The organism is Janthinobacterium kumbetense (assembly GCF_023703445.1).
Taxonomy (GTDB): Bacteria; Pseudomonadota; Gammaproteobacteria; order Burkholderiales; family Burkholderiaceae_D; genus Janthinobacterium; species Janthinobacterium kumbetense.
Window position 1 is genome coordinate 1 of record NZ_JAMQGR010000013.1, and the last position, 55951, is coordinate 55951.

Annotated in this window: 58 protein-coding genes and 1 riboswitch (1 of these 59 cut by a window edge); of the genes, 21 read left to right on the forward strand and 37 right to left on the reverse strand. The window is 62.7% G+C overall.

Features of this window, described 5'->3' with window-relative positions:
• Positions 1-119 precede the first annotated feature (119 nt).
• From pgsA to lepA, 9 genes are all read right to left on the reverse strand, one after another.
• Positions 120-704, reverse strand: coding sequence for a CDP-diacylglycerol--glycerol-3-phosphate 3-phosphatidyltransferase (gene pgsA / locus NCG91_RS24380; RefSeq protein WP_034749601.1), 585 nt, complete (start codon positions 702-704; stop codon positions 120-122).
• Between the two features lie 127 nt (positions 705-831).
• Positions 832-2712, reverse strand: coding sequence for an excinuclease ABC subunit UvrC (gene uvrC, locus NCG91_RS24385; protein ID WP_077406680.1), 1881 nt, complete (start codon positions 2710-2712; stop codon positions 832-834).
• A 35-nt stretch (positions 2713-2747) separates the two neighbouring features.
• A complete protein-coding gene (gene acpS, locus NCG91_RS24390) occupies positions 2748-3143 on the reverse strand; it encodes a holo-ACP synthase (protein ID WP_077406683.1) in 396 nt (131 codons plus the stop codon).
• A gap of 20 nt (positions 3144-3163) precedes the next feature.
• A complete protein-coding gene (gene pdxJ, locus NCG91_RS24395) occupies positions 3164-3925 on the reverse strand; it encodes a pyridoxine 5'-phosphate synthase (RefSeq protein WP_251351575.1) in 762 nt (253 codons plus the stop codon).
• A 42-nt stretch (positions 3926-3967) separates the two neighbouring features.
• Positions 3968-4825, reverse strand: coding sequence for a DNA repair protein RecO (recO, locus tag NCG91_RS24400; protein WP_251351576.1), 858 nt, complete (start codon positions 4823-4825; stop codon positions 3968-3970).
• Between the two features lie 28 nt (positions 4826-4853).
• On the reverse strand, positions 4854-5756 hold the full coding sequence (gene era / locus NCG91_RS24405; protein ID WP_099667265.1) for a GTPase Era: 903 nt from the start codon (positions 5754-5756) through the stop codon (positions 4854-4856).
• A gap of 1 nt (position 5757) precedes the next feature.
• Positions 5758-6573: a ribonuclease III gene (rnc, locus tag NCG91_RS24410; protein ID WP_077406693.1), complete on the reverse strand. Its 816-nt coding sequence runs from the start codon at positions 6571-6573 to the stop codon at positions 5758-5760.
• A 74-nt stretch (positions 6574-6647) separates the two neighbouring features.
• A complete protein-coding gene (gene lepB, locus NCG91_RS24415) occupies positions 6648-7565 on the reverse strand; it encodes a signal peptidase I (protein ID WP_099667264.1) in 918 nt (305 codons plus the stop codon).
• A gap of 3 nt (positions 7566-7568) precedes the next feature.
• Positions 7569-9359, reverse strand: a complete 1791-nt coding sequence (lepA, locus tag NCG91_RS24420; protein ID WP_034749621.1) for a translation elongation factor 4 — start codon at positions 9357-9359, stop codon at positions 7569-7571.
• A gap of 95 nt (positions 9360-9454) precedes the next feature.
• Here lepA and NCG91_RS24425 point away from each other — a divergent pair, with 95 nt between their 5' ends.
• Positions 9455-9643, forward strand: a complete 189-nt coding sequence (locus NCG91_RS24425; protein ID WP_143451506.1) for a hypothetical protein — start codon at positions 9455-9457, stop codon at positions 9641-9643.
• 33 nt (positions 9644-9676) lie between these two features.
• On the opposite strand, the gene NCG91_RS24430 is transcribed toward NCG91_RS24425, so the two are convergent.
• The 13 genes from NCG91_RS24430 to NCG91_RS24490 form a co-directional block, all read right to left on the reverse strand.
• Complete coding sequence (locus tag NCG91_RS24430; RefSeq protein WP_099667263.1) at positions 9677-9922, reverse strand: glutaredoxin family protein; 246 nt, start codon at positions 9920-9922, stop codon at positions 9677-9679.
• A gap of 55 nt (positions 9923-9977) precedes the next feature.
• Positions 9978-11480, reverse strand: a complete 1503-nt coding sequence (locus tag NCG91_RS24435; protein WP_251351577.1) for a DegQ family serine endoprotease — start codon at positions 11478-11480, stop codon at positions 9978-9980.
• Between the two features lie 243 nt (positions 11481-11723).
• On the reverse strand, positions 11724-12059 hold the full coding sequence (locus tag NCG91_RS24440; RefSeq protein WP_077406705.1) for a sigma-E factor negative regulatory protein: 336 nt from the start codon (positions 12057-12059) through the stop codon (positions 11724-11726).
• A gap of 72 nt (positions 12060-12131) precedes the next feature.
• Positions 12132-12755 carry an RNA polymerase sigma factor RpoE gene (gene rpoE, locus NCG91_RS24445; RefSeq protein ID WP_171985072.1) on the reverse strand — a complete coding sequence of 208 codons (624 nt, stop codon included), beginning with the start codon at positions 12753-12755 and terminating at the stop codon, positions 12132-12134.
• 66 nt (positions 12756-12821) lie between these two features.
• On the reverse strand, positions 12822-13310 hold the full coding sequence (locus NCG91_RS24450; protein WP_251351578.1) for a hypothetical protein: 489 nt from the start codon (positions 13308-13310) through the stop codon (positions 12822-12824).
• Between the two features lie 163 nt (positions 13311-13473).
• Positions 13474-14724 carry a beta-ketoacyl-ACP synthase II gene (gene fabF, locus NCG91_RS24455; RefSeq protein ID WP_099667260.1) on the reverse strand — a complete coding sequence of 417 codons (1251 nt, stop codon included), beginning with the start codon at positions 14722-14724 and terminating at the stop codon, positions 13474-13476.
• 29 nt (positions 14725-14753) lie between these two features.
• Positions 14754-14993, reverse strand: a complete 240-nt coding sequence (gene acpP / locus NCG91_RS24460) for an acyl carrier protein (RefSeq protein WP_008449912.1) — start codon at positions 14991-14993, stop codon at positions 14754-14756.
• Between the two features lie 178 nt (positions 14994-15171).
• Positions 15172-15915 (reverse strand): 3-oxoacyl-ACP reductase FabG, encoded by a 744-nt coding sequence (gene fabG, locus NCG91_RS24465; RefSeq protein WP_251351579.1) that lies wholly within the window; start codon positions 15913-15915, stop codon positions 15172-15174.
• A 49-nt stretch (positions 15916-15964) separates the two neighbouring features.
• The gene (fabD, locus tag NCG91_RS24470) at positions 15965-16906 is read right to left on the reverse strand and encodes an ACP S-malonyltransferase (RefSeq protein ID WP_035820249.1); all 942 of its coding nucleotides are present in this window, start codon (positions 16904-16906) and stop codon (positions 15965-15967) included.
• 32 nt (positions 16907-16938) lie between these two features.
• A complete protein-coding gene (locus tag NCG91_RS24475) occupies positions 16939-17937 on the reverse strand; it encodes a beta-ketoacyl-ACP synthase III (protein WP_251351580.1) in 999 nt (332 codons plus the stop codon).
• A 15-nt stretch (positions 17938-17952) separates the two neighbouring features.
• Positions 17953-19020, reverse strand: coding sequence for a phosphate acyltransferase PlsX (gene plsX / locus NCG91_RS24480; protein WP_034779241.1), 1068 nt, complete (start codon positions 19018-19020; stop codon positions 17953-17955).
• A gap of 210 nt (positions 19021-19230) precedes the next feature.
• Positions 19231-19413 (reverse strand): 50S ribosomal protein L32, encoded by a 183-nt coding sequence (gene rpmF, locus NCG91_RS24485; RefSeq protein WP_034749653.1) that lies wholly within the window; start codon positions 19411-19413, stop codon positions 19231-19233.
• A gap of 330 nt (positions 19414-19743) precedes the next feature.
• Positions 19744-20241 (reverse strand): YceD family protein, encoded by a 498-nt coding sequence (locus NCG91_RS24490; protein WP_099667258.1) that lies wholly within the window; start codon positions 20239-20241, stop codon positions 19744-19746.
• Positions 20242-20464: 223 nt separating this feature from the next.
• Between NCG91_RS24490 and NCG91_RS24495 the strand changes: the two genes are divergently transcribed.
• Positions 20465-21073 (forward strand): Maf-like protein, encoded by a 609-nt coding sequence (locus NCG91_RS24495; protein WP_251351581.1) that lies wholly within the window; start codon positions 20465-20467, stop codon positions 21071-21073.
• A gap of 18 nt (positions 21074-21091) precedes the next feature.
• Positions 21092-21841: an SAM-dependent methyltransferase gene (locus NCG91_RS24500; RefSeq protein ID WP_251351582.1), complete on the forward strand. Its 750-nt coding sequence runs from the start codon at positions 21092-21094 to the stop codon at positions 21839-21841.
• 76 nt (positions 21842-21917) lie between these two features.
• Here the strand turns inward: NCG91_RS24500 and NCG91_RS24505 are convergent, their stop codons facing one another.
• Positions 21918-22835, reverse strand: a complete 918-nt coding sequence (locus NCG91_RS24505) for a 23S rRNA (adenine(2030)-N(6))-methyltransferase RlmJ (protein ID WP_070255356.1) — start codon at positions 22833-22835, stop codon at positions 21918-21920.
• Here NCG91_RS24505 and NCG91_RS24510 point away from each other — a divergent pair.
• Positions 22779-23060 (forward strand): hypothetical protein, encoded by a 282-nt coding sequence (locus NCG91_RS24510; RefSeq protein WP_171984907.1) that lies wholly within the window; start codon positions 22779-22781, stop codon positions 23058-23060. The two genes, NCG91_RS24505 and NCG91_RS24510, sit on opposite strands and share 57 nt — an antisense overlap.
• A 52-nt stretch (positions 23061-23112) precedes the next feature.
• A complete protein-coding gene (locus tag NCG91_RS24515) occupies positions 23113-23544 on the forward strand; it encodes a thioredoxin family protein (RefSeq protein ID WP_099667255.1) in 432 nt (143 codons plus the stop codon).
• Between the two features lie 2 nt (positions 23545-23546).
• Here the strand turns inward: NCG91_RS24515 and NCG91_RS24520 are convergent, their stop codons facing one another.
• Together NCG91_RS24520 and NCG91_RS24525 are read right to left on the reverse strand one after the other, a co-directional pair.
• On the reverse strand, positions 23547-25829 hold the full coding sequence (locus NCG91_RS24520) for a xanthine dehydrogenase family protein molybdopterin-binding subunit (protein ID WP_251351583.1): 2283 nt from the start codon (positions 25827-25829) through the stop codon (positions 23547-23549).
• Between the two features lie 10 nt (positions 25830-25839).
• On the reverse strand, positions 25840-28977 hold the full coding sequence (locus tag NCG91_RS24525) for an EAL domain-containing protein (RefSeq protein ID WP_251351584.1): 3138 nt from the start codon (positions 28975-28977) through the stop codon (positions 25840-25842).
• A gap of 259 nt (positions 28978-29236) precedes the next feature.
• Here NCG91_RS24525 and NCG91_RS24530 point away from each other — a divergent pair, with 259 nt between their 5' ends.
• Entirely contained in the window at positions 29237-29743 is a 507-nt protein-coding gene (locus NCG91_RS24530) for a DUF1993 domain-containing protein (RefSeq protein ID WP_251351585.1), read from the forward strand.
• A 79-nt stretch (positions 29744-29822) separates the two neighbouring features.
• On the opposite strand, the gene NCG91_RS24535 is transcribed toward NCG91_RS24530, so the two are convergent.
• Together NCG91_RS24535 and NCG91_RS24540 are read right to left on the reverse strand one after the other, a co-directional pair.
• On the reverse strand, positions 29823-30017 hold the full coding sequence (locus NCG91_RS24535; RefSeq protein WP_034779267.1) for a DUF1289 domain-containing protein: 195 nt from the start codon (positions 30015-30017) through the stop codon (positions 29823-29825).
• Positions 30017-30589, reverse strand: coding sequence for a DUF1415 domain-containing protein (locus NCG91_RS24540; RefSeq protein ID WP_099667253.1), 573 nt, complete (start codon positions 30587-30589; stop codon positions 30017-30019). Before NCG91_RS24540 ends, NCG91_RS24535 begins: the two co-directional genes overlap by 1 nt.
• A gap of 338 nt (positions 30590-30927) precedes the next feature.
• Between NCG91_RS24540 and NCG91_RS24545 the strand changes: the two genes are divergently transcribed.
• The 5 genes from NCG91_RS24545 (at position 30928) to NCG91_RS24565 (ending at position 35899) form a co-directional block, all read left to right on the forward strand.
• A complete protein-coding gene (locus NCG91_RS24545; protein ID WP_034779271.1) occupies positions 30928-32340 on the forward strand; it encodes a transglycosylase SLT domain-containing protein in 1413 nt (470 codons plus the stop codon).
• A gap of 102 nt (positions 32341-32442) precedes the next feature.
• The gene (gene fabI / locus NCG91_RS24550; protein ID WP_099667252.1) at positions 32443-33231 is read left to right on the forward strand and encodes an enoyl-ACP reductase FabI; all 789 of its coding nucleotides are present in this window, start codon (positions 32443-32445) and stop codon (positions 33229-33231) included.
• 72 nt (positions 33232-33303) lie between these two features.
• Positions 33304-33582 (forward strand): hypothetical protein, encoded by a 279-nt coding sequence (locus NCG91_RS24555; protein ID WP_251351586.1) that lies wholly within the window; start codon positions 33304-33306, stop codon positions 33580-33582.
• Positions 33583-33587: 5 nt separating this feature from the next.
• Positions 33588-34109 carry a helix-turn-helix transcriptional regulator gene (locus NCG91_RS24560; protein ID WP_251351587.1) on the forward strand — a complete coding sequence of 174 codons (522 nt, stop codon included), beginning with the start codon at positions 33588-33590 and terminating at the stop codon, positions 34107-34109.
• 383 nt (positions 34110-34492) lie between these two features.
• A complete protein-coding gene (locus NCG91_RS24565) occupies positions 34493-35899 on the forward strand; it encodes a DEAD/DEAH box helicase (protein WP_071322891.1) in 1407 nt (468 codons plus the stop codon).
• An 85-nt stretch (positions 35900-35984) separates the two neighbouring features.
• On the opposite strand, the gene NCG91_RS24570 is transcribed toward NCG91_RS24565, so the two are convergent.
• The 4 genes from NCG91_RS24570 to NCG91_RS24585 all read right to left on the reverse strand — a co-directional run bounded on the left by NCG91_RS24570 (position 35985) and on the right by NCG91_RS24585 (position 37571).
• On the reverse strand, positions 35985-36443 hold the full coding sequence (locus NCG91_RS24570; RefSeq protein WP_071326331.1) for an acyl-CoA thioesterase: 459 nt from the start codon (positions 36441-36443) through the stop codon (positions 35985-35987).
• Positions 36444-36527: 84 nt separating this feature from the next.
• Positions 36528-36896: a hypothetical protein gene (locus NCG91_RS24575; protein WP_099667251.1), complete on the reverse strand. Its 369-nt coding sequence runs from the start codon at positions 36894-36896 to the stop codon at positions 36528-36530.
• A gap of 129 nt (positions 36897-37025) precedes the next feature.
• Positions 37026-37163 (reverse strand): hypothetical protein, encoded by a 138-nt coding sequence (locus NCG91_RS24580; RefSeq protein ID WP_180979422.1) that lies wholly within the window; start codon positions 37161-37163, stop codon positions 37026-37028.
• 234 nt (positions 37164-37397) lie between these two features.
• Positions 37398-37571: a hypothetical protein gene (locus NCG91_RS24585; protein WP_162835752.1), complete on the reverse strand. Its 174-nt coding sequence runs from the start codon at positions 37569-37571 to the stop codon at positions 37398-37400.
• Between the two features lie 135 nt (positions 37572-37706).
• On the opposite strand from NCG91_RS24585, the gene NCG91_RS24590 reads away from it, so the two are divergent.
• The 3 genes from NCG91_RS24590 to NCG91_RS24600 all read left to right on the forward strand — a co-directional run bounded on the left by NCG91_RS24590 (position 37707) and on the right by NCG91_RS24600 (position 41205).
• Positions 37707-38939 (forward strand): glycosyltransferase, encoded by a 1233-nt coding sequence (locus NCG91_RS24590; RefSeq protein ID WP_251351588.1) that lies wholly within the window; start codon positions 37707-37709, stop codon positions 38937-38939.
• 188 nt (positions 38940-39127) lie between these two features.
• Positions 39128-40105 carry an EDSAP-1 family PEP-CTERM protein gene (locus NCG91_RS24595; RefSeq protein WP_099667249.1) on the forward strand — a complete coding sequence of 326 codons (978 nt, stop codon included), beginning with the start codon at positions 39128-39130 and terminating at the stop codon, positions 40103-40105.
• 107 nt (positions 40106-40212) lie between these two features.
• On the forward strand, positions 40213-41205 hold the full coding sequence (locus NCG91_RS24600) for an EDSAP-1 family PEP-CTERM protein (RefSeq protein ID WP_251351589.1): 993 nt from the start codon (positions 40213-40215) through the stop codon (positions 41203-41205).
• Between the two features lie 18 nt (positions 41206-41223).
• Here NCG91_RS24600 and NCG91_RS24605 read toward each other — a convergent pair whose 3' ends face one another.
• The 5 genes from NCG91_RS24605 to NCG91_RS24625 form a co-directional block, all read right to left on the reverse strand.
• Positions 41224-42324 carry a nitroreductase family protein gene (locus NCG91_RS24605; RefSeq protein ID WP_251351590.1) on the reverse strand — a complete coding sequence of 367 codons (1101 nt, stop codon included), beginning with the start codon at positions 42322-42324 and terminating at the stop codon, positions 41224-41226.
• Positions 42325-43194, reverse strand: coding sequence for a ThiF family adenylyltransferase (locus NCG91_RS24610; RefSeq protein ID WP_251351591.1), 870 nt, complete (start codon positions 43192-43194; stop codon positions 42325-42327).
• Positions 43195-43280: 86 nt separating this feature from the next.
• On the reverse strand, positions 43281-44864 hold the full coding sequence (locus NCG91_RS24615) for a methyl-accepting chemotaxis protein (RefSeq protein ID WP_251351592.1): 1584 nt from the start codon (positions 44862-44864) through the stop codon (positions 43281-43283).
• A gap of 144 nt (positions 44865-45008) precedes the next feature.
• The gene (locus tag NCG91_RS24620) at positions 45009-45206 is read right to left on the reverse strand and encodes a hypothetical protein (RefSeq protein WP_010399555.1); all 198 of its coding nucleotides are present in this window, start codon (positions 45204-45206) and stop codon (positions 45009-45011) included.
• Positions 45207-45299: 93 nt separating this feature from the next.
• Complete coding sequence (locus tag NCG91_RS24625; protein WP_251351593.1) at positions 45300-48143, reverse strand: M16 family metallopeptidase; 2844 nt, start codon at positions 48141-48143, stop codon at positions 45300-45302.
• 183 nt (positions 48144-48326) lie between these two features.
• Positions 48327-48477: riboswitch (FMN riboswitch) on the forward strand.
• A 94-nt stretch (positions 48478-48571) separates the two neighbouring features.
• On the opposite strand from NCG91_RS24625, the gene ribB reads away from it, so the two are divergent.
• Positions 48572-49219 (forward strand): 3,4-dihydroxy-2-butanone-4-phosphate synthase, encoded by a 648-nt coding sequence (gene ribB, locus NCG91_RS24630; RefSeq protein WP_070223924.1) that lies wholly within the window; start codon positions 48572-48574, stop codon positions 49217-49219.
• Between the two features lie 4 nt (positions 49220-49223).
• Here ribB and NCG91_RS24635 read toward each other — a convergent pair whose 3' ends face one another.
• Positions 49224-50594 (reverse strand): MFS transporter, encoded by a 1371-nt coding sequence (locus NCG91_RS24635; RefSeq protein WP_251351594.1) that lies wholly within the window; start codon positions 50592-50594, stop codon positions 49224-49226.
• A 133-nt stretch (positions 50595-50727) separates the two neighbouring features.
• On the opposite strand from NCG91_RS24635, the gene NCG91_RS24640 reads away from it, so the two are divergent.
• The 6 genes from NCG91_RS24640 to NCG91_RS24665 form a co-directional block, all read left to right on the forward strand.
• Positions 50728-51603 (forward strand): LysR family transcriptional regulator, encoded by an 876-nt coding sequence (locus NCG91_RS24640; protein ID WP_251351595.1) that lies wholly within the window; start codon positions 50728-50730, stop codon positions 51601-51603.
• A 123-nt stretch (positions 51604-51726) separates the two neighbouring features.
• Positions 51727-52050, forward strand: a complete 324-nt coding sequence (locus NCG91_RS24645; protein WP_251351596.1) for a hypothetical protein — start codon at positions 51727-51729, stop codon at positions 52048-52050.
• Positions 52051-52101: 51 nt separating this feature from the next.
• Positions 52102-52917 (forward strand): MlaE family ABC transporter permease, encoded by an 816-nt coding sequence (locus NCG91_RS24650; protein ID WP_251351640.1) that lies wholly within the window; start codon positions 52102-52104, stop codon positions 52915-52917.
• A gap of 56 nt (positions 52918-52973) precedes the next feature.
• The gene (locus tag NCG91_RS24655; RefSeq protein WP_099667239.1) at positions 52974-53999 is read left to right on the forward strand and encodes an MlaD family protein; all 1026 of its coding nucleotides are present in this window, start codon (positions 52974-52976) and stop codon (positions 53997-53999) included.
• Positions 53996-54676: a hypothetical protein gene (locus NCG91_RS24660; protein WP_251351597.1), complete on the forward strand. Its 681-nt coding sequence runs from the start codon at positions 53996-53998 to the stop codon at positions 54674-54676. Before NCG91_RS24655 ends, NCG91_RS24660 begins: the two co-directional genes overlap by 4 nt.
• Before the next feature lie 87 nt (positions 54677-54763).
• Positions 54764-55951, forward strand: the 5' portion of a protein-coding gene (locus NCG91_RS24665) for an ATP-binding protein (RefSeq protein WP_251351641.1). Its footprint extends 138 nt past the window's final position; only the first 1188 of its 1326 coding nucleotides appear in the window; its start codon is at positions 54764-54766; its stop codon lies beyond the right edge, outside the window.

Consider the following 55951-nt stretch of genomic DNA (forward strand, 5'->3'; position numbering starts at 1 on the left):
TGAGCTACTCCCGCGTCATCAACAACAGGCCAGCATTATAGAGGGATTACAGGGGCTGTCAACGGGCAATATCTGGTCTTTTGCAAAATATTCCGCACAAAGCAGCCGCCTGCCTGTTCTTAGTGCAGATTTCCAGCCTTTTCCTTGATGAGAGGCCACGCCAGGCGCAAATAGTAAAACATCGACCACACCGTCAGCACGCAGGCGATCCACAGCAGCTTCTCGCCCCATACATGGGTATCGATCGCGCCGAAGATCACTTCGTGGTACAGCAGCAAGGGAATGGCCGTCATTTGCGCGGCCGTCTTGATCTTGCCGATCGAGCTGACGGCCACCGATTTCGATGCGCCGATCTGCGCCATCCATTCGCGCAGCGCGGAAATCGTGATTTCGCGGCCGATGATGATGAAGGCCAGCACGGCGTTGACACGGTCCAGCTGCACCAGCACCAGCAAGGCGCCCGCCACCATCAGCTTGTCGGCGACCGGGTCGAGGAAGGCGCCGAAGGCCGACGTCTGGTTCCAGCGTCGCGCGAGGAAGCCGTCGAACCAGTCTGTGACGGCGGCAACAATGAAGACCAGGGTGGCAACCAGGTTCTGGTCGCCATGCAGCAGCATCGACGGCGGCAAGTAAAACACGCCGACGACGAGCGGTATCAGGGCCACGCGCAGCCAGGTCAAAAGGATGGGAATATTAAAAGGCATAAGAGAGCAATCGGCCGACGGGTAAATTGAACATGAGGAAAGCGTGAAGAAAGCGCCACTAGTCTACATGGCCACAGGGTATTAGCCTAGTCCGGTTGCCGCGGCACCGGACCAGGCGGCTCTATCATCAGTGCAGCTGCTTGTAGATTTCTTCCGCCAGCTGCGTGGAAATCCCCTCCACCGACATCAGGTCCTCGACGCTGGCGTCGACCACGCCGCGCAAGCCGCCAAAGCGCGACAGCAGCTTCTGGCGGCGCTTGGCGCCGATGCCTTCGATCTCTTCCAGGCGCGAGGTCTGGCGCGTCTTGGCCCGCTTGGCGCGCATGCCCGTGATGGCGAAGCGGTGCGCCTCGTCGCGGATTTGCGCGATCAGCATCAGGGCCGCCGATTCCTTGCCCAGTTCCTGGGCCGCGCGGCCATCGACGAACAGCAGGGTTTCCAGGCCCACCTTGCGCCCTTCCCCCTTGGCCACGCCGACAATCAAGCTGATATCGAGTCCCAGCTCGGCGAACACCTGGCGCGCCATTTCGATCTGCCCCTTGCCGCCGTCGATCAAGACCACGTCGGGCATCACGCCATCGCCATTCGCCACTTTTTCATAGCGGCGCATCAGGACCTGGCGCATGGCCGCGTAATCGTCGCCGGGGGTGATGTCGTTGATGTTGTAGCGCCGGTATTCGCCGTTCTGCATGGCGTGGTGGTGGAATACGACGCACGACGCCTGCGTCGCCTCGCCCTGCGTGTGGCTGATGTCGAAACACTCCACGCGCAGGCTGTCGAGGTCTTCCGTTTCCAGGCGCAGCGCCTCGGCCAGCGCGCGCGTGCGCGATTGCTGCGAGCCCTGCTCCGACAACAATCGCGCCAGCGAAATCTCGGCGCCCTTTTGCGCCATCTCAAGCCATTGGCGGCGCTGCCCCTGCGGCTGGAAGATCAGGTTGATGCGGTGGCCGCACTGCTCCATCAGCGCCACCATCAGGGCCGGCTGGTCGAATTCGATATTCAGGATCAGGGTGCCGGGAATGAATTTTTCCGTGTAGTGCTGGGCCAGGAAGGCGGCCAGCACTTCCACCTCGATCGGCTCCTCGGCAATGGCAGCCGCATCGCTGAGCTGGCTGGGGAAGTAGGCGCGGTCGCCCAGGTGGCGCCCGCCGCGCACCATGGCCAGGTTGACGCAGGCGCGTCCGCCCTGCACCAGCACGGCGAGGATGTCGACATCGGCGTCGCCCGTCGTTTCCATGCTTTGCTGGTGCAGTACGCGCGACAGCGAGGCGATCTGGTTGCGCACCACCACGGCTTGTTCGAACTTCAGCTCGGCGGCAAAGGCGTGCATCTTCTTTTCCAGGTCGGCCATCACCTCGCTCTGGCGCCCGCGCAGGAAGCGCGCCGCATTTTCCACGTCGTTCTTATAGTCTTCCTTGCTGATCAGGTCCACGCACGGCGCGCTGCAGCGGCCGATCTGGTGCAGCAGGCAGGGCCGCGTGCGGTTGGCGTACACGCTGTCCTCGCAGGTGCGGATGAGAAAAACCTTTTGCAGGATCTGCATCGATTCCTTGACGGCCCAGGAACTGGGGAACGGCCCGAAATACTGGTTTTTCTTGTCCACCGCGCCCCGGTAATACACCATGCGCGGCGCATCGCCATTGGTGATCTTCAGGTACGGGTACGATTTGTCGTCGCGGAACAGGATGTTGTAGCGCGGTTGCAGCGCCTTGATCAAGTTATTTTCCAGGATCAAGGCTTCCGCTTCGCTGTGCGTGACGGTCGTTTCCAGGCGCGCGATGCGCTCGACCATCATGGCGATGCGGGGACTGGCCAGGTTCTTCTGGAAATAGCTGGAGACGCGCTTTTTCAGGTCGCGCGCCTTGCCGACGTATAGCACCTTGTCTGCGGCGTCGAAATAGCGGTACACGCCGGGTAAGTTCGGCAGCTTGGCGACGGTGGCCAGCACCTGCGCGCGCGGGTCGGGCGGCGTTTCCGCCAAGGAAGATTCTGGGCTTGCTTCGGTCATTGCTGGCTCATTGCGCACGTATGGCGCACTTATAGTTACCCTGCTTGTTCCACGATCACGAACGCGACCGCATATTCTTCTTCATCGCTGATGGTCACTTGCGCGCTAAGGCGGTGCTGCTCCATGAACTCGGCCAGCACGCCGCTGCAGACGATCATCGGCTTGCCGCTGGGATGGTTCAGCATCTGCGCAGCAGGCCAGGTCATCGGCATGCGCAAGCCCAGGCCGATGGCCTTGGAAAACGCCTCTTTCGCCGCGAAGCGCGTGGCGAGGAAGCGCACGCCGCGCACGGCATTCTTGGCGCTGCGGGCACGGAACTTTTCCAGCTCCTGCGGTCCCAGTATCTTTTTCGCGAAACGCTCGCCGTGGCGCGCCAGGGCCGCCTCGATGCGGGGAATCTTGCAGATATCGGTACCGATGCCGTAGATCATGCTGCCTCCTTTATGCGCGCTTATGCCTTGCCGGCGATGCGCGTGGCCACCATGATAGCCTTCATTTCGCGTACGGCATTTTCCCAGCCGACAAACACGGCGTGCGCGACGATGGCGTGGCCGATGTTCAATTCGGCGATATCGGGAATGGCGGCGATCGCCTGCACGTTGGTGTAATGCAAGCCGTGGCCCGCGTTGACCTTCAAGCCGCGGCCCACGCCGAACAGCACGCCCGCCTTGATGCGTTCCAGCTCGGCCAGCTGCTCGGCGCCTTGCGTATCGGCATAGCGGCCCGTGTGCAGCTCGATCACGGGCGCACCCAGCTCGGCGGCAGCGGCGATCTGTTGCTCATCGGCATCGATGAACAGGCTCACGCGGATGCCCTCGCCTTGCAGCTGCTGCACGGCCGCCTGCACTTCCTTGAAGTAGCGCACCACGTCCAGGCCACCCTCGGTCGTCACTTCCGTGCGCTTTTCCGGCACCAGGCACACGTCCGCCGGCTTGATGCGGCAGGCGAAGTCGATCATTTCTTGCGTGACGGCCGCTTCCAGGTTCATGCGCGTGAGCAATTGCGGGGCGATGGCGATCACGTCCGCATCCTTGATGTGACGGCGGTCTTCGCGCAGATGCAGGGTGATGGCGTCGGCGCCCGCCTGTTCGGCCAGCAGGGCCGCGCGGATCGGGTCCGGGTAGGCGGTGCCGCGCGCATTGCGCAAGGTGGCCACGTGGTCGATATTGACGCCCAGGTCGATGACGGGGCCGGAAGGCTGCAAAAAGCTCATAGTGATGGTATCCGTAAAGTGCTGTCCTGCTGCAAACCGCAGCTACAGCTGCATTAAATCGATCAGTATCTGGCGCGTATTCAAGGTGGCGCCGCCCAGTTGATGGGCCAGCAAAAAGCGCATCAGCAGCTTGCTTTGCGCCTGCGTGGCCGCGTCCAGATAATCTTCGCGCTCCATGTCGAGCAGGGTCTTGCCCGTGATCCTGGGCCAGGCATCGCTGGCGCGCGCCGGGCGCGGCCCCCGTTCCGGGTCGACCACATAGACCTGCCCCGCCTCGACGGCCTGGCGCGTGCCCGTGCAGCGCGTCAGGTCGGCCGCCACGCCCGTTTCCTTGAGCAGGGCGCGCTCGAACTTGCGCAGCACGATGGGCGGCGGCTCATTGTGCGCCAGTTGATTCAAGGTGGCAACGTAGTGGTCGAACAGGACGGGATGCGGATCGTCGCGCGCGAGCAATTTGACCAGCAATTCGTTCAAATAGAAGCCGCACAGCAAGGCGGTCTTTTCCAGCGGCAACATACCGCCCACCCATTCGGCGCCCGTCAAGATGCGCAGCTCGGACTTGCCCGTCCAGCCCGCCTGCAGGGGCTGGAAGGTTTGCAGCACGCCGCGCAACTGCGAATGGGGCCGCTTGGCGCCCTTGGCGACGAGCGCGATGCGGCCGTATTCGCGTGTAAACACGTCGACGATGAGGCTGGTTTCTTTATGCGGATAGCTGTGCAGCACGAAGGCTGGCTGGCCCGTGATGCGTCCGTCGCGCGCGGGCGGACGGCTGCGCCGCGGCGCGGCAGGAGTGACAGGAGCTGCGGCCGGCGGCGCGATGGCCGCCGGCGCGGGGACAGGTGCGGATGCAGCAGATGAAGCTGGCGCAAGATCGTGCAGCGCTGGCGTGGTGGTGCTCATGCGTGTGGCGTCGCCCCCGGGTTGCGGATTACTCGTAGCCGTAGGCGCGCAAGCCCGCCTCGTTGTCGGCCCAGCCCGATTTGACCTTGACCCAGATTTCCAGGTACACGGGGCCGCCGAACAGCTTTTCCATGTCCAGGCGGGCCTGGGTGGAGACTTCCTTCAGGCGCGCGCCCTTGTTGCCGATGATCATGGACTTGTGCGTATCGCGCTCGACCAGGATGGCGGCAAACACGCGGCGCAGATCGCCTTCCTGCTCGAATTTCTCGATCAGGACGGTGCTCGTGTACGGCAGTTCGTCGCCGACGAAGCGGAAGAGTTTTTCGCGCACGATTTCCGAGGCGAGGAATTTCTCGCTGCGGTCCGTGATGTCGTCCGGTCCAAAGATAGGCTGGTTTTCCGGCAGGAAACGCTTGATCTCGTCCTGCAAGCCTTCCAGCTGGAAGTGCAGCTTGGCCGAGACGGGCACGATGGCGGCGAAGTCGCGCATGGCGGCGATCTTTTGCGCGAACGGCAGCAGCACGGCCTTGTCCTTCACGCGGTCCGATTTATTGATGACGAGGATGCACGGCACTTCCTTCGGCAGCAGGTCCATCACTTGCTGGTCGGCCGGGCCGAAGGTACCCGCCTCGATCACGTACAAAATCACATCCGAGGAAATCAGGGTGTTGGTGACGGTCTTGTTGAGCGTCTTGTTCAGCGCGTTCGAGTGGCGCGTCTGGAAGCCCGGCGTGTCGACGTAGATGAATTGCGCGTCCGGCACCGTCTGGATGCCCGTAATGCGGTGGCGCGTCGTTTGCGCCTTGCGCGAAGTGATGCTGACCTTCGCGCCGATCAGCACGTTCATCAGGGTCGATTTGCCCACGTTCGGGCGGCCCACGATGGCGATATAGCCACAGCGGAAGTTGTCGGGCATTTTGGTGGCTGTCATGCTAGTGTCGATTCTGTTTAGTGTGAGCGGCGATCGCCGGGGCAGCAGGGGCTGCCGCGTCGTCGCTCTGGATGGTGGCAATGCCGGCCAGCTTGAGCTGGGCGGCGCGCGGTTTCGGCTTGCGGCTGGCGGCTGGCGACTTCAACAGCGCCTGCTCGGCCACGTCGAGCGCCAGTTTGGCGGCGGCTTGCTCACCGGCGCGGCGGCTTCCGCCACGGCCGTAGACCTGGATGTTCAATTTCGGCACCAGGCATTCGATCTCGAATTCCTGGCTGTGGGCGGCGCCGTGGGTAGCCACCACGTTGTATTGTGGCAGCGAAATTTTCTTGCTTTGCAAAAACTCCTGCAGCAGGGTCTTGGCATCCTTGCCCAGGGTTTGCGGATCGACCGAGTCGAGGATGGGGATGTAGAAGGCGCGGATCACCGTGCTGGCGGCGTCGAAGCCCGTGTCGAGGAAAATCGCGCCCAGCAAGGCTTCCAGGGTATCGGCGAGGATGGACGGACGGCGGAAACCGCCCGATTTCAGCTCGCCTTCGCCCAGGCGCAGGAATTGCGACAGTTCCAGCTTTTGCGCGATTTCATACAGCGACTGCTGCTTCACCAGATTCGCGCGCAGGCGCGACAGGTCGCCCTCGTCGATGGACTTGAAGCGTTCGTACAGGATGGAAGCGACCACGCAGTTGAGGATGGAGTCGCCGAGGAATTCCAGCCGCTCGTTATGCAAACTGCTGTGGCTACGATGCGTCAAGGCTTGCTGCAACAGGCCAGCATCCTGGAACGTATAGCCTAAACGGGTTTGCAATAACTGAAGATTCATTGTTGTTTCTGTGTCATCTGAGTAATTCGGCTGGCCGCCGCGCGGGGAATCGGCGCGGCAGCCATAGGGACGGCTTAGTGTATGCCGCCCACTCTTTTCGGATTGCTGAAGTTCATCCACACCAGGAAAGCCTTGCCGACGATGTTCTCGTTCGGCACGAAGCCCCAGTAGCGGCTGTCCGCGCTATTGTCGCGGTTGTCGCCCATCATGAAGTAGTTGCCTGCTGGTACCACACAAGTGAAACCGTCTTCGTTGTAGTCGCACGACTCCTTGTGCGGGAAATCCTTCACTTCGCGCAAGTTCAACGTAGGAGCGGGCTCGTCGTTGAGGATGCGGTGGCTCACGCCCGTCAGGTTTTCTTCCAGCTGCTTGTGGTAAACGGTGCTTTCGTCGTCCAGGTAGTCGTCCAGCGGCGTGTATTGCACTTCCTTGCCGTTGACCGTCAAGCGCTTGTTTTCATAGGTGATTTTATCACCGGGCACACCGATCACGCGCTTGATATAGTCTTGCGACATATCTTTCGGGTACTTGAACACCATGACGTCGCCACGCTGCGGATCGTTGACTTCAATGATGCGCTTGTTGACGATCGGCAAACGAATGCCATAAGTAAACTTGTTGACCAGGATCAAATCGCCCACCAGCAAGGTCGGCACCATCGAGCTCGACGGGATCTTGAATGGCTCGTACAGGAACGAGCGCAGGCAGAACACGAGGGCGATGACGGGGAAGAAGCTGCCCGAATATTCGACCCAGGTCGGCTGGCGCAACAGGGCCGCCTCGATGGTGGCGCGGCTGCCGCCCGCATCGGACTTGATGCCCTCGGCGGCCAGCTTGGACTGGCGCGCATCGAACTCGGCCAGGGCAAGGTCGGCCGCCTTGCGGCGCTGCTTGGACAGATAAAACACATCCAGGCACCAGACCAGGCCCGTCAACACCATCAGCACGAACAGGATTAAAGCGAAATTTCCTAAAATCACTTGCAGGTTCATGTATTAACCATCCACTTGTAAAATTGCCAGGAATGCTTCTTGCGGGATCTCCACGGAACCCACTTGCTTCATGCGTTTCTTACCCGCCTTTTGTTTTTCCAGCAATTTTTTCTTGCGGCTGATGTCGCCGCCATAGCACTTGGCCAGCACGTTCTTGCGCAAGGCTTTCACGTTCTCGCGCGAAATGATGTTCGCGCCGATGGTCGCCTGGATGGCCACGTCGAACATCTGGCGCGGAATCAGTTCACGCATCTTGGCAGCCACCTGGCGGCCACGGTACTGGCTGTTCGAACGGTGGACGATGATGGCCAGCGCATCGACTTTTTCGCTGTTGATCAGCATGTCGACCTTGACCACGTCGGCCGCGCGGTATTCCTTGAACTCGTAATCCATCGAGGCATAGCCGCGCGACGTCGATTTCAGGCGGTCGAAGAAGTCCAGCACGATCTCGGCCATCGGCATTTCATACACGAGCTTGACCTGGCGGCCGTGATAGCTCATGTCCATCTGGATGCCGCGCTTGCCGATACACAGGGTGATCACGGAACCCACGTATTCCTGCGGCATGTACAGATTGACCGTGACGATAGGCTCGCGCACTTCCTCGATGCGCGACGGATCGGGCATCTTCGACGGATTGTCGACGTTGATCATGGTGCCGTCGCGCTGGATCACTTCGTACACCACGGTAGGCGCCGTGGTGATCAGGTCCATGTCGAATTCGCGTTCGAGGCGTTCCTGCACGATTTCCATGTGCAGCAAGCCCAGGAAGCCGCAGCGGAAGCCGAAGCCCAGCGCCTGCGACACTTCCGGCTCGTACATCAGGGCCGCGTCGTTCAGTTTCAGTTTTTCCAGCGAGTCGCGCAGCGCGTCGTACTGGTTCGCTTCCACGGGGAACAGGCCGGCGAACACTTGCGGCTGCACTTCCTTGAAGCCGGGCAATGGCGCGGCGGCAGGACGGTTGGCCAGGGTGACGGTGTCGCCCACTTTCGCCGCTTTCAATTCCTTGATGCCGGCGATGATGAAGCCCACCTGGCCTGCCGACAGTTGCGGCAAGGATTGCGAACGGGGCGAAAACACGCCGATGTCTTCCACCAGCTGCACCGAATCGGTGGCCATCAGGCGGATCTTGTCTTTTGGTTTCAGGGTGCCGTTGATGACGCGCACCAGCATGACCACGCCCACATAGGCGTCATACCAGGAGTCGACGATCAGCGCCTGCAGCGGCGCATCGGGGTCGCCCTTCGGTGGCGGCACCTTGACGATCAGCTGCTCGAGCACGTCCAGCACGCCAAAGCCCGTCTTGGCCGAGCAATGCACGGCGTCGCCCGCGTCGATGCCGATCACGTCTTCGATCTCGGCAATGGCGCTCGGAGGATCCGCGTTCGGCAAGTCGATCTTGTTCAGCACGGGCACCACTTCCACGCCCAGGTCCAGCGCCGTGTAGCAGTTGGCCACGGTTTGCGCTTCCACGCCTTGCGATGCGTCAACGACCAGCAGCGCGCCTTCGCACGCCGACAGCGAGCGCGACACTTCATAGCTGAAGTCGACGTGACCTGGCGTATCGATCAGGTTCAGGTTGTAGATCTGGCCATCGCGCGCCTTGTAGTGCAGGGCCGCCGTTTGCGCCTTGATGGTAATGCCGCGCTCGCGCTCCAGATCCATCGAATCGAGCACCTGCGCCTCCATCTCGCGGTCGGACAAGCCGCCGCACAATTGAATGATGCGGTCAGCCAGGGTCGATTTACCGTGGTCAATATGGGCGATGATGGAGAAATTGCGTATGTTGTTCATTAACTAATATAAGTGCGAAGTTGACGACACTGCTTTAACAGGAATCAGGGGAATCATGTCCGGGCCAAACAGGGCCAGAACCAGGCGCCCCACTCATGATGAAAAAAGCGCTCCGAGCAGGACATCTGCATGCCCAGGCGAGCGCTTTTGAAGCGACAGAAGCTGCTGCCTCGGACAGTAGCTTTTTCGACCTCCCCATTTTACCGGATTTCAGAGTAGAAAGCCCGTCTTATGAGGCCGGCACCGGGCCAAGCCGACATTTTCGGCTGTTTTCAGCACCATAATGGTGCAATGCAGTGTCAATATTGCCATTTAAGCTACGCCAGGCAGCGCCGTACCGCTGCCTCATCGAGAAAATAATGGCATAGCTCGGGCTGCGCCAGGTCACCGAACAGCACCGGCACCAGCTCGTCGAAACGGGCCAGCAGCGAGGCGTCGGGCGACGCATCGATATCGATCACGTCCACGGTGAACGGCTTTCCGGGCGCTTGCAGCAGAAGCAAGGCGTCCAGCATGTCCTGGCATAAATGGCAATAACTGCGGGAATAGAGGGTGAAGTGCATGAAGAAAAGGGAAAGGCATCCCGGCCGGGGCCGGGATGCGGATGGAATCAGAAACTTACCTGGCAGACGGACGCAGCGAAACGAATTGCGCCACGTCGCCACGGCGCACCAGCACGGCCGACGACTTTTTCGGATCGAGCTTGGCGACCAGGGCATTGAACTGCTTGGCGTCTTTCACGGCAACGTTGTTCAATTGCAAGATCACGTCGCCAGGCTGCAGGCCGGCCAGGGCCGCCACGCCGTCGGCATCGTCGACCAGCACGCCCGCCTCGATCTTCAGCTCCTGCTTCTTCGCGGCCGGCACGTCGCTGACTTTCAATCCCAGCGCATTGACGGCTTGCGCTTCCGGCTCCTTGGCGCCCTTCTTCGCCGTTTTCTCACTTTCCAGCTCGACGACGGTGACGGGAATGTCCTGCTGCGCGCCCTTGCGCCAGACGGTGACGGTGGATTTGCCGTTGACGGCGGCGCCGCCTACCAGGCGCGGCAGGTCGGATGAACGCTCGATCTGCGCGCCGTTGAATTTCAGGATGATGTCGCCCGGCTTGATGCCCGCCTTGTCGGCCGGACCGCCCGGCTCCACCATCGATACTTGCGCACCCTTGGCGTTCGGCAAGCCCAGCGATTCCGCCACGTCCTTGCTCACTTCGCCGATCTGCACGCCGATGCGTCCGCGCACGACTTTCCCCGTCTTTTTCAGCTGCTCGCCCACGCGCATGGCTTCATCGATGGGCACGGCAAACGAAATGCCATTGTAGGCGCCGGACAGGGTGGCGATCTGCGAATTGATGCCGATCACCTCGCCGCGCATATTGATCAGCGGACCACCGGAGTTGCCGGGGTTGACGGCCACGTCGCTCTGGATCAGGGGCAGGTAATCGCCCGTATCGCGTGACTTGGCGGAAATAATGCCGGCCGTCACGGTATTTTCCAGGTTGAATGGCGAGCCGATGGCGATCACCCACTCGCCCACGCGGATCTTGTTCGAGTCGCCGATGGTCAGGCGCGGCAAGTTGGCGCCCTCGATTTTCAGCAGGGCCACGTCGGTGCGCGCATCGGCACCGATCACCTTGGCCTTGAATTCGCGCTTGTCCGTCAGGGTCACATACACTTCGTCGGCGCCGTCGACCACGTGGGCGTTGCTCAGCACGTAGCCATCGGCCGAAATGATGAAGCCGGAACCGACGCCGCGCTGCACTTCCTGCTCCTGCGGCACGGCGCGGCGGCCGCCACGGGGCGCCTGCTGGCGCGGCGCGGGCATGGCGCCGCCAAAGAAGCGGCGCAGGAATTCCTGCATTTCCTGCTCATCCTGACCGCCCACGCCAGCCCCGGCGCCGCCCATTTTCAGGCGTTCGGTGGTACGAATATTCACCACGGCCGGGCCGACGGCGTCGACCAGGTCCGAGAAATCAGGCAGTTTCACGGCCGGCACAGCGGCCTGCGCCTGTGGCGCCAGGCCCAGCATGGTGGGAGCAAGGAAGACGCCAGCCGTACCGAACAATAAGGCGGAAAGCGTCTTCACTGAAAACGACTTGCTGGCGGCACACATGTTTTTTTTCATGGAAAGGATCTTTTCGAGTATATAAACGGTTCAAAACGCGGATCAGGCGATTGCCTGCGCGCATGATTGGCCGTCATGACGGAAATCCAGGGGCAAACCCACCTGACAGCGCGCATGGCAAGCAATGCAACAATATATCGCAAAAGCAAGATATTGCCTGCGCACAGTGTCAATCGTACGGAAGGCCAGTGTCAAGGGGGCGACGGGAAGGTTAAGCCAGGCATAAGATGGACGAGGCGCCCGCTAGCGCTGCGCCAGCGGCCCCGCCTCCAGCGGTTCGGCCACGCCAGGCGGCACGATGCCGGCGGCCAGGGGCGGCAGCGGTTCCGCATGGGCAGCGGACTCTTCGGGTGCCGGCTCCGCGGCCAGGCGGCTGGCCAGGCGCGCATCGAACTGGGCGCTCAGCGCATGGCCGTACTGCTCCGAGCGCAGCACCTCACCGATATGGCGATAGGCATCCCAGGCTTGCCGTCCCGATGGCGTATCGAGGGCGGCAAACGCCAGTTCGAGTTCGCTCGCCGCCAGCTCGCCATCGGCCAGCGCGGAAATAGTCTCGTGCAATCGTGTATGCGTATCCATGATGGGTCCTGCCATTTCAAGAGGATCGGTGCGGAAACCGGGCGCAGCCATGCCAACCTCATACTCTCCAGATTACCAGCGCTTGTCAATCGGCATGTCCAACAACGGTTTCAATTTCTCCGCAATCACTTCGCGCGCGCGAAAAATCCGGCTGCGCACGGTGCCGATGGGGCACGCCATGATCTCCGATATTTCTTCATAGCTCAGGCCCTCGATCTCGCGCAGCACGATGGCCGTGCGCAATTCGATGGGCAGCACATCCATGGCAGCATTGACGGTGGCGGCAATCTGCTTGCTGGCCAGCACCGATTCGGGCGTATTGTTGTCGCGCAATTTATTGCCGTCATCGAAAGACTCCGCCTGCTCGGCGTCGGCATCGCTGGATGTGGCGGCGCGCCGCCCCTGCGTGACGAGATAATTCTTGGCCGTATTGATGCCGATGCGGTACAGCCAGGTATAAAAGGCGGCCTCGCCGCGAAAATGGCGCAGCGCCCGGTATGCCTTGATAAAGGTTTCCTGCACCACATCTTCAGCCTCCGCCGGGTCATGCACGAGGCGCGACACCAGGCGCATCAAGCGGCGCTGATATTTCGATACCAGCACATCGAATGCCCGTTTGTCGCCAGCCTGCACCCGCTCGACCAGCAACTGATCATACTCGCGCTCTGTCCTCACGCCCGATGTCCCTGTAGTCATGCAGCGTGGGCGCCTGTATGGATATAGAGTTGGCCCGCTGCAAGAAGTTCAGTGTTCGTCCCACTTTTATTCTTCCCTGTTCCGCGCCGCGATCGCCCGGCAAGCCACGGCCAGCGGGCGGAAGGCGGTGCAACTGCCGCCGCGCTGCACCAGCACCGCCGTGCGCCGTCCGGCGGCATCCGCCAGGCACAGCACCAGCAGCGACGGCCACAGGGTCGAGCCCGGCAACAGGCGCAGCCCAGGCGCCGCCACAGGCCCCGGCCCGGCCGGCTGCACCAGCCCGGCAGCACCGGCATCCGGCGCCGCGCCATGCTCCAGATATACCGCCAGCCGCAACTGCCCGACCGGCGAAATATCAAGCGCCTGCGGCTTTCTGCGCCGGCGCAGCAAAGCCAGCAAAAACACGCCGCCAGCCGCACTCAGCAAGGCACCGCTCCAGCCCAGCGCATAGCCGCCCACCAGCTGGCCGGACGCGGGCAGACTGCGCCAGAGGCCGCTCAAGGGCCAGGCGGCCAGCAAGGCGCACAGTCCCAGCACCGCTTGCAACAGGCGCAAACAGACAGGCGTGCGAATGACAGCCGCTACCGCGATCGACATAGTTCATGGGAGAAAAAAGGCGCGCCGGCACCATGCCGGGCAAATTCAGCCGCCAACGAACGTTGGCGGCGAATCAGCGCTCACTACGATTTGACCGTAGCGAGCGCTTGAAAGTTCCTGCTTATTTCGCTTTACCGAAAATCAGCGTGCCATTCGTGCCGCCGAAGCCGAACGAATTTTTCACTGCATAATCGATCTTCATATCACGCGCCGTGTTGGCACAGAAATCGAGATCGCACGCCGGATCCTGGTTGAAGATGTTGATGGTCGGAGGCGACACCTGATGGTGCAATGCCAGGACCGTAAACACCGCTTCCAGACCGCCCGCGCCGCCCAGCAAATGGCCCGTCATCGACTTGGTCGAGTTGACGACCAGTTTCTTGGCGTGATCACCGAAGGTGCGCTTGATGCCCATCACTTCCGCCACGTCGCCTTGCGGGGTCGACGTGCCGTGCGCGTTCAGGTACTGAATCTGATCCGCGTTCAAGCCTGCGTTGTCGAGGGCCGCGATCACCGATTTGCTGCCGCCGCTACCATCTTCCAGCGGCGAGGTCATGTGATAAGCATCTGCGCTCATCCCGAAACCATGCACTTCGGCATAGATCTTGGCACCGCGGGCCACCGCGTGCTCGTACTCTTCCAGCACCATGACGCCAGCGCCCTCGCCCAGCACGAAGCCGTCGCGGTCGGCATCCCACGGACGCGATGCCGTTGCCGGATCGTCGTTGCGGGTCGACAAGGCACGTGCCGAAGCGAAACCGCCCAGGCCCAGCGGCGACACGGTCGATTCGGCACCGCCGGCGATCATGACGTCGGCATCGCCGTACTCGATCATGCGCGCTGCGGCACCGATGCTGTGCAAACCGGTGGTGCACGCTGTAACGATCGCCAGGTTCGGGCCCTTCAGACCATATTTGATCGAAAGGTTGCCAGAGATCATGTTAATGATCGAGGCAGGCACGAAAAATGGCGAGATACGGCGCGGACCGCGCTTTTCGTACTCGGACTTGGTTTCCTCGATCAGCGGCAAGCCGCCGATACCGGAACCGATGATCACGCCGATACGCTCGGCGTTTTCTTCGGTCACTTCCAGGCCGGAGTCCTGCATCGCCTGGATGCCTGCAGCCATGCCGTAATGGATAAAGGTATCCATATGGCGGGCTTCCTTACCGGAGATGTACTCTTCGATATTGAAACCTTTGACTTCACCGGCAAAATGCGTGGTGAATGGCTGTGCATCAAACTTGGTAATCGTGGCAATGCCGGATTTACCTTCAATGATTGCGCCCCACGCCTCGGCAATAGTATTGCCGACTGGTGAAACGCAACCCAGGCCGGTGACAACAACACGACGGTTTTTAGAACGGCTCAAGCGATTCTCCTGAAGTCGGTCAGACAGGCTTAGGCCTTGACGTGTGCGGTGGCGTAGTCGATCGCCTGTTGCACGGTGGTGATTTTTTCAGCTTGTTCGTCAGGGATTTCCATTTCGAATTCGTCTTCCAGGGCCATCACCAGTTCCACGGTGTCCAGGGAATCGGCGCCCAGGTCGTCGACGAAGGAGGATTCGATTTTGATGTCTGCTTCTGCAACGCCCAGTTGCTCAGCGACGATTTTCTTAACGCGTTGTTCGATATCCGACATGTTATGGCTCCAAAGTGTGTGTTACGGAAAGTGCGCGCATTTTATCAGGTTTGCGCGTCCGAATACTAATTTCGGTGTCTGCTGCTAATTCAACCGAAGCTGCTGCTAAAAGATGCGATTATAGACAAAAACGACCGTTGAATCATGCCACAAACGCCCGCCCTGTCTACCTTTCACATCAATTCATGTACATTCCGCCGTTCACGTGCAGGGTCGTGCCCGTGATATACGCCGCTTGCGGCGAGGCCAAAAAGGCCACGGCCGCTGCCACGTCTTCCGGTTTGCCCAGGCGGGACAGGGGAATTTGCGTCAACAGGGCCGCATGCTGCTCTTCGCTCAGAGCCTTGGTCATGTCGGTATCGATGAAGCCTGGGGCGATGCAGTTCACGGTAATGTTGCGGCTGCCGATTTCGCGCGCCAAGGCGCGGCTCATGCCTTCCACGCCGGCCTTGGCCGCCGCGTAATTCATTTGCCCCGGATTACCCGACGAAGCCACGACCGACGTGATGTTGATGATACGCCCAGTTTTGGCTTTCATCATGCCACGCAGCACGGCGCGCGACAGGCGGCCCACGGCCGACAGGTTCGTCGAGATGACGCTGTCCCACTCTTCATCCTTCATGCGCATGGCCAGCTGGTCTTGCGTGATGCCCGCGTTGTTGACGAGGATCGACAGGCTGCCGTAGGTTTTCTGCACTTCCTCGACGACGGCCGCGCAGCGCGCCGCATCGGTCACGTTCAGGACCAGGCCCTTGCCTGCCACGCCTTCGGCGGCCAGGTAATCGGTGATCGCTTGCGCGCCGCTTTCCGAGGTGGCGGTGCCGACCACGGTGGCGCCCTGCTTGCCCAGTTCGGTGGCGATGGCGCGGCCGATGCCGCGCGAGGCGCCCGTGACCAGCACGACTTGATTTGCTAAATTCATGAGTATCCTTAAATGCAACCGCGGCAGGCAGCCTGCCGCGATCTGATGTTTATTTGAGCTGCGTCAAAATGCGTTCCAGCGAAGCTTGGTCGACGATGGCGTCGCCCACCAGCACCGGGTCGATGCGCTTGGCCAGGCCCATCAGGACCTTGCCCGGACCGCATTCGATCACTTGCGTGATGCCATCCGCGGCAACCTTTTGCATGGTTTCCACCCAGCGCACGGGGCTGGCCGCCTGGCGCACCAGCGCATCCTTGATGCCGGCCACGTCGTTGACGATGGCCACGTCGACGTTGTTGATCAGGGCGATCTGCGGCGCGGAAAAAGTCAGGCCGGCCATGTATTCGCGCAAGCGGTCCGACGCGGGCTTCAGCAACGACGAATGGAAAGGTGCGGAGACGGGCAGTTTCATGGCGCGCTTGGCGCCCTTGGCCTTGGCCAGTTCGCATGCGCGCTCGACCGCAGCCGTGTGGCCGGCGATGACGACTTGCGCTGGCGCATTGAAATTGACGGGCTCGACCACCAGGGCCGGGTTTTCCGCCGCCGCTTCCGCACAGGCGGCGCGCACGTCGTCATCCGACAGGCCCAGCACGACAGCCATCGTGCCCTGCCCGACGGGCACGGCTTCCTGCATGGCTTGCGCGCGGAAACGCACGAGCGGCACGGCATCCTTGAAGGAAATGACGCCGGCGGCGACCAGCGCCGAGTATTCACCGAGACTGTGACCGGCCACGACCGTCGGCACGGGGCCGCCGGCCGCCAGCCAGGCGCGGTAGAAGGCCACGGCCGCCGTCAGCATCACCGGTTGCGTGTTGGTGGTGAGATCCAGTTCTTCCTTCGGACCTTCGGCGATCAGCTTGCCCAGGTCGAATTGCAGGGCGTCCGACGCTTCGGCGACGGTCTGCGCAACCACGGGGTTGCCGGCGAAACCGTCGAGCATCGCAATCGCTTGCGAGCCTTGGCCTGGGAAAACAAATGCAAATTGTGTCATGTCGACTCCGTTTTTTTAATAATGTTGCGGGATTACATGCGCGCCAGCACGGCGCCCCAGGTAAAGCCGCCGCCCACGCCTTCCATCATGACGTTGTCGCCCTTCTTGACGCGACCGTCGCGCACGGCGATGTCGAGCGCCAGCGGAATCGAGGCGGCCGAGGTGTTGCCATGCTGGTCGACGGTGACGACCATCTTGTCCAGCGGCAAGCCGAGTTTCTTGGCCGTGCTGTTCATGATGCGGATGTTCGCCTGGTGCGGGATCAGCCAGTCGATCTGGTCCGAGGTCATGTTGGCATGTTCCAGGGCTTCGTGCGCGACTTTTTCCAGTACGGACACGGCCAGCTTGAACACGGCAGGGCCATCCATGTACAGGAAGGCGCTGCCGTCCAGCGCGCCGCCAGCCAGGCTGCCCGGCACGCTGAGGATGTTCGAGTGGCGGCCGTCCGCGTGCAGCTTGGTGGCCAGGATGCCCGGCTCTTTCGATGCCGTCATGACGATGGCGCCGGCGCCGTCGCCGAACAGCACGCAAGTGCCGCGGTCGTCGAAATTGAGGATGCGCGAAAACACTTCGGCGCCGATCACCAGCACGTTCTTGTGCATGCCCGACTGGATGAAGCTGTCGGCCGTGGCCACCGCATACACGAAACCGCTGCAGACGGCTTGCACGTCGACGGCGGCGCAGTTATTCGTGATGCCCAGCTTGTTTTGCACGATGCAGGCCGTGCTGGGGAAGCTGCCGAAGAAATCGGGGGTCGAGCTGGCGACGATGATCAGGTCCAGGTCGTTGCCGTTCAGGCCAGCCATTTCCAGGGCCTTTTTGGCCGCTTCCACGCCCAGGTCCGAGGAGTTTTGCGTCGGCGCTGCATAATGGCGCGCCGAAATGCCGCTGCGCGACACGATCCATTCATCCGACGTCTCGATGCCCTTGGCGGCGAGCTGTTCGGTCAGATCCTGGTTGGTGACGCGCTTCTCCGGCAAGTAGCTGCCGGTACCGATAATTTTGCTGTAAGTTTTGCTAAAAACAGTCATGCAAATACCCGTCCACTAAATGGTAGAGCTTGTTGATGTAGGTTCGTCCGGTACTGGCGTGCGCGGCATCAGCTCGGCGATCAGGCTGGCCAGGTGCGCTTGCACGTCATTTTTTGCCGCATCAAAGGCGCGGCGCAAGGCCCATTCGAAGGAATAGGCATCGGCGCTGCCATGGCTCTTGAAGACGAGACCACGCAAGCCCAGCAGGCTGGCGCCGTTGTAACGCGATGGATTCAAGCGGTTGCCGATGGCTTTCAGGGCCCCGCGGGCGATCAGCGCGCCCAGCATGGTAATCGGATTGCGCTTGAATTCGGAAGTGAGCACGTCTTTCATGAAGCGCGCCAGGCCCTCGATGGCTTTCAGGGTGACATTGCCGACAAAACCGTCGCAGACGACGATATCGGTCGTGCCCTTGAAGATATCGTTGCCTTCCACGTTGCCGTAGAAGTTCAGCGCGCCACGCTCGTGGTCGGCCTGCAGCAGCTTCGAGGTGAGTTTCACCACTTCATTGCCCTTGATATCTTCCGTGCCCACGTTCAGCAAGCCGATCGTGGGGCGTGCGATGCCTTCCATGGCGGACACGAGCACGGAACCCATGATGGCGAACTGGTGCAAGTGATGCGGTTCGCAATCGACGTTGGCGCCCAGGTCCAGCATGTAGGTGGGGCCGTTCTTTTGATTCGGCAAGATGCTGCAGATGGCCGGGCGGTCGACGCCGGACATGGTTTTCAATACATAGCGCGACACGGCCATCAAGGCTGCCGTATTACCGGCGGAAACGGAGGCTTGCGCCACGCCATTCTTGACCTGTTCGATGGCCACGCGCATGGAGGAATCCTTCTTGCGGCGCAAGGCCACTTCCAGGGGATCGTCCATGGTAACTTGTTCGGAGGCATGCAATACCGACAGGCGCGGATGCGTGTCGGCTTTATGTTTTTTCAATTCGGCACGGATCACGTCTTCCAATCCAACAAGGATCAGTTCGGCTTCAGGCTCATGTTTTACGAAGGAAATTGCTGCGGGGATAGTGACTGAGGGACCGTGATCTCCGCCCATGCAGTCGATAGAAATTTTGATTGTCATTTGTGTTGATTCAATACCGCTGCGGGCGTGCGGCAAGATGTGAATCGGACTGGAGCATATGCAGGGCGCAGCATGTCATGCACCGCCTGAGCAAGCTTGATTCAAAATGACGGGTGCGCAAGATGAATTGCAGCCGATAAAAAAGAAGAAGCGGCGCCACGCCGAATAACCACGCAACACCGCTTTCATCTTACCCAACAAAAACGTCGATTACTCGTCGTTTTTGGTCTTCAACACTTTACGGCCACGATAGAAGCCGTTAGGGCTGATATGGTGACGCATGTGTGTTTCGCCGGTAACTGGCTCGACGCTCAATTGCGGCGCGACCAGGAAGTCGTGCGAACGGTGCATGCCGCGCTTGGAAGGGGTTTTCTTGTTCTGTTGAACTGCCATGATGACTCCTAATACATAAGTTCTAAAATTTTAGCACAATCGATTAGCAAATACATGCGAATCGAGTATCCCAGCGGCAAAGACTACCCGAAAATAGCCCGGACCGACATCGTTTATTACAATTACATTTCACTACACTTGCCATACTCGATTACTACACGCGTTTGACACGTTCTTTACTGGAAGCATAAAAAACCTGCTGCGCGTCCCGCTATCGCCTTGGCGGCGCTCAGTACTTCCGTACGCTTGCGCTACTCAAGACGATATTGGGCCGCTCGCTACGGTTTCTGAGGCCCCCTACAAACTACCACTACTACTTATTCTCTTAACTTATTCTGGCTTCAAGTCTTTGAGTGCCGCGAACGGCGACTTCTTTTCAGTCTTGAGAGCATCGAGCTGCGCCGTATCGGGGCAGACGTCGTGTTTGGGTACCTGCGGCAGGGCCAGCAAGGCTTCATCTTCGATCAGGGCCGCGGCATCCATGCTGCGACTGCCGACGATCACGTCGATCGTTTCATCGTTGATGATTTCTTCGATCTCGTCCGCGTGCTCGTCATCCTTGCCCAGCATCAGAACAGTCGAAGAATCTATCGCGTAAGCATACGGAGTCAGGCAGCGCTGGCAAACCAGCTGAACGGTGCCGTTGACCGACAAGGTCAGTTGCGGGTAGCCCAGCTTGCTGGTGCCGCCGACGATCTTCCAGGCGATCTCGCCGGAATTATCTGCACAATCCTTGGTCAACCGGGTCATTTCAGCGACAGGAGTTACACCCTCGCGGCTCCCGCTGATACGACAAAAATCAAAGGCGTCGATCACAAAAGCATTCATTGGTAGAAAATTTCCCCGGAAAACCTGCGATAATAACAGGGTTTTTAGCACGGAGTCAAAGGCTAAGCATCTTTTTTGACGCAATCATTGCCATAAACATGACAACTTCATTAACACCGTCATGCCGCATGGAGCCTCAGTCAGGGGCTCTGCGCCCTGGAATTTGCGTGAAATTCCACTGACATCGACCAGCGCGGCCATGCCGGCCGCCACCCACTACCGAATGATACCAACTTCCGCCCCATTGCGCTTGATTCTTGCATCGAGTTCGACCTACCGCAAGGAATTGCTGGAACGCCTGCGCCTGCCTTTCGAAGTCGCCGTGCCCGATCTCGACGAAAGCCCCCTGCCAGGCGAAAGCCCCAGCGCCACGGCCCTGCGCCTGGCCCAGGCCAAGGCGCAGGCCGTGCTCGACCGCCATCCTGGCAGCCTCGTCATCGGCTCCGACCAGGTCGCCACCCTCGATGGCGCGCAGATCGGCAAGCCCGGCAACCATGCGAATGCCCTGCTGCAACTGCAAACCATGCGCGGACGCCAGACCGTGTTCCACACGGCACTATGCCTGCTGGACGGGCGCCAGGCGGTGCCTGTGGCGCAGGTGGAAGATGTCCAGACCCTCGTCACCGTGCGCGACTTGCCCGATGCGGAACTGGACGCCTACCTGCGCATCGAGCAGCCCTATGATTGCGCCGGCAGCGCCAAGAACGAAGGCCTGGGCATCGCCCTGCTCGAACGCATCGCCACCACCGACCCGACCGCCCTCACCGGCTTGCCGCTGATCGCCCTCACCGGCATGCTGCGCAAGGCGGGCGTGGCATTTTTCACCCTTTAATTTACCGACAATAAGAATATGACCGGCACCCTGTACCTGATTCCCAACCACCTCGGCCTGTCCGACAGCCCGGCCGACCCGCTGGCCCACATCATTCCAGAGCAAGTACGGCAGATCACGTCGCAGCTCGATTATTTCGTTGCGGAAAACGCCAAGACGGCGCGCGCCTTCCTGAAATTGATCGGCAACCAGCATCCGCTGGCCAAGCCGCTGCAGGAAATCACGATTTCCGAACTCAACGTGAATACCCCGGCGCAAGCGCTGGCCGGCTTGCTGGCGCCCCTGCTGGCGGGGCGCGACGCGGGCCTCGTGTCGGAAGCGGGCGTGCCCGCCGTGGCCGACCCCGGCGCCGACCTGGTGCGCCTGGCGCATCAGCACGGCATTAAAGTGCGTCCGCTGGTGGGTCCGTCGTCGATCCTGCTGGCCGTGATGGCCAGCGGCTTGAACGGCCAGAGCTTCGCCTTCAACGGCTACCTGCCCACGGACGCGGCCCTGCGCGCCAAGCGCATCAAGGAACTGGAAGGGCGTTCGCGCAATGAAAAGCAGACCCAGCTGTTCATCGAAACGCCGTACCGCAACGCCGCCATGCTCGACGCCCTCGTGGCGCAATGCGCGCCATCGACCCTGATCTGCGTCGCCACCGACCTGAGCCTGGACACGGAAAGCGTGCAAACGTGGAATGGCGGACAGTGGAAGAAACAATTGGCTGCCGGCAAGGCGCCTGACTTCCACAAGAAACCGACCGTGTTCTTGCTGCTGGGACAGTAAACTCCCGCCCATAAAAAACGCCACGGGTGTATTGCCCGTGGCGTTTTTTATTACAGTACTACCAAGACAAGCAGGATTACACTCTTCTGGTGCCCGTATTCTTCTGTCCGCCCTTGCCCGTTTCCAATACAAACTTGGCGCCGTCGTCGCGGCCCAATACCTTCACCAGGTACGGCATGACTTCGCGCAACATCGGCTCCAGCGTGTATGGCGGGTTCAAGATGAACATGCCGCTGCTGTGCAAGCCGAAGCCGTCCGGCGACGGGGTGTTCACCGTCAGGGTCACGTGCAGCCAGTCCGAGCTGGGCAGTTGCTTCAGCTTGTCGGCGAACTGGCGCGATTCCATGCGCTGCAGTACCGGGTACCAGACGGCATACATGCCCGACGGGAAGCGCACGAGGGCGTCGGCCAGGGTGTCCTTGACCTTGCGGTAATCCATCTTGTCTTCATACGGCGGGTCGATCAGCACCAGCGCGCGGCGCGATGGCGGCGGCAGCAGGGCTTTCAAGCTCTGGAAACCGTCCGCCTTGGTGATGATGACGCGCTTGCCGCGCACGGTAGGACGCTCGCCCTGGGCCAGCGCATGCGCCTCGACCTTGCGGAAGTTGTCGGCCAGAATCTTGGCGTCGGCGGGATGCAGCTCGAACAGGCGCAGACGGTCTTGCTCGCGGCTGACCTTGTCGGCGCAGTACGGCGAACCCGGGTAGTAGCGCATCTTGCCGCTCGGATTCATTTCCTTGATCAGCTTCATGTACTCGGCCAGCGAGGCCGGCAAGTCCGTGCGGTCCCACAGGGGCGCGATGCCCGTTTCGTACTCGGCATTTTTCGACGCATAGCCGCCGTCGAGCGCATACACGCCCGCGCCGGAATGGGTATCGATATAACTATAGGCGGTATCTTTTTGATTCAGATATTGCAACAACTGAATCTGCACATAATGTTTCAACACATCGGCGTGATTACCCGCGTGAAAGGCGTGGCGGTAACTCAACATAAGCTGGCTAATTCCATAATAAAAATAAATAAAGGCGGGAGCGCTGACACCGGGCAGGGCATGAAAACAGACTGGAGGGGTCAGGCTGCGGGGCCAGGAAACAGCATGGACCAGCGTAATCAGCGCGCAATTACCAGCATTATCCACCAGAAAGGTGCGTTGCATCAAAAAACACGGATAAACAAGCTCATGCATTCCCGCGACTGGCGTCGCCGGGCGCGGTAGAATACGCGCATCGGGCGCCCGGCGCCCATCGCCCTACTGAATAGATACGACCATGCACAGCCTGACCCTCACGACCGATAACCGCGCCGACGTCGCGGCAGCCCTGGCCGGCCCGCGCTGGACGGTGGCCTGCCTGTGCGCGCTGTGGTGCGGCACCTGCGGCAGCTACCGCGCCACGTTCGAGGAACTGGCCGCGCGCCACCCGGACACCGTCTTCGTCTGGGTCGACATCGAAGACCAGGCCGACGTGGTGGGCGACCTCGACATTGACAACTTCCCCACCCTGCTGATCCAGCACGACGACAACGTGGCCTTCTTCGGCACCGTGCTGCCCGACGGCGGCCTGGCGCACCGCATGGTGCAGGCGCAGCAGGCGCTCAGCGCGCAGGAACTGGCGGCGCTGGCCGGCAGCACGCAGGAGCGGCGCGACTGGCAGCGCGACTGCAACTTGCGCCACATGCTGGCCGCGACACTCGATCAGTAAGATCAGCCCAGGCGCAGCGGCAGGCTGCGCAGCCGTTTTCCCGTCAAGCTGAACACGGCATTGGCCACGGCCGGCGCGATCGGCGGCGTGCCCGGCTCGCCCACGCCTTCCGGGTGCTCGGCGCTGGCGATGATCACGGTTTCCACCTCGGGCGTTTGCCCCATGCGCAGCACGGGATAATCGTGGAAGTTGCTTTGCTCCACTTTGCCTTCCTGGAACGTGATTTCGCCGCCCAGCGCCGCGGACAGGCCGAACAGCACGGCCGACTCCATCTGCTGGGCGATGATGTTCGGATTGACGGCGATGCCGCAATCGATGGCGCACACCACGCGCTGCACGCGAATTTCTCCATTTTCCACGGATACCTGCGCCACTTGCGCGACGATGCTGCCGAACGACTGGTGCAGGGCCACGCCATGCGCATGGCTAGGCGGAGGACTGCCCGCCCTGGCAACGGCCGCATCGAGCACGGCCAGGTGGCGCGGATGTTTCACCAGCATGGCGCGGCGGAAGGCGACGCCGTCCTGCCCCGCCGCGTGCGCCAGTTCGTCGATAAAGCTTTCCTTGAAGAATGCATTGTGCGAATGCCCCACGGAGCGCCAATAGCCTACCGGCACGGCACTGTCGGCGATCACGTGGGCGATGCGCTGGTTGGCGATTTCATACGGCATGTCGAATTCGCCTTCGGCCGTCGTCTTGTCCGGCCCCGCACCGGGCAAGCCGAAATTGCGCTGCAAGAACTGGTGCGTGATGGAAGCGCTGACGGATTTATTGTCCCAGGACGCGATGCGTCCGTGCTCGTCGAGGCGGGCCGCGAAGCGGGCCAGCGCGGCGGGACGGTACATATCGTGCCTGGTGTCCTGTTCGCGCGTCCACACCAGCTGCACGGGCGCGCCGCCGCACTGCAGTGCGATGGCCACGGCCTGGGCGATCATATCCACTTCCAGGCGGCGGCCGAAACCGCCGCCGAGCAGCAGCACCTCGATCGTCACATCCTTCGCATCGACGCCGGCCACCTTCGCCGCCACGTCGACGGCGATGCCGGGCGCCTGCGTCGACACCCACAGCATCACCTTGCCATCCTTGACTTGCGCGGTGCAGTTGACGGGCTCCATGGCGGCATGCGCGAGGAACGGCGCGCGGTACTCGGCCTTGACGCTGCGCAAACCCTGCACGGCCTTGCTTTCCACCTCGCCGCTGGCGTGGTACGCATGGCCCGCCTCGCTGTCGAGCAGGCGGGCAAACTCCGCATACACGCCGGCGCTGGACAGGTTCGCCTGCGGACCGGCCCTCCACTGCGTCGGCAAGGCGGCGGCCGCCTGTTTCGCGCGCCACCAGGTGTCGGCCACCACGGCGGCGCACGAGGTGACCGACGTGCCGCGCTGTGGCAGGTGCGGCGTCAAGTCCACCACCTTTTTCACGCCCGGCATGGCGAGTATGGGCGCCGCGTCAAACGCGGCCAGGGTGTCGCCCAGGCGCGGCGGCAGATGCAGGGCCGCATACAGCATGCCGGGCGGGCGCGCATCGATGCCGAAACGCGCGCTGCCATTGACTTTGGACGGCGTGTCGCGGCGCGGCGCCGGCTGGCCGATCAGCTTGAAATCCTTGGGGGATTTGAGCACGGGCGTGCCCGGGTCGACGCCGGCGGCGTGCTGCGCCAGGCTGGCGTAGCTGGCGCGCCGGCCATCCGGGTGCAGCACTGCGCCATTTTCTGTGCGGCACTGCGCAGCCGGCACCTGCCACAACGCGGCGGCGGCCCCCACCAGCATGGCGCGTGCCGACGCACCCGCTTCGCGCATGGGACCCCAGCCATCCTTCACGCTCGACGAGCCGCCCGTGACGACCACGCCCAGTTCGCGCGCCGCCTTGGCCACCGTCCACTGCGCCAGCGCCTTCAGGCGGCCCTGGTCGTCCGGGTGGAACGGCAGGCTATCCTTGAGCATGGCGACATTACCGAAGATCTTGTCCATGGGCGCCTGGATCAGCTTGACGCTGCTCAAAGGCACGTCGAGTTCCTCGGCCACCAGCATCGGCAAGGCCGTGTGCACGCCCTGCCCCATCTCGCTGCGCGGCATGGCCAGGGTCACCGTGCCGTCCGTGCCTATGGCCAGCCAGCCGTTCAGGGCCACGGCGCCATCCTGCAGCGGCAGCGGCGCGCTGCCATGCAGGCGCTGGCGCGGCGGCAGCACGCCCCAGCCCAGCACCAGGGCGCCCACGCCGGCCACGCCGAGACCCAGACCGCCGAGCAGGAAACGGCGGCGCGACGTGTTTTTTTCTCCGGCCATGGGATACCCTTTAATTGGTTAGTGGTTGATCCAGCGGATCGGTCCAGCGCTCCAGCATATCCTGTGCCAGCACCGGACGGCTATAAAAATAACCTTGCGCCAGCTTGCAGCCATGGCGCAGCAGGAAGGCGGCCTGCTCTTCCGTCTCCACGCCTTCGGCAATCACGGACAATTGCATGCTCTTGCCCAGCTGGATGATGGCGATCGCGATCGCCTCGTCGTTGACGTCCGTCGAGATATCCTTGATGAAGGAGCGGTCGATCTTCAGCGTCTGCACGGGCAACTGCTTCAGATACGCGAGCGAGGAATAGCCGGTGCCGAAATCGTCGATGGCCAGGCCCACGCCGATGGCGTGCAAATCGTTGATGAAGCCCAGCGCGTCGCCCGTGTTCATGATCACCGATTCCGTCACTTCCAGCTGCAGGCGCTGCGGCTCCAGGCCCGTTTCCGTCAGGATGTCGGCCACCATGCCGGCGATGCTGCCCCGCTCGAACTGTTTTACGGACAGATTCACGGCCATCTTCGGCACGTGCAAGCCCTGCGCCTGCCAGCGCATCATCTGGCGGCACGCCTCGTCGAGCACCCATTTGCCCAGCTGGTTGATGAAACCGCTGTCCTCGGCCAGCGGAATGAAGCGGGCCGGCGGCACCAGGCCCAGTTCCGGATGGTTCCAGCGTACCAGCGCCTCGACGCCGACCAGGCGGCCCGTGTCGATTTCCACCTGCGGCTGGTAATTCAGAAACATCTCGTTTTTCTCGATCGAACGACGCAAAAAGGTTTCCAGGCGCAGGCGCTCGACGCCTTCGCCCGTCATCGACGGCGCATAGAAGCGGTAGCCGTTGCGCCCGCGCGCCTTGGCCTGGTACATGGCCACGTCGGCATTGCGGATCAACATGTTCAAGTCCAGCGCATCGTCCGGATACAGGCTGATGCCCACGCTGCAGGTGACGAACAGTTCATGGTCGGCCACCGTGAAGGGCTGGTCGAACATGGTCATCAACTTTTCCGCCACTTGCGTCGCACCGTACTCGCCGTCGACGCGTTCGAGCAGGACGATGAATTCATCGCCGCCCAGGCGCGCCAGGGTGTCGCCTTCGCGCAGGCGGGCCGCCAGCTGGCCGGCCACCTTTTGCAGCAATTCGTCGCCCACATGGTGGCCCAGGGTGTCATTGACGTTCTTGAAGCGGTCCAGGTCGATGAACAGCACGGCCAGCTGCTCCTGGTCGCGCGCGGCGCGCAGCAAGGCGTGCTGCAGGCGGTCGTGGAACAGCAGGCGGTTCGGCAGCGCCGTCAGCGGGTCGTGGTGGGCCATGTGGTCGAGCTTTTCCTGCGACTCCTTGATCAGGGTGATGTCGCTGAACACGCCCACGTAATGCGTGGTGGTGGCGTGCGTGTCGCGCACGGCGCTGATGGTCAGCCACTCCAGGTACAGTTCGCCGTTCTTGCGCTGGTGCCAGATTTCGCCGCGCCAGAAACCGCTGGCCTTCAGCTCATCCCACATGGCCTGGTAAAACGCCGCGTCGTGGCGCGCCGAGCGTGTCAGCGACGAGTGCTGACCCACCGCCTCGGCCTCGGCATAGCCGGTGATCTGCGTGAAGGCGGGATTGACGGTGACGATGATGCCGCTGGCATCGACCACCATCACGCCGTCGGCGATATGTTCGAGCACGGTGGCCGACAGGCGCAGCTTTTCCTCGGCTTCCTTGCGCGCCGTGATGTCGGCATACACCCAGATGCTGCCTTCATTGGGGCGCAGCGGATCGAGCGCGCAGCCGCTGACCAGCGCCCAGAACAGGCTGCCGTCGCGCCGCTTGTACTGGCGCTCCTCGCTGAAATCGCCGCCCTGGGCCAGCGCCGGATACTGGCGCTCGCCCGCGTCCTCGAAGTCATACGCACTCGCAAACACGATGGACGTCGAACGGCCCGTCATCTCGGCATGGTCGTAGCCGAACAGCTCCTCGCAGCGGCGATTGACGGAAATGATACGGCGGTGGCGCACGAACATCACGCCGAACATCACGTTGTCGAGAATCGCGCTCTGCTCCGTCAGCAGCGCTTCGATGCGCATCTCGTGGTGCTTGCGCTGGCTGATGTCGGCAATGATGCCGTCGACCCAGATAACGCCCTGCTCGCCCGCCTGCGGCTGGCCATTCTCGGCTACCCAGCGTTCGATGCCGAAAGCGTCGATGATGCGGTATTCCAGCGCATATGGACGCACCTCGGCCACCGCCTGGCGCACGGCGCGGCGGTGCTCGCGGCGGTCTTCCGGGCAGATCAGGTCGGCCCAGGCATGCGTGGTGCCGCGCATGAACTGGCGCGCCGAATAGCCGGAAATTTCCTCGATGGCGTCGCTGACGAAGTCGATGGGGCCGTCGGGCCGGTAGCGGAAGACGGCGCCCGGCACCTGCGTGACGATGGTGCGGAAACGCTCTTCGCGCTGGCCCACGTCCTCGAACAGCTGGCCGATGGCCGCGCGCATTTGCTCGAGCTGGGCCGTCAGGCGCCCCAGTTCGTCATTGCTGTGCGAAGCCAGGGGCGTGTCGAAATCGCCGTGCGACAGGCGGTCGGAAAAGCGCGTCAGGCGGCGCAGGGGTTTCAACAGGCGGCGGTTCAGGAACAGCACGATCAGCGCCATCGACACGGCCAACTGTGCGCCCAGCACGAAAATATAGGAGATCTGCTTTTCGCGCAGCTCCTGCTGGCTGCGCGCATCGTCCATTTCGACGACGACGTGACCGATGCGTTCGCCGCGCACGAGGATGTCGCGCTCGGCGCGGTACAGATTGCCCACGGGGCGTTGCGGCGCCCGCAGGCGGATGAATTCCGTGTCGCCCTGCCCCAGCACCTTCACCAGCAGCACGGAGCGGTCGCGCATCACCGACTCGACCAGCGAGTGGGCCGATTCCGCATTCATGTTCCACAGCGACTCCTGCATGCCCAGCGCCAGGATGTCGGCATTGCGCTGCAAGGCCTCGTTCAGGCTGGTGCGCGCCGACTGGCGCTCATGCACGCCGACCAGCACGTAGCTGCCGAAGATGGCGGGCACGACCAATCCGCCAAAGACCACCAACAGCAAGGCGCCATAGATCGACGAGCCATACAGCACGCGCAGGCTGGCGCGCAGGCGCTGAGAAGGTGAATTAAACATGCGGCGACAGGGCAACAGGGATCAGGCGGGCGATCATTGACTTTACAGGGGAATCGGGTGGCGAGGCGGGACGAATCTTTATCAGGAGCAATTATGCATGCAAAAAGCGGGAAAAGTCACCAACAAACACGCGCCGGCGGCTACCTGATGTCATATAAACAGGGTTGAAAAACCACACGCATGCCGGCGCGCCAGGCCGGCGCCAGCAGAAAAGCGCGCAGCTTGCTATCATCGCGCCACTTTACCTAGAGGAACCATCATGACCTTCTCCATCTACTCCGCTTCGATCCCCGTCTTCAAACAGATCCTGGGCAGCCTGGCCGCCATCCTGGACAAAGCGGAAACGCACACGCAAGACAAGAAAATCGACCCGAACGCCCTGCTGCAATTCCGCTTGTTCCCGGACATGCTGCCGTTCGTGCGCCAGATCCAGATCGCCACCGACTTCGCCAAGGGCTGCGGCGCGCGCCTGGCCGGCGTGGCCGTGCCGCCGTATGAAGACAGCGAACAGAGCTTTGCAGAGCTGAAGGCGCGCATCGTGAAAACCATCGCCTTCCTGGAAAGCCTGCCGCAAGCGGACATCGACGGCAGCGAAACGCGCGCCATCACCACCGGCAGCGGCGAAAAGACCAAGCACTTCACGGGCCAGACCTACCTGTTCCACTACGCGCTGCCGCACTTCTTCTTCCACGCGACGACGGCGTACGACATCCTGCGTCACAATGGCATCGAAGTGGGCAAGAAGGATTTTATTGGTAGTTATTAATCGTTAGCGCTGAAATATGGGGTCAGATCCGTCGGGTCTGACCCCAGCATTTGCCGTTGGGTTCGGCAACACAAACACGTCAAGTATTCCGGCGCGGATACCCTTGCGCCAGGATGCGCACCCACACCACTTCCTTCTCTTCATCCGTCATCGACACCCAGTGGGCCACTTCCACCACGCTGCGGCCGCAGCCGCGGCAGATTTCATCGAACGTCGTCGAGCACACGGCCACGCAGGGCGTATCGGGACGCGGCGGCAATTCCTTGTCCGCCATCAGGATACCTTCGGCAAGCCGAGCTTTTCCCAGCCTTCAGTGCCCAGCGCTTCCAGTGTGGCAATATTCTTGTCGAAAATTTCCGATGCTTCCGGGAATGCCTCGACGGCGCGCTCGATGCTGTCTTCGCGCAGCAAATGCAGGGTCGGGTACGGCGAACGGTTGGTGTAGTTGCTGATGTCGTCCTCGAACGTCTCGGCAAACTGATAGGCAGGGTGAAAACTGGCCACTTGCAGTTCGCCCGCCAGGTGCATGTCTTCCACGGCCGCGTCGGCCACATCGAGGAACTCGTTGTAGTCGAGGAAATCGTTCAGGGTATATGGATGGATCAGCAAGGTCGTGTCGATCTGCTCGGGATCCGTGTCGGCCAGGATTTGCAGCTCGTCCATCAGCAGCGCCAGCAAATCTTCCGGATTGCTCGATTCGCACACCACGTAGCGGATTTGCTTCTTGACGTGCACGGCCTTGGCGAACGGGCACAGATTCAGGCCGATCACGGCCTTTTCCAGCCAGGCAACGGTATTGGCGATGATGACGGCGTTGTCGTCGTCGTGGCGCGTCGGGGTGTTCATATACTTAACTCTCTATCAATATGGCGGCCGGCAGCCGAATGGCCGGCCAAAGCCAAATTGTACGCACTTTTGCGCAGCCTCATGCCCGGCGCTGTCCAAGCTTGCGCCAGCCTCTTCGCCATGTATGCTATAACAGCGGCCGAATCACGCATTGGGCAAATTAAATTTGCAATAATGACAGCATTTGCGAATGGAAACTCAGCCGTATCCCACTTATTGCCGCTTATTTCCTGTCATCATGCTGACATAATTCTTGACTCCTGCATGTGGATATACGTACACTCGCTGCTTGATCATGGGTCTGTCCGATGTTTCTCCGACGACAACAATGGAACACTATGCACGAAAACTCCTTTAAATCTACCGTCCTGGCGGCGTTGGCACTGGCGCTTGCGCCCGCCCTCAGCCAGGCGTACGAAGCCGGTGTTGAGAGCGATAACGCGCCAGTCGCCGCCGCCGCACCTGCCCTGATCCCGATGACCGCCCAGGTCACGGCGAAACTCCCCACCCTCGACAACCGCCTGCAAAAGACCGACCGCCTGCTGAAAAACCTCAGCGACAATTCCGATCCGCTGCGCGAAGCCGACGTCTGGGGTCGCATCCGCAGCGGCTATGCGATTCCCGACATCAACAACCAGCTGGTGGCCAATCACGTCAACTGGTACGCCACCCGCCCCGACTACATCGCCCGCACGACGGCGCGCGCTTCGCGCTACATCTTCCACGTGGTGCAGGAACTGGAAAAGCGCGGCATGCCGACGGAACTGGCCTTGCTGCCATTCATCGAGTCCGCCTTCAACCCGCAAGCGTTCTCCAGCGCCAATGCGGCCGGCATGTGGCAATTCGTGCCCGCCACGGGACGCGATTTCAACCTCAAGCAAAACATGTTCAAGGACGAGCGCCGCGGCGTGCTGGCCTCGACCGATGCGGCCCTGACGTACCTGCAGCGCCTGTATGACATGTTTGGCGACTGGCAACTGGCCCTGGCCGCCTACAACTGGGGCGAAGGCTCGGTGCAGCGCGCCATCAAGAAAAACCAGGCGCTGGGCAAGCCGACCGACTTCGAAAGCCTGGCCGACCTGATGCCGGCCGAAACGCGCAACTACGTGCCCAAGCTGCAAGCGGTGAAAAACATCATCGCCAATCCGGCCCAGTTCGGCCTGACCCTGCCCGTGGTCGACAACCAGCCCTACTTCACGGCCATCGACAAGACCAGCGACATCGACATCACCGTCGCCGCCCAGCTGGCCGAACTGTCGATGGATGAATTCAAGGCCTTGAATCCGCAATTTAACCGCCCCGTCATCATCGGCGGCGAAAAGACCAAGATTCTGTTGCCACAGGAAAACGCCGCCAAGTTCACCACCAACCTGGCGCAATGGGGCCATGCCTTGTCCAGCTGGACGACGCACAAGATCACCAATGCGCGCGAACGCATCGAAACCCTGGCGTCGAAATTCGGCACCACGGCCGACGTGCTGCGCCAGGCCAACAATATTCCGCAGCGCACCAGCCTGCGCGCCGGCTCCACCATCCTCGTGCCGAAAACCTCGGCCACGATGAACAAGGACATCACCCAGGAAATCGCCGACAGCGCCACCATGCTGCTGGAAGCGGACCGTCCGGAACGGGCCGCCAAGGCACTGCGCCGCGCCGCCAAGGGAGGCAAGGTGCAAGCCGCGCCAATTTCCTTGGTGAAACCACGCATCCAGCGCGGCGGCGGCAACAGTCGCGCCAAGGCCCGTCACTGATCGCCTGAGCTGTATTGACCTACCTCACCGGCCGCCACAGCCTTGCTGTCGCGGCCGGTTGCACATCCGCCTAACCGCCCACCTACCCAGACAGGAGTCGTCATGGCTTTCTTGCAAGGCAAAAAAATCCTCATCACGGGCTTGCTGTCGAACCGTTCCATCGCCTACGGCATCGCCAAGGCTTGCCACCGCGAAGGCGCCACCCTCGCCTTCACCTATGTGGGCGAACGCTTCAAGGAGCGCATCACGGAATTTGCGGCGGAATTCGGCAGCGAACTGGTCTTCGACTGCGACGTGTCCAGCGATGAACAGATCAGCGCCGTCTTCAGCGACCTGGCGCAGCACTGGGAACACCTCGATGGCCTCGTACACGCCATCGGCTTTGCGCCGCGCGAAGCGATCGCCGGCGACTTCCTCGACGGCCTGTCGCGCGACAGTTTCCGCATCGCCCACGACATTTCCGCCTACAGCTTTCCCGCCATGGCCAAGGCCGCCCTGCCCCTGCTGCATCCGGGCGCCTGCGTATTGACCCTGACCTACCTGGGCGCCGTGCGCGCCGTGCCCTACTACAACACCATGGGCCTGGCCAAGGCATCGCTGGAAGCGTCCGTGCGCTACCTGGCCGAATCGCTGGGCCCGCGCGGCATCCGCGCCAACGGCATCTCGGCCGGCCCCATCAAGACCCTGGCCGCTTCCGGCATCAAGGATTTCAGCAAGCTGCTGGGCTTTGTGGCCGAACACGCCCCGCTGCGGCGCAACGTCACCATCGAGGAAGTGGGCAACACGGCCGCCTTCCTGCTGTCCGACCTGGCTTCCGGCATCACGGGCGAAATTACCTACGTCGATGGCGGCTTTTCGCAAGTGATGGCCGTCAATCCCGAAGTAGAGTAATGCGGTGGCAGCCGATACTCTGCGGTTGTCACTTGACAACCATAGAATATCGACCTACATTGGAGGCATCGCATGGCGCGCTCCCCGCACCCGAAGAAGGACATCGAAGCGGCGCTGCGCCACGCGGAAAACCAGGGCTGGCGCGTGGAGGTGGGTGGCAGCCATGCCTGGGGCAAGATCTACTGCCCCTACAACGATGCCAGCTGCCGCTGCGGCGAATTCTGCATCGCCTGCATCTGGAGCACGCCGAAAAATCCCGGCAACCATGCGCAGGCGATACGGCGGGTGGTCGACAATTGCACTTTCAATAAGCTGATACACGACTGCATGCAACGCAAATCCAGGGGGTAGCCATCATGGATTACATCTTTACTCTCAAATACCGCCTGCCCGACAACGAAACCGACCTCGATGCGCTGGCCGAGCGCCTGGGCGGCGGCGGTTGCGATGACGCGCTGGCCGGCATCGGGCAAGCGGGCCGCCTGGCGCTGGAATTCACGCGCGAGGCCAGCAATGCCAGCGAAGCGCTGCTGAGCGCCATGGCCGATGTGAAAGCCATCGTGCCCGGGGCCGTGCTGGCCGAGGCCGCCCCCGACTTCGTGGGACTGACGGACGTGGCACAAGTGCTGGGCTTGTCTCGCCAAAACCTGCACAAGCTGATGCACAAACACCGCCACAGCTTCCCCGCGCCCGTGCATGAGGGCAGCGCCACCATCTGGCACCTGGCCGACGTGCTGGCCTGGCTGCAGGCCAAGGGGACTTACCAGCTGGAACGCAGCCTGGTCGACGTGGCGCAAGCGGCCCGGCAAATCAACCTGGCCAGGGAAACGCGACAGGCGCCGCCGCTGCCCGCCGACCTCATGGCCATGCTCCATTAAACGGAAGAAAACTACGTATTCTTACTGATTTCACATAGGAAACATGAGCAAAACGTGGTAGGACTGTCGTTTCTTCCCATTTAAGCCGTGCAAAACGGCAGCAAATACGGTATAGTGTCGTTGTGCGCTGCAATATGTTTCCTTGAAGCGATGGCAACACCGCAGTTACATGCACTACAAACTTAGCAGCTTCGCAAGCCTTAGCGCATCCACAGGATGCCGCTTAATAAAGCCCTCCCGCCTTGTGTGTCGCACCTGACACCGTCCCGGCGCAAAGCTTTTGTGCCGAAATTTCTTTCTAGTTGAGTCATTTCGTTTTGGTTGGCGTTGCTATTTTGCGTTCTGCTTTTTGCAAGAACGCTGATTTTCACGAAAGAAAAAGAATGACATTTGAATCCTTAGGCCTGCATCCGTCCATCCTCGCCGCTCTGACCGAATCGGGCTACACCGCGCCAACCGCGGTACAGTCGCAAGCGATTCCAGCCGCGATCGAAGGCCGTGACCTGCTGGTCTCGTCGCAGACCGGTTCGGGCAAGACCGCAGCATTCATGCTGCCGTCGCTGCACAAACTGGCCAGCGCCGAACAAAGCGCCGCCGGCAAGACGCCAAACCAGGAAATGCAAGCATCGCGCGCCCGCGGCGAGCGTCCACGCTTCAAGGCTGCCCAGCCAAAAATGCTGGTGCTGACGCCGACGCGCGAACTGGCCCTGCAAGTAACCACCAACACCGACAAGTACAGCACCGGCATCCGCCGCATCAAGGCTGTGTCGATCCTGGGCGGCATGCCTTACCCTAAACAGATGCAATTGCTGGCCAAGAATCCCGAGATTCTGGTCGCGACCCCTGGCCGTTTGATCGACCACATGGACTCGGGCAAGATCGACTTCTCGCAACTGGAAATCCTGGTGCTGGACGAAGCCGACCGCATGCTGGACATGGGTTTCATCGACGACATCGAAAAGATCGTCGAAGCGACGCCGGAAGGCCGTCAAACCATGCTGTTCTCGGCAACGCTGGATGGCGTGGTCGGCAACATGGCCCGCCGCATCACAAAAAACCCGCTGGTCATCCAAGTGGCAAGCTCGAGCAACAAGCATGAAAACATCACGCAGCGCGTCCACTTCGTCGACGACCTGTCGCACAAGAATCGCCTGCTGGACCACCTGCTGCGCGACGAAACCTTGGACCAGGCTGTTGTGTTCACCGCCACCAAGCGTGACGCCGACACCATCGCCGACCGTCTGAACATCGCCGGTTTCTCGGCTGCCGCCTTGCACGGCGACATGCATCAGGGCGCGCGTAACCGCACCCTGGACGGCATGCGCCGCGGCCAGGTCAAAGTGCTGGTTGCCACCGACGTTGCCGCCCGCGGTATCGACGTGCCAACGATCACCCACGTGTTCAACTACGATCTGCCGAAGTTCCCGGAAGACTACGTCCACCGCATCGGCCGTACCGGCCGCGCTGGCCGCAATGGCCTGGCCATCTCGCTGGTGAACCACGCTGAAGGCATGAACGTCAAGCGCATCGAACGCTTCACCAAGCAATTGATCCCGGTCAATGTCATCGAAGGTTTCGAGCCAAAGAAAACGGCATCGGCACCACGTTCGAGCGCCCGTCCAGGCGGCTGGAAACCAGGCGACAACCGTGGCGGCGCGAAGCCAGGCCAACGCACGTTCAGCAAGCCAGGCGCACCGCGTAAAGACGGCGCACCAAGCACCGGCGGCGGCTACAAGGGTTCGAACCCGCGCAGCACCGACGGCGCACGCCGCAGCTACGGCGACCGTTAATCACGGTTTGCCATTGCCTCTAGGCATGTAATGAAAAACGGCCACCAGATCGCTCTGGTGGCCGTTTTTTTATGCCCGCAACGCTTTATTTCTTCGACACTTTCTGGCGCGACAGCTTGCGCAGCTTGGCCTGCTCGAAGCGCACCTGCTGCTCCGGTGTCTCCAGCGCCAGCGGCGGCACGGCCACGGGCTTGCGGTTCGCATCCACGGCCACCATCGTGAAATAGCAGCTGTTGGCGTGGCGCACCAGACGCTGCTGGATATTTTCCGTCACCACGCGGATACCCACTTCCATCGACGTCGTGCCCGTGTAATTGATCGACGCCAGGAACGTCACGAGTTCGCCCACGTGGATAGGCTGCAGGAACATCACCTGGTCCACCGACAGGGTGACCACGTAGCTGCCCGAATAGCGGCTGGCGCAGGCATAGGCAACGCTGTCGAGGTACTTCAGGATGGTGCCGCCGTGCACGTTACCGGAAAAGTTGGCCATATCGGGCGTCATCAAGACCGTCATCGTCAGTTCGTGGGCCGACCAGTTCATCGCGCTGTCCAAAGTGTTCTCCAAAGGGGAAATAAAAAAAAGGGGGAGGATGTGAAAACCGGCCCCAGGGGCCGGTTGCGGGACTTACAGGCCCAGGGTATCGATATCGGCCAGCGAGTCGCGGCCCTTGTCGGAAATGTCGTGGCCCTCGCCTTCGGCGCGCGCCACGATGTGGGCTTTCTTGCCCAGGAAATAAGCCACGTCCGAGTCCAGCTTGGTCAGCGGATCGGTGGCGACGGCGCGCAGCCCCATGATGCAGCGGCGCAGGAACAGCAGTTGTTGTGCTTTCTCGGTGATGGACAAACGGCCATCGCGTGCATAGCTGAGCAGCTTCAGGCCGGACAGGCGCTTGGCATTGCGGGCAACGCAAGCGCTGGGGCGCTCGGTCTTGATGCCGCGTGCAACTTGCTCCAGCGCGTCATATTCATCGGTCGTTAATTTCTCGTTCTTCATTACTTTTCCATAAAAGGCCAGGTGTTCGGCCCCCATGGTACGCGCCCCGCTGCGCATCGGCAACAGGCAACGTGAATCTACCGCCGCCCGCCAGGCGGCCAGGCGGCGGAAACACGGGCGTGACGACCGTTATTTGTAGCTGCGCAGCAGCAGCCATGCCAGGCCGCAACCCGCCACGGCGCCCGCCAGGGCCAGCGCCACGAGGTTTTTGCTGGTGATCACAGGGCGCCGGCCCAGGTAAATTTTGTTATGCAAGGAATTGCCCACGATGGTCTCCTGTACAAGAATTTTTATGATGTCTCATTATAAGAACAGAATCGTGACGGCCGCATGACACTCGACAGTTAGAGCTTGATTTGTATCCACTCGGCAACATTTATTGGCGTTTTTGTTGTTTAAATGGCGTGGCACTGGCGGCCACCGCGCAGTCCATTTCCGATCGGAAATAAACGCGGCGCGCATCTCCCCGTCACCGCCATGCCGGCGGTGCACCGCGCCCCGTCACTGCATTTTCACGGGCGGTGGCGGCGGCGTCGGCTCCTCGACGGGCACGGGCTCGATGTGGGGCGGCGTTTCCGGCGGCGGCGTGACGGGATCGCCTTCCGGCGGTGGCGGCATATCGGGTTCGGGCGTGCTGTGCGCACGCAACAGGGCAGGACGGAATTGTGTTTGCATGTGACCTCCTTTGCCTCACTCTAGCCGATGCGGCCAAATCCTGGCGCCCGCCAGTGGCAAGCCGCTGCGGGAACTAAACGGCGCAGCGCCACTCCAACCTGGCAGGTCTCTCTCCTGCGAATGCAAGCGATCCCCATGGCGCGCAAGAAAATCCTCTTTATGGCCGAGGCAGTGACCCTGGCCCACGTCGGCCGCCCCCTGAGCCTGGCCCAGGGACTCGACGAGGACAAATATGAGGTGCATTTTGCCTGCGCCGATGGCTATGACTTTTGCTTCAAGCAAGCGCCCTTTCGCCGCTGGCGCATCGACAGTATTTCATCGCTGCAATTCCTGCAGGCCTTGGCGCACGGCAAGCCCGTCTACACGGAAAGCACTCTGCACGCATATGTGGAAGACGACTTGCGCCTGCTCAATACCGTCCAGCCCGATCTCGTGATCGGCGACTTCCGCCTGTCGCTGTCCGTCAGCGCGCGCCTGCAGCGCATTCCCTACCTCACCGTCAGCAATGCCTACTGGAGTCCGTACGTGCGCCAGCACTACACGGTGCCCAGCCTGCCCCTGACCCGCCTGCTGCCCATCTGGCTGGCAGCCCCCCTGTTCCGCCTGATCCGGCCGCTGGCCTTCGCCTCGCATGCCGTGCCGCTGAACCGCGTGCGCCGCCGCCATGGCCTGCCGTCGCTGGGCAGCGACCTGCGGCGCATCTATACGGATGCGGACCGCACCCTGTACGCGGATATTCCGCAACTGTTCCCGCCGCACGCCATGCCGTCCACGCACGACTACCTGGGCCCCATCATCTGGGCGCCACCGCTCGACTTGCCGGACTGGTGGCAGCGCCCGGAACTGAGCAGTGGACGGCCCATCATCTATGTCACCCTGGGCAGTTCCGGCCAGGGGCAATTGCTGCCGCGCGTGCTGCACGCGCTGGCGCCCCTGCCCGTCACCGTATTGGCGGCCACGGCCGGCACCGGCCGCGTCGATGCCGTGCCGCCGAATGCCCATGTCGCGCCCTTCTTGCCGGGCGACGCGGCAGCCCGGCGCGCCAGCCTGGTGATCTGCAACGGCGGCAGCCCCACCAGCCAGCAGGCGCTGACGGCAGGCGTGCCCGTCATCGGCATCGCCGGCAACCTCGACCAATTCCTCAACATGCACGGCATCGCGGAGACCGGCGCCGGCCTGCTGCTGCGCGCCGACCGCTTCCAGGAAACCGCCCTGCGCCATGCCGCCACGCGCATGCTCGACGATGGCCGGGCCAGGCTGGCGGCGCGCCAGCTGGCCACGGCCATGCGCGACTATGTGCCAGGGCAACGCTTGCTGCCCCATCTGCACGCCCTGCTGGGGACATCGCCCCAAGGCGGCCAGCCTTGACGGGCGGCGTCGGCTTTTCTTACAGAGAGTCCGGCAACACCTGCAGCACGTCAACAAAAGCACGCCAAGTCCTTGATTTCAAAAGAACCTCATGCGTTGGCATGGAAGTCGCTTAAGTCTGGCCATGAGCACCTGCAGACAGGACTCAGGCAACACTTCCAGACTCACTCAACCACGAGGTAAATACAATGAAACTCTCGAAACTGAAACTGCTTCCGGCCGCGGCCGCACTGGCCATGTTGTGCGCCGCCGGTAGCGCACAGGCGGGCGCCTATGGCTACGCCTACAACAACATCTTCGGCTTGCAGATCGTCGCCGCCACGGGCTCGATCACTGCCCTGAACAGCACCACGATCTCGCGCGCCACGGCCACCTTGAATGGCGTCAGCGTCATCAATGGCGGTCCCGGCCTGCTCGACTCGCCCCGCGCCGCCATCGGCGCCGTGACCAAAGGGGAAAACAATTTCACGCAACAGGGCGCCTCTGGCAACTACTCGCGCGGCGATGCGCAGATCGTCAGCACGCAGTTCCCCTCGTTCCCGCCCGGCTCCACCTCCACGCAGGCGGTAAACGTGGCCGAGGCCCACCTGGCCGGCCCTGCCGGCACGGCCGACGCGTCCGGCCGCAACGGCTCGACCACGGGCTTCTCCGTCAACTTCGTCGTCGGTTCGCCCACGGCAACGCTGAGCTTTGACTTCTTCTCCTCGCCATTCATGCAAGTCTTCCTGCAAAGCACAGTGGGACAACTGTCCACCGCGACGGCCAACCTGGTGATGACCATCACCATCACCAACTCGACCGGCGCGACCGTCTTCAACTGGACGCCCGATGGCGTCGTCGGCTCCGGCATCTTCGGTGGCACGGAAAACGCCGATGCGGCCAACCTGAACACCGGCCTGGCGACCAACTTCCTGACGCGCGGCAACCTGTTTACGTATAACCCCACCGGTTGCGGCACGCCTGGCGGCACCGGCGTGGGCACGACTTGCGGCGGCAACTTCAACGCCGTCAGCAATGCCCTCGCGGCCGGCAACTACACCTTGACCTTGAATGCGGTGGAGAGCGTGGACCTGGTCAAGCAGGCGCCGGAACCGGGCACCCTGGCGCTGCTGGGCCTGGGTCTGGCCGGCCTGGGCTATGCCAGCCGCCGCAAAGTCAGCGCCTGAACCAGGCAACAGGGGGATGCACAGGCGAGGGAGTTTCCTCGCCTTTTTCATGTGGCAAGCCTGTCGGTTTTCCTTACAACGCGGCCGACCAGGAGATGAGGATTTTCATGACTACATTTTCTTGTACCCGATTGCCCATGCTCCTGCTGAGCTTGCTATTGCTGGCCAGCAGCGGCACTGCCGGCGCCGCCGCCTACGGCTATTCGTACACCAGCGTCTTTGGCCTGGTCATCAGCAATCCCTCCGGCTCCGTCACCCTGCTCAGCAACATCGACCTGTCACGCACGACCGCCACGCTCAATGGCAGCAGCGTCATCAATGGCGGCAGCAACGAGATCGACGCGCCGCAGGCGAAACGCGGCGCCGTCAGCAAGGGAGAGAACGACTTTACCCCGCAAGGCATGGGCAATGCTTCGTATGCGCGCGGCGAAGCGCAAATCGTCGCCTCGCAAATCCCCCCCTTCCCACCGGGCTCGACCAGCACGCATACCGTGAACGCGGCAGAAACCTTCCTGACGGGCGGCGGCAGCGCGGACGCCTCGGGGCGCAACGGTTCCAGCACCGCGATGACCGTCAATTTCGTCGTCGGCCAACCGGGCGCGACCCTGGCCTTCGACTTCCAGGCCCTGCCCTTCATGCAGCTGTACCTGGACGCGCTGGCCGGCACAGGTTCGGCGGCCACGACGAATATGGCGATGACGTTCAGCATCATCGATGAACATGGCCAGATCGTCTTCAGCTGGGCACCCGACGGCAAGCTCGGCTCCGGCATCCTGGGCGGCACCGAACTGGCCGATGCGGCCAGCCTCAACACGGGCTACGCGCAAACGCCGCTCACCAGCGGCAGCGTGTTCACCTACGATCCCAGCGGCTGCGGCGCCCCCACGGGCACGGGCGTCGGCACGGCGTGCGGCGGGCAGTACGGCGCCGTCACGGACAGGCTGGCGGCCGGCAGCTACACGCTGGTGTTGAATATGCTGAACAGTTCCGAACTGGCCTACGTGCCAGGCGTCACGCCCATGGCGCTGCCGGGCACCTTGCCGTTGCTGGCGGCTGGCCTGCTGGCGCTGGCCGGCCTGACGCCCCGGCGGCGGCGCTGACGGGGCGCCACGCGCGCTTCACTGCCCCGCCGTTGGCGCCACCAGCAAGTCTTGCAGCGGACGGCGCAGCGAGCGCGCACTGGCCGCAGGGCCGGCGCCTATGCGCCCGAGAAACACGGCCCGATCCAACGCCGCCGCCCCCAGCACGGCCCGGCAGCGCACGGCCAGTGCCTGCGCCAGCTCCTGCAGGCCATCGGTGCGCGAAAAGGCGCGCCGTTCGCGCACATAGCGGGCGAAGATCAGCGGCGTCAGTTCCGGCTGCAATTGCAAGCCCAGTTGCGTGGCCGTCAGCCAGAAGCGCTGCATGGCGCGCCCGGCCGCCACGTAATCGTCGATGTGGCGCGGCGACGCGTCGGCCAGCAGCGCGAAATGGGCGGCGCAATACAGGCCCGGCAGCAAGTCCATCTGCAGGCGCGGCGCGACGGTGCCCGCCAGCCAGGTATTGAAGAACTCCACGCGGCGCCAGCTGTGCATGACCCAGCGCATCAGGCGCGCCGTCATCGCGTCGACGCCCAGCGCCTGCTCCGGGATGCGGTCGGTGCTGTAGCGCGCGCCCCACTCGATCACGTCGCGGTGCACCTTGTGCGCTTCGGGCATGGTCAGGCGCAGCTTCGCATTGTCGAACATCAGACGCGCGCAGGCGATGCGCGCGCGCCTGCCTTCGAACCACTGCACGCCATAGCCGGACGGCAAGCTGGCCGCCAGCGCCGCCTTTTCGCTGGCGCGCAAGCTGCGCGTGCTCAGCCGGCGCCGCTGCACGCTACGCTGCGGCAAGAAGGCCGCCAGCGGATCGGGCGGCATGCCGGGGCTGTCGACCAGGCGTACATCGAAGGTAGGCAGGGTGTCGGGCATGGACAGGCGCCGGCGCGCTTCCATGCGCAAGCCATGGCTGCTGGCCGCCAGTGCCATGCTTTCGAGCAAGGCGCCCAGCGACAGCTGGCTGGGATGGCCGTCGAGGTCGTACACGCAGTGGCTGCGCGTATCGAAACCGTGCACGACGACATGGCGCGGCGCCACGACTTCAAAGCGCCACGGCTGCGTATTGTCGCCGCTGGGCGCCCAGCGCGCCTGCTCGAGGATGTTTTCCAGCACGGGATCGATCTGCGGTGCTTGCGCCATTTATGCCCCCTGCGCGGCGCGGCGCCGCTGGATGATGGCCATCGTCAGGCGCTGCAGCGGATGACGATGGCCGCCGGGACGCCAGGTATGCACGAGCTTGTTGCGGTAGGCGTCGAAATGCATGCCGTGCGGCGCCGCCATCACCTTGCCCCGCTTTAACAGGATCTTCAAGGCTTCCGTGGCGGCCGCGCCCGCGCACAGCTGGCAGCCCATGATGGTCGACGGCCCGCGCCGCTCCTTCAGGTTGATGGCCGACGGGTCGACCAGGTAGGGAGCATGCAAGCCGGCCGGCGCCAGCCCGACGAGAAAGCGCAGGGCTTTTTCTTCCTCGGGCAAGTCGCCCCAGCCAAAATATTCTTCGAACGTCATGCCGCCCGGCAGGAAGCTGAGCACGGCCGTGCCCATGCCCAGCGGAGCGGCCGTGATGGCGGGGATGCCCAGGCGGGCGCAAGTGGCGAAGGTGGCCTGGCGCGCGGGAAAGGCGAAGAAATCCAGGCCGTCCACATACAGGTCGACACCGGCGAAGAACTCGGCCAGGTTGCTGTCGTGTATGCCGTCTGGAAATTGTTTAATATCAAGTTCGGGATTGATATCGCGCGCCATCTGCGCCAAGACCGCCACCTTGGGCTGGCCCAGGGTGGACACCATGGCGCCGGCCTGGCGGTTGAAATTGGCGATATCGAAGGTGTCGAAATCGGCGATGTGAAAGGCGCCGATGCCCAGCCGCGCCAGGGTCAGCAAGTGCACGCCGCCCACGCCGCCCATGCCGGCGATGGCCACGCGCTTGCCGCGCAAGCTGTCCTGCTCCGCTTGCGTGACCCAGCCCAGGTTGCGGGCGAACGCCGCGTGATACGAAAAACCGTCTGTCATGCTCACCTCTTCTGTGCATCCCTTGCGGACGAAGAAAGTTGGACAGGTGAGCCGGGGTTAAGTTCCCCAATGACAGAAAAAAGCGCTTAGCGCGTCAGGCGCCGCGCCGCAGGCACGCTGCGCTGTAGTGCTGCCGCCGCCGGCGCCGCTGCGCCCACCTTGAACACGCTGACGATCTGCGCCAGCCCCGCCGCCTGCTCGTTCATCGCTTGCGCCGCCGCCGACGCCTGCTCGACGAGGGCCGAGTTTTGCTGCGTCATGTTGTCCATCTCGACGATGGCCTGGTTGATCTGTTCGATGCCGGCGCTTTGCTCGGCGCTGGCCGAGGAAATCTCGGCCACGATATCGGTCACATGCTGCACGCTGGAAACAACTTTTTCCATCGTCTCGCCCGCCAGCGCCACCAGTTTTTCACCGGCGCCCACTTGCTCGGCGGAACTGTCGATCAGCTGCTTGATTTCCTTGGCGGCGGCGGCCGAGCGCTGCGCCAGGTTGCGCACCTCGCTGGCGACGACGGCGAAGCCACGGCCCTGCTCGCCCGCGCGCGCCGCTTCCACGGCCGCATTCAGGGCCAGGATATTCGTCTGGAAGGCGATGCCGTCGATGACGGCGATGATGTCGCCGATCTTCTTCGACGAGGCATTGATGGCGCCCATGGTGTCGACCACCTGGCTCACCACGCCGCCCGCCTGGCTCGCCACTTGCGAGGCAGAAATGGCCAGCTGGTTGGCCTGGCGCGCATTGTCCGCATTCTGGCGCACGGTCGAGGTCATTTCTTCCATGGTCGACGCCGTTTCTTCCAGGGAACCCGCCTGCTGCTCCGTGCGCGCCGACAGGTCGTGGTTGCCGGAAGCGATCTCGCCCGATGCCGTGGAAATGGATTCCGCATCGTTGCGCACCTGGCTCACCAGGTGCGCCAGGTTGTCGCGCATGGCCTTGATCGCCATCAACAGACTGGATGTATCGCCGGGACGCGTATCGATCTGCGTCGTCAGGTCGCCCTGGGCGATTTGCGCCACGATGGCCGCTGCATAATCGGGTTCGCCACCGAGCTGGCCCAGGATGCGGCGCAGCATCAGGGCCGCCAGGGCGCCCACCACCAGCATCAGCGCGCCGCCGATGGCCAGCAGCACGCCCGCCTGGGCCCAGAACTTGTGGTTGATGTCATCGATATACGTGCCCGTGCCGATCAGCCAATCCCATGGCGCAAATTTCACCACGGCATACATTTTTGCCACCGGGTCCTTCACGCCGGGACGCGTGCCATCCGCCTGCACCAGGCCGATGCGGCTGGTGGCGAGGGCCACGCGGTAGCGGTCGCCCGACTGCTTCATGTTCTTTTGCGGCGTGCCGATGCGCGCAGGATTGGGGTGGACGTACAGCAAGTCCGTGCTGAAATCGCGCACGAAATAATACATCTCGTCCTTGACGAAGCTGCCGATGGCCAGCTTGGCCTGCTGCTGGGCCTGCTCACGCGTGAGCTTGCCCGACTGTTCCAGCGCATACGCCTTTTCCACCGAGGCATTGGCCAATTCCACCAGCACCGTCAATTGATCGACCCTTTCCGCCATCATGGTCTGGCGCAGCGAATACAGGGAGAAGGAAGCGATGAGGACGATGCCCAGCAAGGTACTGAAACACAGGAGGAGAATGCGCGAACGGAGAGTCATGGGAGCCTGGGTAAAGAATAAAATGTGGAATTATAAACAATTTCCATGTGGAAATCTTTTCAGAAAAGCAAAGCGGGCGGCGCTACCAGGCTGATGCCCGGCAGGCACCGCCCGCATATGTCTTGCTGAAGTCTGACTGACAGGTCAGGCCAAGGCTTCCTTGGCCGCCTCTTCCGGCGTCAAGCCGTCGTAGAACTGGTCGGTGAACCACTCGACCTGCTCTTCGATATGGTCTTGCGCCTGCGCCACGGTGGCGCCGCCGGCCACGAGGAAGCCTTCGACCTCGATACACCAGTTGATCAATTCCAGGGTTTCCGGATCGAGTTCTTCTTTCTTAGCCATCGTACAGTCCTTGCTTGTTAAATTGCGATCACATCATCAGCGGCAGTTTAACAGCTTCGCCACCTTGCCGCTCCCGCAGTTCAACAATGAAGCTTACTTGGCTGCAACATTTTTGCGTTCCGGATACAGGACTACCTGTACATAATTGTGCATGTCCAGGTAGCGCTGCGCCGCCAGTTTGACGGCTTGCGGCGTGAGGGCGCGCACGCGCTGCTCGTAGCGCAGCAGGTACGCGGGATCGCGGCCCTGCGTTACCGAACCCATCAGTTGGTTCATCCAGTAATTGTTTTCCCGCAAGGATTTCTGCTGGCGCGTGATCCAGTTCAGCTTGACCTTTTCCAGGTCCGCCGCGGATGGCCCGTCCGTCTTCATCTTGTTGATTTCGGCAAACGCGGCGGCGATCACCTTGTCCACGTTTTCCGGTCCCGTCGGCAAGTTCAGGGCCACGGAATAATGGCCATACGGATGCTGGCCCATGGACGTCTCGAAGCCGCCGCCATAGATCATGCTCATCTTTTCGCGCAGCACTTCGATGACTTTCAGGTTCAGCACCTCGCCCAGCGCCTGCAGGGTCAGCTTTTGCTCATCCGAATACGCCACGTCGCCATTGAAGGTGATGGAAATCGTGCTCTTCGGCTCGCTGCCCATGTAGATATCCTTCTTGACCACGCCCGTCACCGGGCGCATGCCCACGTCGCGGTAGGCGTGCGGCACCTCGGCCACGGGCAAGGTGCCCAGGTAGCTGGCGATCAGCGGCTTGATCTTGTCGAGCTCGAAGCTGCCCGCGAAGATGAAGGTCATGTCGCGCGCGCTGGAAAAGCGCTGGCGGAAGATGTCCAGCGAGCGGTCCAGGCCCACCTTGTCGAAATCGGCCACACGCGGCACGCCATCGACGCGCGGGTTGTCGCCATACATGGCGTGCTGGATGGCGTCGTAAAACACGGCTTCCGGCTGCGCCATGCTGTTTTTCGCCAGGTCCTGCTGCTTGCCGATGAAGGATTGGTACAGGCCCGCATCCTTGCGCACGTCGTGGAAATACAAATACACCAATTGCAGCATGGCTTCCACGTCGGCGCTGCTGGCCGAGCCGCCAAAGCCTTCGCTCAGCTCGCCCAGCGAAGCGCCCACGTTGACCGTCTTGCCGGCCAACACTTTTTGCAAGTCCAGCGGCGCCAGGTCTTTCAAGCCCATGCTGCCGACCACGGCGCTGGCGTAGCGGGCGTTGTAGATGTCGGCGTCGCCGAACAGCGACTGGCCGCCGAAGCGGGTCGAGCCCATCAGCACCTGGTCATTCTTGAAGTCCGTCGGTTTGAGCAGCACGCGCACGCCATTGCCCAGGGTCAGTTCCGTCACGCCGATGGCGCTGTTCAACTTTTCCGCGACGATGCTGCCGCCGGCCGGCGGGCCATCCATCAGCTTGCTGGCGAGCACTTTTTCCGTGCGCGGCTCGATGGTTTGCTGCTCGGCTTTCGCCACGGCGTCGAGCAATTGCTGCTGCGTCGGCACCACCGAGGCCGCATCGCCCGCTTTCGGCTCGGCGCCCATGAAGACCACCAGTTTCTTTTGCTGGTCGGGAATCACCTTGGCCACCGTCTCGTTGATTTCCTGCAAGGTCACCTGCGGCAAGAGTTCCTGCGCGTACAGCAATTCATTGGCGATGCCGGGGATGGCTTCCTGCTCCAGGAAGTTGCGCGAATACTCGGCCACGAAACCGCTCGAATCGGACTTGTCGCGTTCGCTGTACGCGCGCTCGTAATTGCGCAGCATGTTCTTGCGCGCGCGGTCCAGCTCATCCTGGCTGAAACCGAAGCGGCGCGCCCGCTCATCTTCTTGCACCAGCGCATCGACGGCCGGCTGCACGCCGCCCTTGCCCAGCAAGGCATACGCGCTGAACGATTCATAGCCGCGCACCAGCTTGCCCATGCTGCTGCCGCCCTGGATGAACGGCGGGTTCGCCTGCTGCGTCAATTCCTGCATGCGCGCGCTGAGCATTTGCCCATACAGGTTTTCGATCATCTGGCGGCGGTAGTCGGCAATCGTGACGGGCTCCTGCGCGGCGCGGATCGGGTAGCGGATGAAGACCGCGTCGTCCGGCGCTTCCTTGTCCGTGATCACCAGCGCTTCCGTTTGCGCCCGCTGCGGCACTTCCGCATACAGGCGCGGACGCGGTTGCGCGGGATTCTTCAGCTTGCCGAAATGCTGCTGAATCAGTTTTTCAGCCTGTTTCGGCTCCACGTCGCCGACCACCACGACGGCCATCAGGTCGGGACGATACCAATCCTTGTAGAAACGCTTGATGGCTTCCGGCTTGAAGGTCTTCAGCACGGATTCCTTGCCGATCGGCATGCGTTCCGCATAGCGCGAACCGTTCAGCAGCTTCGGATACAGCACCTTGTTCATGCGGTCGCTGGCGCCCTTGCCCAGGCGCGCCTCTTCCAGCACGATGCCGCGCTCGCTGTTGATGTCGGCCGGATTGAATTTCAAGCCATGCGCCCAGTCTTCCAGCACGAGAAAACCCTTTTCCAGGTTTTCTTTCTTGTTCGTCGGAATCGGCAGCACGTACACGGTTTCATCGAAACTCGTGTAGGCGTTCAAGTCGGCGCCGAACTTCACGCCGATCGATTGCAAATAGGAAATCAGCTCATTGCGCTTGAAATGCGTGGAGCCATTGAAGGCCATGTGTTCCGTGAAGTGGGCCAGGCCTTGCTGGTCATCATCTTCCAGGATGGAACCGGCTTTCACCACCAGGCGCAATTCCACTTTTTGCGCGGGGCGGGCATTTTTCTTGATGTAATAGGTCAAGCCGTTCGGCAATTTTCCGACGGTAACTTCTGGTGCCAGAGGCAAGGGATCGCTCAAACGGATTTCTGCCTGGGCCATGCAGGCGCACGCCAGCAAGACGGCGCCCGAGATCAGGCGTAATTTACTCAGCTTCATGTATTCTCAACGGTAAGATTCAGTAGGCATACCTTACACTGAAATCCTGTTTCCGCCATTAAAAACAGCTTAGGAAAAACTGCTTTTCCCAGGCAACTTTGTCGAATGACAAACTCAACAGTGCCCTGCCATATTTTTTCAATTGTGCTAAAGTATTGCCGCCGGTCATGTGGACCGGCACAACGACGTCTTCGGGGCGGGGTGCGATTCCCCACCGGCGGTAAAACCGGCAACGGTCAAGCCCGCGAGCGCTTTCCAGGCACCGCTTGGCGAGGTCAGCAGATCTGGTGTGACTCCAGAGCCGACGGTATAGTCCGGATGAAAGAAGATGTGCAGTAGTGTGATGTCCCATCGCCACGGCGATGCGGCCAGTTGCGTCTATTCGCTTGCCCTGCAGCGTTTTTCGCCTGTGCGAGGAGCGTTTCACCATGTTAGTCAACAGCTATACCCTGCTTTCCAACGACCTGGAAGGTCGCATCCAATCCGCCCTGGCCGCCATGCGCGCCGGCATTCCCGTCATCCTGCTCGACGATTTCGACCGTGAAAACGAAGCCGATTTGATCCTGTCGGCCGAAAAATTGACGAACGAAACCATGGCCCTGCTGATCCGCGAATGCAGCGGCATCGTCTGCCTGTGCCTGCCGACGGACGTCGTCAGCGCGCTGGAATTGCCGCCCATGTCGTCCGACAACGGCAGCCGCTACGGCACGCCATTCACGGTCTCCATCGAGGCGCGCGACGGCGTCACGACGGGCGTGTCGGCCGCCGACCGCGTGACCACCATCCGCGCGGCCATCGCGCCGGACGCCAAGCCCGCCGACCTGGTGCGCCCTGGCCACGTCTTCCCCCTGCGCGCCGCGCCCGGTGGCGTGCTCGAGCGCCGTGGCCACACGGAAGGCTCCGTCGACCTGTCGCGCATGGCGGGCCTGAACCCGGCCGCCGTGCTGTGCGAACTGATGAACCCGGACGGCACCATGATGCGCGGCGACGATATCGAGCGCTTCGCCGAACTGCACGGCATGCCCATTCTGACCATCGAAGAACTGGTGGAATGGCGCAGCACGCGCGAACAGTAAAGCATCAGGCGGCCACGGCCTTCGGCAAATGCACGTGCCGGTACACGAGGCCCGCCGCCAGGCCATACGCGACGGCGATCGTCGCGTAGGCCAGCGGCAGGCGCAGCGACCAGTCCTGCACCATGTGCAGGATGCTGCCGATCAGCGCCACGCCCACCAGGGCGCCAATTTGCCGGTTCGCATTCAGTGCCGCCGCCGCGCTGTTCGCATGCTGCTTGCCGGCCACCCGCATCACGGTGGCCGTCATGGCGGGAATGGCGATGCCGATGGCCACGTTCATGACGGCCGTGCCCAGCGCCAGCAGAAAATATGGCGTGCCGGGACGCAAGGCCATCAGCAGCAAGGCCATGACGGCGCCCACCAGCAAGCCTAGCAGCATGGGCAAGCGCGTGCCATGACGCGCCGCAATACTTCCCGCCATAAAATTTCCCACCGTATAGGCCGCCATCATGGGCAGCAGGCGCAAGCCCGACTGCAAGGCATCGGCGCCGCCCGACTGCTGCAGGAATAGGCTCAATAAGAACAGCTGGCCGAACACGCAGAAGTTGATCAGGAAACCCACGCCATTGGCCGCGCCAAAGCTGCTGCTGTGAAACAGTGCACGTGGCAACAGCGGGTGGCTGCCGCTGCGCTCGCGCCGCAGCAATTGCCCGGCGGACAGCACCGTCAAGGCCCCCGCCGCCAGCACGCCCGGCGACAGCCAGCCCAGCACGGGGCCTTCGATCAGCACGAAACTCAGGCCCGCCAGCGCCGCCACGCCCAGCGCATGGCTGAACAGCGATAAATCGCGCGGCTGGCGCGCCGGCGCGGCCAGCAACAGCTGCGCCATGACGATGGCCAGCACGCCCAGCGGCACATTCACCCAGAACACGCTGCGCCAGCCGAACTGGTGCACGAGGATGCCGCCGATCAGGGGGCCGGACGCGCCGGCCACGCCCACCAGGGCCGACCAGGCGCCCAGCATGCGCGTGCGTTCGCGCTCGTCTTCAAAGCTGTGCGTCAGCAGGCTGAGCGAACTGGGCATGAACAGGGCCGCGCCCGCGCCCTGCAGCAGGCGCGCGGCCGTCAGAAAATGCCCGTCGGGCGCGGCGCCGCACAGCACCGAACCGAGAATGAAGACGCCGAGGCCGCCCTGGTACACGGCTTTCGGCCCGTAGCGGTCGGCCAGCGCGCCGCCGGCCAGCAGCAGCGCGGCAAACGTCAGGGTGTAGCCGTCGACCACCCACACCAGGCCCGTCAGCGGTATGGCCAGGTCCAGCGCGATATCGGACAACGCTACGTTGACGGCCGTGACGTCGAGCATGGCCATGACGAAGCCGAACGCCAGGGTCAGCAGGATCAAGCCGCTGGCACGGCGCGGTGTAGGGGCAGGCATGGTATTTCCTTGCAGGGACGGGGGGCAGTCATTATGCGAGTGTTGAATAATGCAGTAAACAGGCATAAAATCGGCACCATGATGCAAAAATGCATCACGATAACGACAGGAAAACACGTCATGGATTGGGCTTATGGACTGGGATAACGCGCGCATCTTTCTCGCCATCGGCCGGGCCGGCACCTTGCGCGGCGCGGCCGCCCTGCTGCGCATCGACCAGGCCACGTGCGGGCGCCGCCTGGCCGCGCTGGAAAGCTCGCTGGGCGCCACCCTGTTCCTGCGCACGCCGTCCGGCTACGTGCCCACGCCGGCCGGCGAGCTGGCCTTGAACGCGGCCGAAGCGATGGAACGGGCGGCCGACAAGCTGCAACGCGAGATGCAGGGCGTCGACAACCGCCTGTCCGGCCTGGTGCGCGTGGCCACCACGGACACCATGGCCAGCCATTTCGTCATCCGCGCCATGCAGCGGCTGCACGCGGCGCACCCGGACATCCGCATCGTGCTGCACGTGGCGCCGCAGCTGGCCAGCCTGACGCGGCGCGAAGCGGACCTGGCCGTGCGCGCCGTGCGCCCCACCGACCCGGACCTGATCTCGCGCCACCTAGTCAAGCGCAGCCTGGGCCTGTATGCGTCGAAAAGCTACCTGGCGCAGCGGGGCGAACCCGTGCGCGGCACGGCGCTGGCCGGACACGACATCGTCATCTACCACCATTCCGTGGCGCCCCGTCACGCGGAAAAACTGGCCGGCGAATCCGTCGCCAACGCCCGGGTGGCCATGGAAGTGAACTCGGCGGCGATGCTGCAGGAAGCCACGCGCGCGGGCCTGGGCGTGGCCGAGCTGGCCACCCACCTGGGCGATATCGACCCGCTGCTCGTGCGCATCTGGCCCGAGCGGGCGGAAAGCTACGACGTGTGGCTCGTCATGCATGCCGACCTGAACCGCTCTGCCCGCGTGCGCGCGGCGGCCGATGCCATCATCGCCAGCGTGGCCACCGCCAGCGCCGCATGACAGCCGCGCACAATAGTGCCGAAAAGAAACTTTTTTTTGATAAGTCTGATAAAATCCGCAACCCCGCCGGGCACAGCCACCGCCACGCCGCCGCGGGTTCCCTCAATCCACTGGAGAATTTTTATGCTTATCTGGCAAGGCTTCGGCATACTCGCCCCCCTGATCTGTTTCATCGTCGTAGTAGCTGCGCAAGCGCTGTTTGGCGCCACCCTGGGCGAGGAATACACGAAGAGCCACGCATGGACCCTGGCCCTGGCCTTCCTGCTGGCAGCCGCCGCCAGCTGGTATGCGGGCGTGCGCCTGAACAACGCGCCAGGACGCGAACTGATCGACCCGGCCACGCAGGAAAGAGTCATCTTGCGCAAGAGCCACACCCTGTTCTGGATTCCGATGCAATACATCGCCGTGCTGATGGTCGTGATGGCCGGCTTCGCCCTGTTCGGATAGCCGCGCACGCTAGCCGTGCTTGCCGGGCCGGGCTGATGTTAAGATGCCATGATGACCCTATCCGTCTCCCTCATCATCAGCCTGCGCCGTTTGCACCGGGCCACCATGGCCTGGCTGGTCAGCTGGTGGCGCATGCTGCATTTCGCCATCCTCGTGTTTTCGCTGGCCCTGTCGCCGTCGAGCTATAACCGCGACAACCGCCCCATCCTCGCGCACCGTCTCGTGACGAACACGGCGCCGAACCTCGTGTGGTTCAGCGTCGCCTGCGCGCTGGTCAGCCTGGTGCTCATCCGCATCGTCGTCGTCAGCGCGCAAAGCTATGGCCTGTCGCGCTATGCGCTGGAAATGGTGGTGCGCGTGCTGGTGCTGGAACTGATCCCGCTGACGGCCGCCCTGTTCGTCGCGCTGCGCCTGACTTTGCCCGACGGCATTGCGTTTGCGCAAATGCGCTCTTCCGGCATGCTCGATACCATGCAGCGCCAGGGCGTCGACCTGCTGCGCCGCGAATACTTTCCACGCGTCATGTCCGGCATCTTTGCCGTGTGGATGCTGGCCATCGTCAGCTGCGTCACTTCGCTGATCCTCGCCTACCTCACCATCTACGGTTTTACGCCGTGGGCGCTGCAGGGTTATACGCGCGTCGTGGGACAGATCTTCAATCCCGCCGTGGCCCTGATCCTGATGCTCAAGGTCATCTTCTTCAGCTTTGCCGTGGCCCTGATCCCGCTGGCCTCCTCCTACTATCCGGACGAGCCGCACGGCCGGCGCAACCGCCTGTGGGCCGCGCATGGCCTGTCTGAAATGCTGCGCCTGTTTTCCGTCATCCTGCTGGTCGAAGTGGCTTCGCTGATGGGCAATTACTACTGATGCCCCGCCCGCCGCCGCCAGCCATCCCCGAACCACCCAAACGAGAGCCAGAAGCCATGAGCCAACCCCAAAATCCCGACCAGGTCGACGTGACGGCGCCCGCCGGTGTCGCGCAAGATGCCGTCCTGCCCGCCCCGCCGCCCGTGCGCCACGCGGAACTGAAGGCGGCCATTTTGCTCGTCTTCATGTTCGTGCTGGTGGTCGGCTCCGTCGTCTACCTGATGTATGCGCGCGGCGCCTTCGAAGCGACGCAGACGCTGGTGCTGACGGCCGACGATTCGGACGGCGTCGGCGTGGGCGCCGACCTGACCTTTTCCGGCTTTCCCATCGGCCGCGTGCAGCGCATCGAGCTGGCGCCGGACGGGCGCGCGCGCGTCATCATCGACGTGCCGCGCAAAGATGCGCACTGGCTGCGCACCAGCTCCATCTTCACCCTGGAACGGGGCATCGTGGGCGGCGCCAAGTTGCGCGCCTACAGCGGCATCCTGACGGACCCGCCGCTGCCCGACGACGCCACGCGCGACTTGCTGGTGGGCGACATGGCGGCGGAAATTCCCCGCCTGCTGGCCGCCGCCAAGGACTTGCTGAACAACCTGGGCAACCTGACGGGCAGCGATTCCGCGCTCGACGGCACCATGCGCAACGTGCAGGCCGTGACGGGCAAGCTGAGCGGTCCGGGCGGCGCCATGGGCTTGCTGACGGGCGACGACAAGCAGTCGCGCCTGCTGATCGAGCGGGCCAACGCCCTGCTGGTCACCGCGGACCAGCTGGCGCGCCGCACGGATGGCCTGGTGGCCAATGCCGATACGCGCGTCTTCGGCGACAAGGGCGTGATGACGGATGCGCAGGCAACCATCGTGCAGCTGAACGCCCTGCTGGCCGACACGCGCAACAGCCTGAAAAAAGTCGACGCCGTGCTGGTCGAGGCGCAAGCCGTGGGCGCCAACGCCAAGGCGGCCACGGCCGACCTGGGCCCGCTGCGCGCGGACGTGGAAAGCAATCTGCGCAAGGTCGAGCAGCTGGTCAATGAAATCAACCGCAAATGGCCATTCAAGCGCAATCCGGAGATCAAACTGCCATGATACATATCAATCTTCTCCGGCCTGCCCTGGCCGCGCTGTTGTCCGCCGCGCTGGCCGCCTGTTCCAGCGGCCCGCCCGTGCCGGACTGGAAGATGAATGCGCAAAGCTCCGTCGAACGTTTTCAGGCGGCGTATTTGAACGGCAACGCCCTCGTCGAACAGACGGAATTCCGGCGCGCCCGCAGTCAGGTGGCCGGCACGGGCAAGCTCGAACTGGTGGCGCGCATCGAACTGCTGCGCTGCGCCACGCGCGTGGCCAGCCTGGCCTTCGAGGACTGCGCCGGCTTTGACGCCCTGCAAGCCGATGCGACAGCCGCCGACCGCGCGTATGCGGCCTGGCTGGCCGGCAAGGCGCAAACGGCCGACGTCGCCCTGTTGCCGGAAGCGCAGCGCGCGGCCGCCGGCGCCGGCTCGGACACGGCCGCCGCCAGCGCCGTGGCCGCCATCAAGGACCCGCTGTCGCAGCTGGTGGCGGCCGGCGTGCTGCTGCGCGCCAGCCGCGCCACGCCGGAGCTGCTCGATACGGCCGTCGCCACGGCCTCGGACCAGGGCTGGCGCCGTCCGCTGCTGGCGTGGCTGGGCGTGCAGCGCCTGCGCGCCGAACAGGCGGGCGATACGCAGGCGGCGCAGCGCATCGCGCGACGCATGGCGATCGTCGAGCAGCCGCTGGCCCCCTGAGCGCGCCGACGGCGGCCCAGGGCAGGCAGAATCAGGCATAATCGAGCGGGGATGACATCAAGGCCGTGCAGGCAGCGAGGTGTGACGATGCAGTTCGAGGATTTCGACCTTTCCACTCCCGATACCGGCCGGCATGCCGGGTCGGCGCCTGGCGATGACGCCTCGGCCGCCACGGCCGTGCGCCTGCAATACCTGCTCGACAATACCCCCTCCATCATCTATTGCACCGTGCCCAGCGGCGACTTCAAGATGACGTTCGTCAGCAACAATGCCTTGAACGTGCTGGGCTACCAGCCCGAGGAAATGGTGGCCGACCCCAATTTCTGGTTCGACCACATCCACCCCGACGATGCGCCCGGCATCTTTTCCAGCCTGGCGCAGATTTTCGTCGAAGGCGCGCGCGCCTATGAATACCGTTTCCGCGTGCGCGACGGCAGCTATCTGTGGATGCACGACAGCCTGCGCCTCGTGCGCGACGAGCACGGCGTGCCGTTCGAGGTGATCGGCTCGCTGACGGACATCACGGAACGCAAGCGCATGGAAGCGATGCTGCAGGCGCGCGGCGAAGAGCAGCAACTACTGATCAGCAAGTTGCAGGAAGCGCACGACCAGCTGCTGCAGTCGGAAAAGATGGCGTCCATCGGCCAGCTGGCGGCCGGCATCGCGCATGAAATCAATAACCCGATCGGTTTCGTCAATTCGAACATGAGTTCGCTGCAAGGCTATGTCGCCACCCTGTTCGACGTCATCGCCCGGTATGAAGCGGCAATGGGCGAGCCGCTCGACGGCCCGGCCCTGGCCGACAGGGTGGCCCAGGTGCGCGCGCAGGCCGACCTGGCCTTCCTGCAGGACGACATCGGCGACCTGGTGCGAGAATCGATGGATGGCCTCAAACGCGTGCGCGACATCGTGCAGGCGCTGAAGGATTTTTCCCACGTGGGCGAGACGGATTGGCAAGTGGCCAGCCTGCATGCGGGCCTGGACAGCACCCTGAACATCGTCGCCAACGAATTGAAATACAAGGCGCGCATCGAAAAACACTATGGCGAGCTGCCGCCCATACTGTGCCTGGCCTCGCAGCTGAACCAGGTCTTCATGAACCTGCTCGTCAACGCGGGCCAGGCCATCAGCAGCGACGGCGTGATCAGCATCCGCACCGGCCATGCCGGCGACTGGGTGTGGGTGGAGATCGGCGACACGGGCGCCGGCATCGCGCCCGAGCACCTGAACCGCATCTTCGAGCCGTTCTTCACCACCAAGGCCGTGGGCAGCGGC

Coding starts and splice junctions, on each gene's coding strand:
- pgsA (WP_034749601.1), bottom strand. CDS start 704: ATGCCTTTTAATATTCCCATCCTTTTGACCTGGCTGCGCGTGGCCCTG.
- uvrC (WP_077406680.1), bottom strand. CDS start 2,712: ATGACCGAAGCAAGCCCAGAATCTTCCTTGGCGGAAACGCCGCCCGAC.
- acpS (WP_077406683.1), bottom strand. CDS start 3,143: ATGATCTACGGCATCGGTACCGATATCTGCAAGATTCCCCGCATCGAG.
- pdxJ (WP_251351575.1), bottom strand. CDS start 3,925: ATGAGCTTTTTGCAGCCTTCCGGCCCCGTCATCGACCTGGGCGTCAAT.
- recO (WP_251351576.1), bottom strand. CDS start 4,825: ATGAGCACCACCACGCCAGCGCTGCACGATCTTGCGCCAGCTTCATCT.
- era (WP_099667265.1), bottom strand. CDS start 5,756: ATGACAGCCACCAAAATGCCCGACAACTTCCGCTGTGGCTATATCGCC.
- rnc (WP_077406693.1), bottom strand. CDS start 6,573: ATGAATCTTCAGTTATTGCAAACCCGTTTAGGCTATACGTTCCAGGAT.
- lepB (WP_099667264.1), bottom strand. CDS start 7,565: ATGAACCTGCAAGTGATTTTAGGAAATTTCGCTTTAATCCTGTTCGTG.
- lepA (WP_034749621.1), bottom strand. CDS start 9,359: ATGAACAACATACGCAATTTCTCCATCATCGCCCATATTGACCACGGT.
- NCG91_RS24425 (WP_143451506.1), top strand. CDS start 9,455: ATGATGAAAAAAGCGCTCCGAGCAGGACATCTGCATGCCCAGGCGAGC.
- NCG91_RS24430 (WP_099667263.1), bottom strand. CDS start 9,922: ATGCACTTCACCCTCTATTCCCGCAGTTATTGCCATTTATGCCAGGAC.
- NCG91_RS24435 (WP_251351577.1), bottom strand. CDS start 11,480: ATGAAAAAAAACATGTGTGCCGCCAGCAAGTCGTTTTCAGTGAAGACG.
- NCG91_RS24440 (WP_077406705.1), bottom strand. CDS start 12,059: ATGGATACGCATACACGATTGCACGAGACTATTTCCGCGCTGGCCGAT.
- rpoE (WP_171985072.1), bottom strand. CDS start 12,755: ATGACTACAGGGACATCGGGCGTGAGGACAGAGCGCGAGTATGATCAG.
- acpP (WP_008449912.1), bottom strand. CDS start 14,993: ATGTCGGATATCGAACAACGCGTTAAGAAAATCGTCGCTGAGCAACTG.
- fabG (WP_251351579.1), bottom strand. CDS start 15,915: ATGAATTTAGCAAATCAAGTCGTGCTGGTCACGGGCGCCTCGCGCGGC.
- fabD (WP_035820249.1), bottom strand. CDS start 16,906: ATGACACAATTTGCATTTGTTTTCCCAGGCCAAGGCTCGCAAGCGATT.
- NCG91_RS24475 (WP_251351580.1), bottom strand. CDS start 17,937: ATGACTGTTTTTAGCAAAACTTACAGCAAAATTATCGGTACCGGCAGC.
- plsX (WP_034779241.1), bottom strand. CDS start 19,020: ATGACAATCAAAATTTCTATCGACTGCATGGGCGGAGATCACGGTCCC.
- rpmF (WP_034749653.1), bottom strand. CDS start 19,413: ATGGCAGTTCAACAGAACAAGAAAACCCCTTCCAAGCGCGGCATGCAC.
- NCG91_RS24490 (WP_099667258.1), bottom strand. CDS start 20,241: ATGAATGCTTTTGTGATCGACGCCTTTGATTTTTGTCGTATCAGCGGG.
- NCG91_RS24495 (WP_251351581.1), top strand. CDS start 20,465: ATGATACCAACTTCCGCCCCATTGCGCTTGATTCTTGCATCGAGTTCG.
- NCG91_RS24500 (WP_251351582.1), top strand. CDS start 21,092: ATGACCGGCACCCTGTACCTGATTCCCAACCACCTCGGCCTGTCCGAC.
- NCG91_RS24510 (WP_171984907.1), top strand. CDS start 22,779: ATGTTTCAACACATCGGCGTGATTACCCGCGTGAAAGGCGTGGCGGTA.
- NCG91_RS24505 (WP_070255356.1), bottom strand. CDS start 22,835: ATGTTGAGTTACCGCCACGCCTTTCACGCGGGTAATCACGCCGATGTG.
- NCG91_RS24515 (WP_099667255.1), top strand. CDS start 23,113: ATGCACAGCCTGACCCTCACGACCGATAACCGCGCCGACGTCGCGGCA.
- NCG91_RS24520 (WP_251351583.1), bottom strand. CDS start 25,829: ATGGCCGGAGAAAAAAACACGTCGCGCCGCCGTTTCCTGCTCGGCGGT.
- NCG91_RS24525 (WP_251351584.1), bottom strand. CDS start 28,977: ATGTTTAATTCACCTTCTCAGCGCCTGCGCGCCAGCCTGCGCGTGCTG.
- NCG91_RS24530 (WP_251351585.1), top strand. CDS start 29,237: ATGACCTTCTCCATCTACTCCGCTTCGATCCCCGTCTTCAAACAGATC.
- NCG91_RS24535 (WP_034779267.1), bottom strand. CDS start 30,017: ATGGCGGACAAGGAATTGCCGCCGCGTCCCGATACGCCCTGCGTGGCC.
- NCG91_RS24540 (WP_099667253.1), bottom strand. CDS start 30,589: ATGAACACCCCGACGCGCCACGACGACGACAACGCCGTCATCATCGCC.
- NCG91_RS24545 (WP_034779271.1), top strand. CDS start 30,928: ATGCACGAAAACTCCTTTAAATCTACCGTCCTGGCGGCGTTGGCACTG.
- fabI (WP_099667252.1), top strand. CDS start 32,443: ATGGCTTTCTTGCAAGGCAAAAAAATCCTCATCACGGGCTTGCTGTCG.
- NCG91_RS24555 (WP_251351586.1), top strand. CDS start 33,304: ATGGCGCGCTCCCCGCACCCGAAGAAGGACATCGAAGCGGCGCTGCGC.
- NCG91_RS24560 (WP_251351587.1), top strand. CDS start 33,588: ATGGATTACATCTTTACTCTCAAATACCGCCTGCCCGACAACGAAACC.
- NCG91_RS24565 (WP_071322891.1), top strand. CDS start 34,493: ATGACATTTGAATCCTTAGGCCTGCATCCGTCCATCCTCGCCGCTCTG.
- NCG91_RS24570 (WP_071326331.1), bottom strand. CDS start 36,443: ATGAACTGGTCGGCCCACGAACTGACGATGACGGTCTTGATGACGCCC.
- NCG91_RS24575 (WP_099667251.1), bottom strand. CDS start 36,896: ATGAAGAACGAGAAATTAACGACCGATGAATATGACGCGCTGGAGCAA.
- NCG91_RS24585 (WP_162835752.1), bottom strand. CDS start 37,571: ATGCAAACACAATTCCGTCCTGCCCTGTTGCGTGCGCACAGCACGCCC.
- NCG91_RS24590 (WP_251351588.1), top strand. CDS start 37,707: ATGGCGCGCAAGAAAATCCTCTTTATGGCCGAGGCAGTGACCCTGGCC.
- NCG91_RS24595 (WP_099667249.1), top strand. CDS start 39,128: ATGAAACTCTCGAAACTGAAACTGCTTCCGGCCGCGGCCGCACTGGCC.
- NCG91_RS24600 (WP_251351589.1), top strand. CDS start 40,213: ATGACTACATTTTCTTGTACCCGATTGCCCATGCTCCTGCTGAGCTTG.
- NCG91_RS24605 (WP_251351590.1), bottom strand. CDS start 42,324: ATGGCGCAAGCACCGCAGATCGATCCCGTGCTGGAAAACATCCTCGAG.
- NCG91_RS24610 (WP_251351591.1), bottom strand. CDS start 43,194: ATGACAGACGGTTTTTCGTATCACGCGGCGTTCGCCCGCAACCTGGGC.
- NCG91_RS24615 (WP_251351592.1), bottom strand. CDS start 44,864: ATGACTCTCCGTTCGCGCATTCTCCTCCTGTGTTTCAGTACCTTGCTG.
- NCG91_RS24620 (WP_010399555.1), bottom strand. CDS start 45,206: ATGGCTAAGAAAGAAGAACTCGATCCGGAAACCCTGGAATTGATCAAC.
- NCG91_RS24625 (WP_251351593.1), bottom strand. CDS start 48,143: ATGAAGCTGAGTAAATTACGCCTGATCTCGGGCGCCGTCTTGCTGGCG.
- ribB (WP_070223924.1), top strand. CDS start 48,572: ATGTTAGTCAACAGCTATACCCTGCTTTCCAACGACCTGGAAGGTCGC.
- NCG91_RS24635 (WP_251351594.1), bottom strand. CDS start 50,594: ATGCCTGCCCCTACACCGCGCCGTGCCAGCGGCTTGATCCTGCTGACC.
- NCG91_RS24640 (WP_251351595.1), top strand. CDS start 50,728: ATGGACTGGGATAACGCGCGCATCTTTCTCGCCATCGGCCGGGCCGGC.
- NCG91_RS24645 (WP_251351596.1), top strand. CDS start 51,727: ATGCTTATCTGGCAAGGCTTCGGCATACTCGCCCCCCTGATCTGTTTC.
- NCG91_RS24650 (WP_251351640.1), top strand. CDS start 52,102: ATGACCCTATCCGTCTCCCTCATCATCAGCCTGCGCCGTTTGCACCGG.
- NCG91_RS24655 (WP_099667239.1), top strand. CDS start 52,974: ATGAGCCAACCCCAAAATCCCGACCAGGTCGACGTGACGGCGCCCGCC.
- NCG91_RS24660 (WP_251351597.1), top strand. CDS start 53,996: ATGATACATATCAATCTTCTCCGGCCTGCCCTGGCCGCGCTGTTGTCC.